A 56,772-nucleotide genomic window follows, 5' to 3' on the forward strand; every position below is an offset into this window, starting at 1 on the left:
CGGTTCCGCGTTGCTGTTGGCACAAGCGGCCAATGCGCAGCAGCAGGCCGCCATTGGTCAGCAGGGCGGCGGTCGGGTGTTCCTGTTTCTCGAGACCGATGACTTCTGGGGGGATTACCAGCGCATGCAGGCGTACGGTGTGCATTTTTGTGAACAGCCCCGCGACGAGCCTTACGGCACCGTTGTGGTGTTCGAGGACATCAGTGGCAACCGCTGGGACTTGCTGCAACGCGCTGCTGCCAACTGAATCTGAAAACGTTTATCATCCCGCCTGTCATAAAGTCATAAAAGTGTCACAGAAAGTTCTAATAATTGGCGCACCCATCTTCACAGAGGAGAGAGAAGGGAATGGCTAAGCGAATTCTGGTGGTCGAGGACGAAGCACCGATCCGCGAAATGCTCTGCTTCGTGCTGGAGCAGAAGGGATATGAGACGATTGAAGCGGAAGATTACGCCGATGGACTGGCGAAGGTGCGCGAACCCTACCCCGAACTCATCGTGCTGGACTGGATGATGCCGGGCGGCAGTGGCATCCAGTTTATCAAGCAGCTCAAGCAGGATGAGGTGACGCGCCAGATCCCGGTGGTGATGCTCACCGCCCGTGGTGAAGAGGAGGACAAGGTACGTGGTCTGGAGGCCGGTGCCGACGACTACATCACCAAGCCGTTCTCGCCCAAGGAGCTGACCGCTCGCCTCCATGCGGTGATGCGCCGCGTGTCGCCCACCTCGGTGGACGAGGTGATCGAGGTGCAGGGGCTGAAACTCGATCCGGTCTCTCACAGGGTCAGTGCCGAAGAGAAGGCGCTCGACATGGGGCCGACCGAATTCAAGCTGCTGCACTTCTTTATGACCCACCCCGAGCGGGTCTACAGCCGTGAACAGCTGCTCAATAATGTCTGGGGTACCAATGTGTACGTCGAGGACAGAACCGTGGATGTGCATATTCGTCGCCTGCGCAAGGCGATTGAAGAGACCGGGCACGACAGATTGATCCAGACGGTGCGTGGAGCCGGATACCGCTTCTCAACCCGTCTCTAGAGGCAGTTATGTTGCAACCTTACGCCTGGCGGCGACAGTTATGGCGGATGGCGTTTTTCTATTTGCCTTTCGCTCTGTTCGGTTGGCTGATTGATCATCTCCCCCTCTGCCTGTTGGTGGCGGCCGTGTGTCATCTGGGCTGGCACTATCGCTTCCAGAAGCGGCTGTCGGACTGGCTGTGGCACGATCGCAGTCTGGTGCCCCCCAGCGGCAGTGGCAGCTGGGAGTACATCTTCAACGGTATCTACAAGTTGCAGCAGCGTCACCGGGCCCGACGCCGCGAGCTGGCGGGGCTGATCCGCCGCTTTCGGGAGGGGGCCGAGGCGCTGCCCGATGCCGCCGTGGTGTTTCGCACCGACGGCAGTATCCTCTGGTGCAACCGGCTGGCGGAGCAACTGCTCGGTTTTCGCTGGCCGGAAGATGCCGGTCAGCATATTGGCAACCTCATTCGCAATCCGGCCTTTAACGCCTATCTGGACAAGGGGGCGTATGACGAGCCGCTGGAGATGAACTCCCCGGTCAACGAGGAGAAGTTTCTCGAGTTTCGCATCATGCCCTACGCCTCGGATCAGGCGATGCTGGTGGTGCGGGACGTCACCCGCCTGCGCAGTCTCGAGAAGACCCGCAAACACTTCGTCTCCAACGTCTCCCACGAGCTGCGCACCCCGCTGACCGTGCTCAAAGGTTATCTGGAGATGACCGAAGAGCCGCCCCCGCCCGCCATGTGGGCCAAGGCGCACAAGGTGATGATGGAGCAGACCATCCGGATGGACAATCTGGTCAATCAGCTGCTCACCCTGTCCCGTATCGAGGCGGCCCCCTCGGTGGATCTTTCCCATCTGGTGGACATGCCCGCCATGCTGGGGCTGCTGGAGCAGGAGGCGCGGGCGCTCTCGGGCGAGCGGGCCCACCAGATCGAATTTATGGTGCAGCCCAATTTGCTGGTGCGCGGGGATCAGGAGCAGCTGCGCAGTGCCGTCTCCAACCTGGTCTATAACGCCATCCACTACACCCCGGCGGGGCGCAAAATTACCGTGGAGTGGCGCAAGCAGGGGGCGATGGCGCTGTTTGCGGTGAGCGACGAGGGGGAAGGGATTGCCCCCGAGCATCTGGCGCGGCTGACCGAGCGGTTCTATCGGGTCGACAAGGCCCGTTCCCGCCATACCGGCGGCTCAGGGCTCGGCCTTGCCATCGTCAAGCACGCCCTCAGTCATCATGACTGCCAGCTCGATATCGAGAGTCGGGTCGGCCTTGGCAGCCGCTTCAGCTTTCTCATTCCAGCCCGCATGGTGGTGATTAAATAGTCTTTTATGGCAATAGGTTAGCGAAGGAGAGAGGGCGGCGACAGCGGCCCTCTTTTCATTTGGTCCATCGCCTCGCCATGTCATTAAAGTGTCACATTAAATCCATAAATTTGTCACTGCCAGGTCAGATACTGGCGCCGTCTTAAGAACGGACCTTCGGTAACTTTGACCAGATAACGCCACCGAGCGACGGCCAAAGTAACGGACTGCCAATTGACGATGACCTTTTGCCACAGTGGTGAGGGCATGGAATGTAACTCAACAAACTGGTCGGCGAGATCGGCGTTGAGCAAAGTTAACACCGTGTTTATGGACTGCGTTCTGCAACCTTGGAGAGATTGGATGAAACTCAACAAACTGGCTGGTGTAATCGGATTCACCGCAGCAACCCTGTTTTCTGTCAGCGCCCTGGCTGCCGGTGTGGATAAAGATCTGCCGGATTACACCCCGACCAGCGGCATTTCGGGCAACCTGTCCTCTGTCGGCTCGGACACCCTGGCCAACATGATGACCTTGTGGGCCGAAGAATTTAAGCGCATGTACCCCAACGTCAACGTGCAGATCCAGGCCGCCGGTTCTTCTACCGCGCCGACTGCCCTGACCGAAGGTGTTGCCCAGTTTGGTCCGATGAGCCGCGCCATGAAGGCCGGTGAAGAGGAAGCATTCGAGAAGCGTTACGGCTACAAGCCGACTGCCATTCGCGTTGCAGTCGATGCCCTGGCGGTGTTCGTCAACAAGGACAACCCCATCAAGGGGCTGACCATGCCGCAGATCGACGCCATCTTCTCCAGCACCCTCAAGTGCGGCGAGGCCAAGGCGGCCACCAAGTGGTCTGATCTGGGTCTGGACGGCAACTGGTCCGCTAAGGATCTGCAACTGTTCGGTCGCAACTCGGTATCCGGCACCTACGGTTACTTCAAGGAGCACGCCCTGTGTAACGGCGACTTCAAGAGCGGCGTGAACGAGCAGCCGGGTTCTGCCTCTGTGGTGCAGTCTGTCTCTGCCTCCCTGAACGGCATCGGCTACTCCGGTATCGGTTATGTCACCTCCGGCGTGCGTGCCGTTCCGCTCTCCAAGGATGGCAAGACCTTCATCGAAGCCAATGCCGACAACGCCATCACCGGCAAGTATCCGCTGTCGCGCTTCCTGTACGTTTACGTGAACAAGCATCCGAACAAGCCGCTCTCCCCGATGGAGCAAGAGTTCGTCAAGATGATGCTCTCCAAAGCGGGTCAAAGCATCGTTGCCAAAGATGGCTACGTGCCGGTGCCGGCCAAGGTAGTACAGGCTGACCTGAAAAAGCTGGGTATCATATAACTGCCTGCAGTCAGTATGCCCTGATAAAACGAGCCCAAGCGGGCTCGTTTTGTTTTTGGCGGCTGTCCGTTTTGTTAATAGCGCAGGATGGATATTTTTCCGCCAGCCGGGCGCTGGCTCCCTTGCGTCGCAGGGCGGCATTTCCGAGAATAGGGCAACGTCACGGCAAAGGATCCCTTCATGATTGCGTCTCTCACCAAGTTTGGCCTGGTAGCCCTCTGCAGTTCCCTGCTGGTCGCCTGCGCCCAGTCACCGACCGGCCGCAGCCAGATGCTGCTCTACTCTCCCCAGCAGATGAGTCAGCTGGGCGCCGACTCCTTCGAGCAGATGAAGAAGCAGGAGAAGGTGAGCAAGGATGCCAAACTCAACGGCTATGTCTCCTGTGTCGCTAAGGCGGTAACCGCCCAGGTGCCGGCCAGCTATGGCATCACCAGTTGGGAAGTGGTGGTGTTTGACTCCAAACAGGTCAACGCCTTCGCGCTGCCTGGTGGCAAGATCGGGGTCTACAGCGGTCTGCTCAAGGTGGCCAAGAATCAGGATCAGCTGGCGACCGTCATCGGCCACGAGCTGACTCACGTGCTGGCCCAGCACTCCAACGAGCGACTCTCTCGCAGCCAGCTGGCCGGACTCGGTCTGGCGGCCGCCGACATCGCCATGGGTACCAGCGAGTATCGCGGCGCCACCATGGCGGCCCTTGGCCTCGGGGTCGAGGTCGGGGTGATGCTGCCCTATGGCCGCACCCAGGAGAGCGAAGCGGACAGACTGGGACTGGAGCTGATGGCGCGCGCCGGTTTCAATCCGGCCGAAGCCGTTCCCCTGTGGCAGAACATGAGTGCCGCCGCCGGTGGCAACACCCCGCCGCAGTTGCTCTCCACCCACCCGAGCAACGAGAACCGGATCGCCGAGTTGCAGGCGCAGCAGGCGCAAGTGCTGCCGCTCTATGAGCAGGCCCGCGCCAACGGTCTGGTGCCCCAATGCAAGGCATAAGCCTGCGCATGGCGCGCAGCGACGATGCCGCCGCCATGACGGTGATGCAGCGAGCCAGCTGGCTCGCTGCCTATGGCCAGGTGCTCGGCGCCGACATGCTGGAGCAGCTCGATGTCACCGCCCATCTGCAGATCTGGCAGAGCCGTCTGGCCGAGCCAGGCCCAAGGCCCATGCTGCTCTGTCTCGATGAGGTGGTGATCGGCCTGCTCTACTGGCAACCACAGCAGGAAGCGGGGCAGAGCAGCGCCCTGATCCGCGCGTTTTACCTCCATCCCGATCACTGGCGACAAGGCTATGGCAAACGGCTGTGGCAGGCGGTGGCGATGCAGATGCGCCGCGCCGGTTGCCATAGCGTCAAATTGTGGCTGCTCGATGGCAACCACATTGGCGAGGGGTTCTACCTGCGCCGCGGCTTCGTCTTTGACGGCGAGGAGCGCACCCTGATTAGCCTCGGTCAGCCCTGCCTGCAGCGACAAATGAGCCGTTTGCTCTGATCACTCTCCCGTTTTTCGCCTCCGGTCACTTTATTTTTTTTGCGAATTAATACAATGTCCTCCCAGAACAGAGTGGAATAAACACGGGCTGACAAGGGAGTGCGGGCATGTATTACGGCTTTGATATCGGTGGTACCAAGATCGCCTTCGCGGTCTATGACGGTGCATTGAACCTCTGCCATGAGGAGCGCATGAGCACCCCCGGCAACGATTACGAGGGGTTGCAGCAGTTGATCCGTGCCCGGGTCGAGCAGGCAGATGCCCGCTTCGGCGCTCGGGGCTCGGTCGGCATCGGTTTCCCCGGCGTCATCAACAGCCACGATCACAGCATAGTGGCGGCCAACCTGCCCTCCATCAATGGTCGCCATCTGGGCGCCGATCTGGCCGAGTTGCTGGAACGGCCGGTCAAGGTGGATAACGACGCCAACTGCTTCCTCTGGTCCGAAGTGCATCAGGGCGCCGCCGACGGCGCAGGCAGTGCGCTCGGTGTCACCATCGGCACCGGTATCGGCGGCGCCGTCTATCTGGCGGGCAAGCTTATTCAGGGGCGTAACTGGCTGGCTGGCGAGATTGGTCACTACCCCTTGCCCGCGACCATGCTGATGAAGTACCCCGAGTTGCCCCGTCCCCGTTGCGGCTGCGGCCGTCTGGTCTGTTTTGAAACCTATGCCTCCGGCACCGGTCTGGAGCGTCTCTATCACCATTTCCATGGCCAGCGCGCCACGGGTCACCAGATTGTGGGACGCTTCGAGGCCCATGAGCCCCACGCAGTCGAGACCGTCGACTGCTGGCTGGAGATCATGGCCGCCGGGCTTGCTACCGCCATTTCGGTGATTGATCCCGAGGTGGTGGTGTTGGGGGGGGGCCTGAGTGAATTGCCCGCCCTCTATGAACAGTTGCCGCTGCGTCTGCCCGGTCACTTGCTGCCCGGGGTCGCCCTGCCCGAGATCCGTCAGGCCCGCTTCGGCGGCGCCGGTGGTGTGCGCGGCGCAGCCTTGCTCAATCTATGAGATCAGATGTGGGGTCTGATCTCCCCGATAAAGGAGTCCTCATGACCCGTCTTGAAATCTGTATCGACAACCTGGAATCCCTCTTCACCGCCCAGCAATCCGGGGCGGATCGCATCGAGCTCTGCTCTGCGCTGGGTCTGGGTGGCCTGACTCCCTCCTATGGCTTTATGCAGCTGGCTGCCCGCCACGCCACTGTGCCGGTGTACGCCATGATCCGTCCACGGGCCGGAGATTTTTGCTTCAACGACGGCGAGTTCGAGATGATGCTGCTGGATATCGCCGCTGCGCGCGCTGCGGGCCTGCAAGGGGTGGTGGTCGGTTTGCTGGATGAGGAGGGGCGGGTGCCTGCCGCCAAGCTCAAACAGCTGGTGGATGCTGCCGGCCCGTTGGGGGTCACCTTCCATCGCGCCATCGATCTCTCCTCCGACTGGCGCCTCGATCTGGAGACCATAGTCGCCGCCGGTTGCGAGCGCATTCTGAGTTCCGGTCATGCGGCCACTGCGTTGGCCGGGCTGGAAACCCTGCAGGAGATGCATCAGGTGTTGGCGGGCCGTGCCAGCCTGATGCCGGGCGCCGGGGTCAATGCCGACAACGTGCGCACCATCATCGAGTTCACCGGAGTGAGCGAAGTGCATATGTCCGGCATGGGTTGGCGCGGTGGCATGGTGCCCCATGGCGTCAACATGGGCACCTCGGACGACGGTCGGGTTAATATCACCGATGGCGCCAAGGTGGCTGCAGTCAGAGCCTTGCTCGACAAGGTGTGAGGAACGCAGCGCGGTGGCATGGTGCTTCTCTAAGTTCGCGGCGGTCAGAGCCTTGCTGGATCGCGGTTAAGCAGTTCGCCGCCGTTGGGCGGCGTTCATCCGCTTCTTGTGTGAAGTTCCTCCCACTGACGGGGAAATCAGGGGCGCCCCCGGCAGCACCCCGGCCAAAAGTCTGATATTATCCCGCCTCTTTACTACATGGATCTGGAGCAACATCTCAATGTCCCAATACGACTCTATCGAACAGAAGGCCAGCTATGGCATCGGCCGCAACATGGGTGATCAGCTGGCGCAGCAAGCTTTCGCCGGTCTGGATATCCCGGCCCTGCAACAAGGCCTGGCAGATGCCCTGAATGGTCTGGAGTTCGCGGTCAGCCGTGACGATATCAATGATGCCTTCCAGGTGATCACTGCGCGTATGCAAGAAGAGCAGGAAGCCGTTGCCAAGGCCGCAGCTGCTGACGGCGAAGCCTTCCTGGCTGACAACGCCAAGCGCGACGACGTGAAGGTGACCGACTCCGGTCTGCAGTACGAAGTGCTGGTCGAAGGCAACGGTGCCGTTCCGGTAGCCGGTCAGTCCGTTCGCGTTCACTACCACGGTACCTTCACCCACGGTGGTGTATTCGACAGCTCAGTCGCTCGCGGCCAGCCGGCCGAGTTCCCGGTGACCGGCGTGATCGCTGGTTGGGTTGAAGCACTGCAGATGATGCCGGTTGGTTCCAAGTGGAAGCTCTACATCCCCCACGATCTGGCCTACGGTGCCCGTGGCGCGGGCTCTATCCCGCCTTACTCTGCACTGGTATTTGAAGTCGAGCTGCTGGACATCCTGTGATCCTGCTGGCTTGATGCAAACGGCGACCCTCGGGTCGCCGTTTGTTTTTGGTGCGATGCGATAGCCAGCATGTGTCGCAGCCAGCGGGCTGTGGAGCAGAAAATGGCGACTCTTTTGCGCCATTGACTGGTTTTTTCAGCAACGGGAACAGGCATACTGCGACTCATGCGACCGAAGAAGGAGAACCCGATGAGCAAGAAGATGAATAAGGTAGCGGGGCTGGCCCTGTTGCTGCTGAGCATTCCGGCCAGTGCCGATGCCATGCGCTGCAAGAATGCGCTTATTACCGAGGGCGACACCACCGCCGAGATGCTGCTCAAGTGCGGTGAGCCCATGCTGCGAGAAGAGCTCAACCGCAACGAGGAGAACCAGTTTGGCAACCTGGTGCAGGTCAAATATGGCGAACGCTGGACCTACAACTTCGGCAAGAACGAGTTCATGCGCTTCGTGACGGTGCGCAACGGCATCATTACCGACATCGAAAACGGCCCGCGCGGCGACTAGCCGGCGGGCAAAGCATGGATGCACAACAGACAGTAGGGCAAGACCCTTTGACTCACATGTCCGGCAAGGGCTCGTTGTGACGAAGCTGGCTGACGGCCTGATTGATCTGGCGAGCCAGTCGTAGCCGTTGGCGGCAGGTCAAGCCATGGAGGCTGATCCTGCCTGCGTTGAATTCAAATGTCCCCAGCGACTCGATGGCAAAATAGCCTCGGTGAAAGCTCTTGATGTAGCGAGCGATCTGTCGTGGGGATAACTGCTTGAACACCTTCATCACATGGTTTCCTGATTGCCGGGACAGGGCACACTATGGTGTCGGTCGATGACACCGAGATGACGGTTTATAAAGATTTGCATGAATCCTCATTCTGGCGAAGGGCACCATAAAAAGGGCCGCCACGGCAGAAAAAGTAGTGCCATGACAACGAGCAGCACCGATATACTGCGGGCTTGAATGGAACAAACGAAAGGGCCTGGGCGTGGAATGGGTTGATGTGGTGGACGGGAATAACCGGGTGATTGGCGTGGCCGAGCGAGCCAAGGTGCGGCGGGAGAATCTCTGCCATCGCGCCAGCTATATTCTGGTGCTCGACGACGCGGACCGGATCCTGGTGCAGCGACGCACCCTCAGCAAGGATTTCTGCCCTGGCATGCTGGATGCCTGCGCCGGTGGTGTGGTCACGACCGGTGAGGAGATGGAACCCTCCGCCCGCCGCGAGCTGGCCGAGGAGTTGGGCATTGCCGATGTCCCCCTGCAGGGCTTTGGCAGCTTTTATGCCGAAGGGGATGGCTATCGGGTCTGGGGCGGTCTCTTCAGTTGCCGCTATCAGGGGCCGCTGCAACTGCAGGCCGAAGAGGTGAGCGCGGTACACTGGATGAGCCTGGCCGAAATTGCCGAGCGCGCCAACGAATTTACCCCCGACTCCCTGCTCGCCATCGCCACCTGGCAGGCGAGACGCTGACAAGCGTCAGACATTTTTCTTGCCAGAGACAAAACGGGCAGCCTGATGGCTGCCCGTTTGCATTTGTGCGTCTGTCTAGGTGGCTACACCAGCTTGAGGCGCCGGTTGGTGCGCCCGCACGCGCTGTGCTTGGCGAGCCAGTGACCTTGCCAGTCGGTGACCAGCCGCAGCAGTGGATACTCCAGATCGAGCCGGGTCACCACCAGCTGGCCCGTTTCATCGCCGCTCACGGGGTTGCCGCTGGCGGGATCGATGATTTCGACGATGCAGCTCTCGTTGACGATAAAACCCTGACCGGGCTGACTCTCGTAGGCCACCACCCCCACATCCTGCCACACCAGACAGTTGAGGGCCGCAATGCCGTGAACGGCGCGCAGTGGTGCGGTTTCAGGATGGGTGGCTTCGCACAGCAGGGCGCGGCGCAGCGAGTCGGTGGGGATCTCCGCCGCCTCGGCCGCTTCCAGCAGGTCGAGCAGGGTTACCAGCGGACCGACGTAGCCGGTAGGTTGATAGCGCAGCAGCGCCTCCAGCTGGCGTTGGGTATCGTGTGGCCCGCAGGGCACCACGGGGGCGCCCAGCTGGCGGGCGCCGTTATCGAAGATAAAGGCGGTGGGGCCGGCGTGATAGTCGTGGCCGTTGAGCATCACTTCCCCCGCCTTGAAACCGGCGGCAAACAGCGCCCGGGCGGCGCCCCACCAGTCTGCCCCGGCATACTCGGGGATGGCCAGCTGGCCCGGACAGGAGAAGACCCGTAGCGCCTGACTGGCCGGACGGCCGGTGAGACCGGCAAAGGGGGGGTGAGCCTGCTGGGCGGCAAACAGCTCTGTGGTGTCGAGCAGCGGCAGGGTGGCCAGCTCTGACAGATCCTCGAGGTGACACTGACGATAGGCGCTGGAGTAACCGGCGCAGTACTGACTGACATGGGTAAGCTGATGATTGAGCTGGTCCAGTTGCTGCTGTTCGCGCAGGGCGGGGGGACGAATTTCCAGACCATCGTAGTAGTGTTGCATGGGGCCTCCTGGCGCCGTGAAACCTGCTCAAGAGTAGTCTGCCCGAGCGGAAAATGCCCGTCCGCCATCGGTGATCCGGCTCACGGTTCCGGTTGGGATGGCTCATCACATCGGGTTAAACTGGCGACTTTCCACCACGACTCAGGATGAGAAGCCATGATTGCTGTCGGACAACCCCTGCCTGCGGGCGAATTTACCTTTATTACCCCGGAGGGCAAGCAGCAGCGGGATAGCCACACGCTGTTCGCCGGTAAAAAAGTGGTGCTGTTTGCGGTGCCCGGCGCCTTTACCCCTACCTGCTCTAATGCCCATCTGCCCGGTTATGTGGTGCTGGCCGATCAGTTTATGGCCAAAGGGGTGGATGCCATCTGTTGTCTGTCGGTCAACGACGCCTTCGTGATGCGGGCCTGGCAGACGGCCCAGAATGCCGAGGCCATCACCATGCTGGCGGATGGCGATGGCAGCTGGACTCGGGCGCTGGGCCTTGCCAAGGATACCGGCGCCTTTGGCGGCATCCGCGCCCAGCGCTTTGCCTTGATCGCCAACGATGGTGTGGTCGAGCAGCTGTTTGTGGAGGCGCCTGGCAAGTTCGAGCTCTCCGATGCCGCGAGCCTGCTGGCCGCGCTGTGAAATGTTAATCACGGTTTGATTTCCCCTTGAATTGGGAAATGGCATCGCTACACTGGGCGCCACTTTCCCATGGTGCCGGCAGGGTTTGCTGGCGCTCCTGTTTGCTGATGAAGAGATGAAGATCCTATGACCCTGGCTTTTGTTGCCCTGATTGCCGGACTGGCGCTGCTGGTCTGGAGTGCTGACAAGTTTGTCGATGGCGCTGCCGCCACCGCCCGTTATGCGGGGATGCCGCCGCTGCTGATCGGCATGGTGATCATCGGTTTTGGCACGTCGGCACCGGAGATGGTGGTCTCGGCGCTGGCTGCCTCTCAGGGCAATCCCGGCTTGGCGCTCGGCAATGCCTATGGCTCCAACATCACCAACATTGCGCTGATCCTGGGTCTGACCGCCCTGATCAGTCCCATCGCGGTGGCCTCTCAGGTGGTGCGCAAGGAGATCCCGATCCTGCTCGGCATTACCCTGCTCTCCGGCGCCCTGCTGATGGATGGTCATCTGGGTCGGATGGATGCGGCTATTCTCGGCGTCGTCTTCGTTGCCCTGATGGGCTGGTCCATCCGGGCTGGCATGAATGGCAAGGGAGATGCGCTGGATAGCGAGACCGCCGAGGATATCGAAAGCGAGGGGATGTCCCTCAAGAGCGCCATTATCTGGTTGGTTGTCGGGCTGGTGTTGCTGATCGGTGCATCCCGCTTGCTGGTGTGGGGGGCGGTGACCATCGCTCAGGCGCTCGGCATCAGCGATCTGGTGATTGGCCTCACCATAGTGGCGGTCGGGACCTCGTTGCCTGAGCTGGCGTCATCGCTGATCGCCATTCGCAAGAACGAGCATGATCTGGCGCTCGGCAACGTGATCGGCTCCAACCTGTTCAATACTCTGGCAGTGGTGGGGATTGCGGCAGCGATTCACCCGCTTGACGTGGCGTCCGAGGTGCTTACCCGTGACTGGAGCATCATGATGGGGCTCACCCTGTTGCTGCTGGTAATGTGTCTGGGTCGCAAGGGGCAGGGGCGGATCAACCGGCTGGAGGGGGGGGTGCTGCTGGCCTGCTTCGTTGCCTATACCGGTTGGTTGCTGACCAGCCAGTTTATCTGATTGGCGTTGGTGAAATGAGAGAGGGGGAAGCTTAAGCTTCCCCCTCTTGTTTTTGCTCGGTGAGCCTGTTGGCCGTCAGGCTACTGCCACCAGCTTTTGCCCCTTCTGGCTGCTGTCCAGAATGAGGATGCTCGCCTTGGGGAAGAAGTTGAAGGTGGAGGCCGAGGCCCAGGTGTAGGCACCCATTACCTTGCCTACCACCAGCTCGCCGATAGCCAGATCCGGCAGCATGATCCCTTCGCGGATCACGTCCACGCTGTCGCAGGTGGGGCCGGAGAGCACCGAGTTGTGCTGCTCGCCACTGGCATAGGGCGTGCTCACCGGATAGGTGACATGGTCATAGAGCTGGCCGTTGTAGCTGCCGTAGAGGCCGTCATCCAGGTAGTACCAGATCTTGTCGCCACGGTGGGCCTTGCCCATCACGCTGGCGACCGAGGTCATGGCTGGCGCGCTGATAAAGCGGCCCGGTTCGGCAATTTTCTGCACGGTGGCGGGCAGCTTGGCCAACGCTTCGCGGATCGGGGCGCAGAAGCCGTCGATGTCGAACTCGCCGCCCTCATAGTCGACCGGGAAACCGCCGCCGATATCCAGCACCCAGGGCTTGAGCCCGAGCGCCCAGGCCTGCTCCATGATCTCGCGGCAGGCGTCGATGGCCTGCACATGGCGACGGGCGTGAGGCACCTGGGAGCCGACGTGGAACGACAGCCCCATCACCTTGATCCCCTTGGCGTGCGCCAGTTGCAGCAGCGGCAGCGCCTGCTCCGGGGTGCAGCCGAATTTCTTGGAGAGATCGACCTTGGTCTCGGGGTTCGGGAAGCTGACCCGCAGCAGCAGTTTCACTTCGTCCTTGTAGGGAATGAACTTCTCCAGCTCCAGCGGGTTGTCGTAGACAAACACGGTGCAGCCGAACTCCAGCGCATAGCGGATATCGCTGTCGCGCTTGATGGGATGGGTATGAATGCAACGTCCCGGGCGAACCCCCTGACTGCGCACCAGATCCACTTCGCCATTGGTGGCCAGATCGAAACAGGCCCCCTCTTCCTTCAAGACAGAGACCACAGCTTCATGGGGCAGGGGCTTGAGTGCATAGTGCAATCGTACATCGGGCAGGGCGGCGGCCAGCGCCCGATACTGTTTGCGGACGGCTGCCTTGTCGAGCAGCAGCAGGGGGGAGCCGAATTGTTCAACCAGCTGACGGTAATCTTGTGCGACCACATCTTTTGCAACCAGGGTCTCGTTCATTCTCTTTTGGTCATCCTTAGGGGGCGTGATATGCCCAAGCCATATGCGATTGAACCGGCGACGGCCGGGTCAGGCGAGCGGTCCGGTGGGACCAACCAAACGCAGTGCATAAATTGATGGCAAAGTGCTTGGTTATGCGCCGGATTATCGGCTTATTGATTCTGTGTGCAAGCATTTTGATTGAATATGTTGGCAAGATTTTCTTGGCGAAACGAGAGGGAGCACTGTTCTCTATCCGGCACTTTTTCCGTTTGGGCCGCATGTCATCTGCGAGCGTCTAACTTGTTGATAGTTAACTAACATTTAACATCCTTGCCAATGTTCCGGTGGCAACAAAAAAAGTACAAACGGGGATGGCCAATTGCGAGACAGCTCACATTTTTTGGATTAACATGCCAGCTTCCTAATCCAAACTAGTTCGGATGAAGGTAGCAGGAGAGCGATGGGGGACCATCCACCGAAGAAGTGAATCTTTCAGGTACCGGGCAACCGGTGTGGACTGCTACTGGACGATACTCTGGAGAGACCCGTTAAATCGGGCGCCGAAGGAGCAAGGCACCATGACTACCCGCAAGGGCAGGCAGGCGCCGGAAACTCTCAGGCAAAAGGACAGAGGGGATGGGATGGTTGTACCTGAGCTTGGAACTGTTCACGATCTGTAACGAGAGGTCGTCAGCAAGGTAAAGAGCAGCGCAGGAACCGGAGTGTATGTGAATACATGAGGCTTCCGAGCAGCGCATGAGCCTTGATCACGGCCTCGCAGTAAGAGTGTGAACACGTTCTTGGCCTGCATCCGATCGCCTCTGGGGATCGCGACACCTATGGGAAGATCATCCTTCTCCTCCTTAATCTTTGTTTTTTAAGGAGGATGCATGTCATCAATTCAATCGGCGTTAACCGCCATCGATAGTTTTATCTGGGGCCCGCCCCTGCTGATCCTGCTGGTCGGGACCGGTATCTATCTCACCCTGCGTCTGGGTCTGCTTCAAGTTGTGCGCTTGCCGCTCGCTCTGCGTCTGGTCTTTGGTCGCGATCAGGGGCAGGGCAAGCAGGGGGATGTCTCCAGCTTCGGCGCCCTCTGCACCGCCCTCTCTGCCACCATTGGTACCGGCAACATCGTCGGCGTCGCCACTGCCATCAAGCTGGGCGGCCCCGGTGCCCTGTTCTGGATGTGGATGGCGGCGCTGTTCGGCATGGCCACCAAGTACGCCGAGTGCTTGCTGGCGGTCAAATACCGCGAGCAGGATGCCAACGGCCAGATGGCTGGCGGCCCCATGTACTATCTGGAGAAGGGGCTGGGTTCCAAACCGCTGGCCAAGCTGTTTGCCCTGTTCGGCATCGGCGTGGCCTTCTTCGGCATCGGTACCTTCCCGCAGGTCAACGCCATCTCCGACGCCATGAGCCTCTCCTTCTCGGTGCCCCGTGAAGCGACTGCCGTGGTGTTGACCCTGATCGTAGCGCTGGTGACCCTGGGGGGGATCCAGTCCATCTCCAGCGTGTCGAGCAAGGTAGTGCCCTTCATGGCCATCTTCTACATCGTCGCCTGTCTCGGCGTGCTGGTGAACAACGCCAGCGCTCTGCCCGATGCCGTCATGCTGGTGATCGAGAGTGCCTTCACCGGCCATGCGGCGACCGGCGGCTTTGTCGGTGCCAGCATCATGCTGGCCATTCAGTCCGGGGTGGCGCGCGGGGTCTTCTCCAACGAGTCGGGGCTGGGCTCCGCGCCCATCGCGGCGGCGGCGGCCAAGACCGACTCCTGCGTGGAGCAGGGGCTGGTCTCCATGACCGGCACCTTCATCGACACCATCATCATCTGCACCATGACCGGCCTGACTCTGGTGGTGACCGGGGTATGGGGTGGCGACTTGAGTGGTGCGGCCATGACCAGTGCCGCCTTTGCGCAAGGACTGGATGCCCATATTGGCCAGTATCTGGTGAGCATTGGTCTGCTGTTCTTCGCCTTTACCACCATCCTTGGCTGGAACTACTATGGCGAGCGCTGTACCGAGTACCTGTTCGGGGTGAAGGCGATCAAGCCCTACCGCCTCATCTATCTGGCTCTGGTGGCGAGCGGCGCCTTCCTCCATCTGGATATGATTTGGTTGCTGGCGGATATCGTCAACGGTCTGATGGCGGTGCCCAACCTCATCGGCCTGATTGGTCTGCGTCATGTGGTGATCGCCGAGACTCGCGCCTACTTTGGCCGCGATTGCGATACGGAGTCAGAGCCCGAGCCGCAGACGGCCTGAACGCCTCCGTTCGTTCCACGTTCGCCTTGAAAAGAACAAGCCACGACCTGATGTCGTGGCTTTTTTGTGCGCGGCACTATTTCCATGGACGGGCGTGTTCCCTCTCCCTCCGGGAGAGGGTCAGGGTGAGGGGGACTGCCCCTCGCTCAGCAGGCTCTCCAGACGTGCTCGCACCTTCTCCACCAGTGCCTGATTGCTACCGCGCCAATCAATGCAGCTTGCCAGTGTGGTGGAGGTTCCCGTCATAAAGCGCAGTTCGCCGCCCGCCAGTTCGTAGAAGCGGCTCGCCATCCTGGTTCCCTCATCCACATCACCGGCCACCAGCAGCATGGCTTGTGCCAGCACGGCGCCCTGGTGATCCTGCCCCGGCGCCAGCCAGCGCTGGGCGGTGCCGGTGATCTTGCGTCCCCCGATCACCAGATTGTACTGGCCATCGCAAAAGGAGCCGGGCACGAAGTCATAGCTTCCCGCAAGGCCGTACTCCGCCAACAGGGTCAGCAGCGGCGCGCCCAGCAGCCGGTAGTAGTGGGCCAGATCTGTGGTGGTGCGGGGCAATAGCAAGGAGAGGTTGAGAATACCCGCTCCGTGGGGCACGGCGGTGCCGCCGCTGTCGCGCACATGTACCGGCCAACCTTCAACTGCAAGTTGCTGGCAGGCGGCTTCGTAATGGGGGAGGCGAGTATCCTTGCGGGTGACAATCAGGCATTGGGGCGCCTGCCAGAGGTGAGCTCGGGGCTGGCCATCACGGGCACAGTCGCGCAGCCAGTGCTGCTCTTGCGCCAGTATCTGTGCGGGTGAAGCGGTATCGGGGAGGGGAGATAGCAGGCGATAGGGCATGGCGGCATCCTCAAAAAAGGCTGCCCAGCACACTACCCGTAGCGGCTGGCAAGGTAAAGCCCCGCAGTGCGGGGCTTGGGTATACTGGCGGTGGGCGATGTCTCAGGAGTGACGCGCTTCGCGCTTTGGTAGCAGCAGGTTCATCACGATGGCGGTGATGCCACCGGTGGCGACGCCGTAGGAGAGCACGCTTCTGGCCAGTTCCGGCAGGTGTTGCAGTACCTCTGGCACCTGCGCGACCCCCAGTCCCATGGCGAGCGATACCGCCAGGATCATCAGGGCACGGCGATCCAGCTCCTCGCGGGCGATGATGCGCACCCCGGCTGCGGCGATGGTGCCGAACATCACGATAGTGGCGCCGCCCAGCACGGGCTCGGGGATCTGCTGTACCAGACTGGCGACCGCCGGGAACAGGCCGAGCAGCGCCAGCATGGCGGCGATAAAGAGCCCGACATGGCGGCTGGCCACCCCGGTCAGCTGAATAACGCCGTTATTCTGGGCGAAGGTGGACATGGGGAAGGTGGAGAAGACCGCTGCCAGCATGGAGTTGGCACCATCGGCCAGCACGCCGCCCTTGATCCGCGCCATATAGACAGGCCCTTCCAGCGGCTCGCCGGAGATATCCGAGGTGGCGGTCATGTCGCCGATTGCTTCGAGCGCCGTCACCACGAAGATGATGGCAAGCGGCACGAACAGCTGCCAGTCAAAGCCGAGGCCGTAGTGGAGCGGAATGGGCACCATCACCAGCGGACCATCGAAGGTGGGGGGGCTCACTTTGCCCAGCAGCAGCGCCGCGGCATAGCCTGCCAGCATGGCGATCATGATGGCGGAGAGGCGCAGCCAGGGGTTGCGGCTGCGTTGCAGCAACACGATGAGGCCAAGCACCAGCAGGGAGAGGAACAGGTTGGTGTGGCTGGCGAAGCTGCCATCAGAGAGGGCCGCATAGCCGCCGCCCATGCTGATCAGCCCCACCTTGATCAGGGTCAGGCCGATCAGCAGTACCACGATACCGGTGACCAGCGGGGTGATGATCCGTTTCACCAGATGGAGGAAGCGGCTCATCACAACGATGGTCAGAGCGGCGGCCAGCATGGTGCCGAACAATGTGCCCAGCAGATCTTCGGTGGGCATGGCCGCCTGTTTGAGGGCGAGACCGGAGGCAATGATGGGGCCGAGGAAGTTGAAGCTGGTGCCTTGCACCGAGAGCAGGCCGGAGCCGATGGGGCCGAAGCGGCGGGTTTGAATGAAGGAGGCGATGCCGGACATGACCAGCGACATGGAGACGATATAACGGGTGTCGGCGGCAGGGAGGCCGAGGGCATTGGCGATAATCAGGGGCGGGGTAATGATGGCGACAAACATGGCAAGCATATGCTGCAAGGCGGCGAACAGGGTCTGGGGCAGGGGCGGGACATCGTCTATGCCGTAGACCAGTTCGCTATGGGCTCGCCTGGGGGGATGTGCCTCTGGGGTGATGCGTGTGGCAGCAGCCTGTTCCATAAGTACCTCGAATTGTGTGGGGAGGGGGGAGAAAATTGGGCGCTATTGTAGTGATTGAAATGACGCTGACCAGCGCTAATTATGCGAAAAAAGGTTTATTTTTTGATGGGTTGAAACGTTTGCGCGCGGCGATTATCATCTGTCGGTTTGTGTGACCTGTCTCACGGTTTAATTTCCCCTTGCCCCCCCCCGCCTCGGTGTAGAATGAGCCCTCTGTAGTTGTGTGGAGATTCTGGTGCTGAAATTGGCGGAGTTCTGGAGTGCCAAGGTTCACTCCGAAGACTTTACTCGTACCCGCATGGGATTTATGACGGTGCGTTTGCGCCTGCTTACCTGTCTGTTGATGATCGGTTTGCCGGCCTGGGCGGTGGTGGATTGGGTCACCTTGCCCGCCATCCATTTCGAGCAGCTGTTCCAGGCCAGGATCTTCTGCACCCTGGCGTTATCGCCGCTCATTCCGCTCTCTTATCTTATTCATTTCAAACGGGAACGGATGAAGCTGGCCCTGGGCTACCTGATGGCCGTGATGATGCTCTTCTCCCTCTTCTGCCTGCACAGCTTTGGCGCAGAGCAGGAGCTGCAGGCGGGTTACGTGGCCTTTCCCTATCTGCTGATCACCCTGTTTGCCATCTTCCCCATTCCCCTCTCTCTCGGTTTGCAACTGGCGGGTGTGGTGCTGGTGACCATGCTGCTGGGACACTGGCTGTTGGTGGGCCAGAGTATCTGGAGTCAGGCCACCCTGAATCAGGTGTGGGTGCTCGGCATGTTTACCATGGCCAGCTGCTGGGTGCAGTGCGGCCAGCTCAACATGCTGCTGCGGCTCTATCGGGAATCCACTACCGACGAGCTGACCGGCATGATGAACCGCCGCTTGCTGATGAAGCAGCTGGAGCAGGCCAGAGAGAAGCTGAAAGCCAAAAAGAAGCCCTTTGCGGTGATGCTGCTCGATCTCGATCGCTTCAAGCGGATCAACGATATCTACGGCCATCTGGCGGGGGATGCGGTGCTCAAGGAGGTGGCCACCACCCTGGGCGAACAGCTGGAGCCTGACATGGTGCTGGGGCGTTATGGCGGCGAAGAGTTTGCCATCCTGATGCACAACTGCGGTGATCCGGTGCAGGTGAGCCGGGTGGCGGAGCGGCTGCGCATTGCGGTCGAGGCGCGGCTGGTGAAGAGCCCTACCTCGGATGAACTGCTGGAGGTGACGGTGAGTATCGGCATTGCCATGGCCCGTGCCGGAGACACCATCGATATTCTGATCAACCGCGCCGACGAGTGTCTCTATCAGGCCAAGATGGCGGGACGCAACTGCGTGGTGGTCGAGGGGCAGAACAGCGCAAAAACAGATGCCGCCTGAGGGCGGCATCGTGTTGGCAAGGTGCTGGTAAAATCAGGCCAGCTTGTACTTGCCGGAGAGCTGCTGGGCCAGCAACTTGAACATGTTGAAGACCGCCATGGTCTTGCCGGTCGGGGTGCCATCTTCGGCCAGGAAATACTCCCCCTTGAACACCAGAATATCCCCCTTCTGCTCCACCGAATCGGCGCGCATACCGTGGATGAAGTCTTCGTGGCTCTTGATGATCTTGTTGGCCATCTCAAGCAGGGCAGTCTCGGTGATCAGCTCTTTTTGTGGTTGCATGCTCGTCTCCTTAAACGACTACTGGACAGGGAAACCGTGGATCCCTGCCTCTGATTGAAGAGGCGCCCAGCATACTGCAAACAGGGTTTTTCTGTCATTGATATGACCCCGATTTGTGGCTGTTTATCCGATCACCAGATTCTTCAGCCAGCGGCGCTGGCGAATGCGGCGCTGCACCAGCAGCACCTTGCTGAACTCCTCCAGCAACACCACCGCCACCACCCAGGAGAGGGGCCAGCCGAGCACAGTGACGGCCACCCAGGCGAGCGGGATGCCGATGCACCACATGCCGACGATATCGATGAAGATGCTGTAGTTCACATCGCCGCCGGAGCGCAGCACCCCGATGATCCCCACCATGTTGAACACCTTGAGCAGCATCCCCAGGCACATGATGCCGAGCACTTGTCCCGCCTCTGTCATCAGCTCGGGGGGCAGGTTGCCGACCCATTGCAGCAGGTTGGCTTGCAGCAGCCAGACCGCGATCCCCACCAGTAGCGCGCCAATCGGTGCCAGCAGCAGAAACAGCTGGGAGTGTTGCCAGGCTACCTCGTACTCCTCGGCCCCGAGTCGGTGGCCGAGCAGGGTGGAGCAGGCCACCGCCAGCCCGAAGAAGAGGGAGATAAGGATGCTCTCCAGAGTGCCGAGGGTGGTCATGATGGCCAGCGAATCGGTGCCCAGATGGGCGTAGAGAAAGCCGTAAATCAGCATGCCAAACGCCCAGAGCCCGTCATGGAACAGTAGCGGCAGGGCGATCAGGGTAAAGCGCACCACTTCCTTGCGTTTGAAGGCGGCCAGCCAGTCATTTTTTCGCGGGATCAGGCGCGCCTCGTAGCGTCTCACGTAGATCAGCAGCAGGGTCGTTTGCAGCAGGCGGGAAAGGGTGGTGCCCCAGGCCGAGCCGGCTACGCCCATCGCCTCGAAGCCGAAGTGACCGAAGATGAGGGCGTAGTTGAGGATGACGTTGGCGATGATGGCGATAATGCCGATGCGGGTTGGTGCGGCGGCATTGCCGACCGAGCGCAGGGCTGACTCCAGCGGCACCACGATGGCGGTGCAGAGGATGGTGGCGCCGGTGATCATCAAAAACTGGTCGGCGAGGGCGCGCAGTGCCGGATCCTCGCTGGCAAAGCCCAGCACGCTACCCGGCGATAACACATAGATGAAGGCAAAGGGCAGGGTGACCAGCAGGGCGCCCACTATTGCCAGTGCCAGGGAGCGGCGCACCCCGGCCATCTCGCCGCGCCCGAAGTATTGTGCTGCCAATACCGAGACCCCGCCCGCGAGGCCTGCTATCACCAGCAGATTGAAAAAGAAGACCCGGTTACCCAAGCCGACCGCCGCCACTGCCGTGGTGCCAAGCTGGCTCACCATCATGATATCGATGAGGCCGAGCAGGGAGAACATCATGGACTGCAGCGAGACAGGCAGGGCCAGCCGCCACAGTCGGGTCATGAACTCGCGATCGGTGGTTTGTTTTAAAATCGCTTGCCAATAATTCATTAGTGTTAACCGGGTTTGAGAAAAGCAAGGTTTGTCATGGGTATGATAGGGGAATGTCGGGGCGTTCTCACTGTGAGTGCCTCTCGGTTTTCTTGTGCAAAACTATCCTGTTGAGGTGTTATGCCATTTACCAGCGAGTGTCTGGAGATAGCGCCAGCCTGTGAAGAGCAGATGCTGGGACGTGAAGGGCTGCCCCTGCTCGGCGAGGCGGGGATCTTCCTTAGCGGGCTTTCGAAGATCCGCGATCACTACCTGATCCGCCGCAATCGCCCCGAGTTTCACATCCTGATGGTTAGTCATGACGAAGGGGGAGCGCTGCTCACTGACGAGGGGGAGCAAGCCATTCCGGCCGGGTCGCTGATTTTCCTGCCCGCCGCCGTGCCCGGCGGTCTCAAGCTGATTGGTGAGCGCTGGCAGATCAGCTGGATTTTGCTCGATGATGTGCCGCGCTGGCAGCATCTGCACCGCCTCGGTCACCGTATCTGGCAAGGGGATGGTGGCGATCAGCTCTACCACCTGCTCAGCCTGATGCAGGGGGAGGGGGTTCGCTCCCCGCTGCAGCCCCAACTGCTCAGCCTGTTGCTGGCGCTGCTGGAGCGCACCCTGCAAGGGGAGGTGCGCGGCACCCCGGAGCTGCGGCTGCAGGCGCTCTTTCGCCGGGTGGAGGCGCGCCTGGACGAACCTTGGAGTGTCGCCCTGCTGGCCGAACAAATGGCCTGCTCCGTGCCCCATCTGCACCGGCTTTGTCAGCAGGCGTTTGGCATGGGCCCCATGGCCAAGGTAACCGAGCTCAGAATGAACAAGGCGCGCCAGCTGCTGCTCTATACCAACTGGCCACTTGGCGAGCTGGCGGCACGGGTCGGTTACAGCGATGGGGCCAACTTTGCCAACCGCTTTCGTCGTCTGACTGGTCAGACCCCGGGGGCATTTCGTCGACTCGGTCGCAAACCTTTTGCAACGGATATGCAAACTCTTTGAAATTAATGACACAAGCCCCTAGGATCGGCGGGTTCCTGCGTCTAGCTAACCGTTTAGGTACCAAGATCCATGTTTGAAGATAATAACCAGAAACGTCCCCTCTACATTCCCTATGCCGGTCCCGCCCTGCTGGAGACCCCCTTGCTCAACAAGGGCAGCGCCTTCACCAGCGAGGAGCGCAGCAACTTCAACCTCGAAGGCTTGCTGCCCCAGAATATCGAGACCATCGAGGAGCAGGCCGAGCGCGCCTATCGCCAGTTCATGGCGTTTGGCAACGACATGGACAAGCACATCTATCTGCGCAACATCCAGGATACCAACGAGACGCTGTTCTACCGTCTGCTGCACAACCACCTGACCGAGATGCTGCCGGTCATCTATACCCCGACCGTAGGCAAGGCGTGCGAAGAGTTCTCCAACATCTATCGCCGTGCCCGTGGCCTGTTTATCTCCTATCCGGACAAGGACAGGATCGATGACATGCTGCAAAACGCCACCAAGCAGAACGTCAAGGTGATCGTGGTGACCGATGGCGAGCGCATTCTGGGTCTGGGCGATCAGGGGATCGGCGGCATGGGTATCCCCATCGGTAAGCTGTCGCTCTATACCGCCTGTGGCGGCATCTCGCCCGCCTACTGCCTGCCGGTGGTACTGGATGTCGGCACCAACAACCAGCAGCTGCTGAACGACCCCTTCTATATGGGGTGGCGCAATCCGCGCATCTCCGGTGAAGAGTATGCGGAGTTCGTCGATGCCTTCATTCAGGCGGTCAAGCGCCGCTGGCCAGATATCCTGCTGCAGTTCGAGGATTTTGCCCAAAACAACGCCATGCCGCTGCTCAACCGCTACAAGAATGAGCTCTGCTGCTTCAACGACGATATTCAGGGCACTGCGGCGGTGACGCTGGGCAGCCTGATTGCAGCCTGCAAGGCCTCCGGCGCCAAACTCTCCGAGAAGCGGGTGGCTTTCCTCGGGGCAGGTAGCGCGGGCTGCGGTATTGCCGAGCAGATCGTTGCGCAAATGAAGGCCGAAGGGCTGACCGATGCACAGGCTCGTGGCCGGGTCTTTATGGTGGACCGTTTCGGTCTTATCACCGACAAGATCCCCAACCAGCTCGACTTCCAGCGCCGTCTCTCCCAGCCGGTGGAGCGGATCAAAGACTGGCCGGTGGGGGACAATATCTCCCTGCTGGAGGTGATGGAGCACGGTCGTCCGGACATCCTGATCGGGGTCTCCGGCCAGCCGGGTCTGTTCACCGAAGAGGTGGTCAAGACCATGCACAAGCACTGTGCCCGCCCTATCATCTTCCCGCTCTCCAACCCCACCTCCCGGGTCGAGGCGACACCTGCGGATTTGATCCGCTGGACCGACGGTCAGGCGCTGGTGGCCACCGGCAGTCCGTTTGCACCGGTGGAGCACAAGGGCAAGCGCTACGTCATCGCCCAGTGCAACAACTCCTTCATCTTCCCGGGGATCGGCCTTGGCGTCATCGCCTCCGGCGCCACCCGGGTGACCGACGCCATGCTGATGTCGGCCAGCCGCGCGCTGGCGGAGTGTTCGCCGCTGGTGAAAGGGGAGGAGGGTTCTCTGCTGCCGGATCTGGCGGATATCCATCAGGTCTCCCGCTACATCGCCAAGATGGTGGCCAAGACCGCCATGCTGCAGGGCAAGGCGGTGCAGACCCCGGACGAGGTGATCGATCAGGCCATCGAAGCGAACTTCTGGCATCCGGAATATCGTCGCTACCGCCGCACTTCGTTCTGATTTCTGCGGGAAGACGCAAAGCAAAAGGGATGCCTCGGCATCCCTTTTTACTGCACGTCTGACATGGTTATCGCCTCAAGATGAACTACTCGCTGGTGCCCTGTACACCGGTGACTCGCACTTCTACCCGGCGATCAGGTCCAAGGCAGTCGATCAGCGCGGCTTTGGCCTTGATGGCATCACACTGGTTGCCGGTGACCGGGTTGCTCTCGCCATTGCCCTGAATGCTCACCTTGTCGGCAGGCAGCCCCTTGCCGATCAGGAAGTCGGCGACTGTTTTTGCCCGCGCCTCGGACAGCGTCTGGTTGTTGGCATCCGAGCCGATACGGTCGGTATACCCCATCACGACCGCACTGCCATCCTTGGGCTGCACATCGACGATCTGCTGGTAGAGATCGTCCAGCGCGCTCATCCCCTCCTGCTTGAGATCTGCTTTGCCAAAGGCGAACAACACATCGGAGCTGAGGTTGAAGGTTTTATCCACCACTTCCGGTTCGGCCGGTGGCGGGGGGACCACGACCGGCGCCGGGGTGGGGGCCGCTTCTGCGGGTTGGCTGCGGTTCGGGTGGATCACCAGCTCCAGCGTCGCGGTGCTGACATCGCTGACCCAGCGCTGGGTACCGCTGTTGGCTTTGCCGTTATCCGGATCATCGCCAACGCGCACTATGTAGCGGTAGCGAGCCTGCAGATCGACCCAGTCATGGAGCCGCGCCGTCAGGCCCAAGCCTGCCAGCGGTGCCAGGTTGTCGTCCCCGCCGTTGACTGATTCGACGTGATAGATATAGCCACCGCCCTCGGCAAAGACCGAGAACATCTCGCTGAGCGGCAAGCGGCCAATCACTGACAGAGTTGCCCCCTTGCTGTTGAAATCATGGCCGCTGATATCCCAGTCTCCGGTGGAGAGATAGCCAATCTCGGCTCCCAGATTTTCCGTGAAGTTGTAGCCGCCAAACAGGGAGAGCGCAGTCGCATCCTTGCTGACATCCTGACTGAAGTCATTCAAATCGTGCGCAATGGCCCAGCCACCGCCGACCCCGGCATACCAGTCGTGAACCGGTACCGCTTGTGCGCCTGTGCTCGCCAATGCCAGTGCAATCCACACAGGTTTTACTCTTATGTTCATCGCGTATCCTCGTCGATGTTTGGTGTAGTGGGGATTTTTGTTAGTAAAACCCCACACTTATTTATAGGTGGCGGGCTGTTTTTAACCACTCGGGAGGTATGGATAGTGGCAATAAGTGAACCCATGTCACTGAAACGATGCGGGAGGGAGGAAGGTGGTCTGCGGTGAGTGACAAAAGAGCCAAAAAAAGGAGGCCAGGTGGCCTCCTTGTTATGTCGGACTGCAGGGTTACTGTTGTACTTGCTGCACGCCGGTGACGCGTACTTCTACACGGCGATCCGGCGCCAGGCAGGAGATCTGCTGAGCCTTGCCCTTGACGCTGTTGCACTGGGTGCCGGTGACCGGATTGGCTTCACCGCGACCTTCGATGGCAACTTTGCCTGCCGGCAGACCTTTACCAACCAGGAAGTCGGCCACGGTACGAGCACGGGCTTCGGAGAGTTTCTGGTTGTAGGCGTCAGAGCCGATACGGTCGGTGTAACCGACGACCACGGCGCTGCCATCTTTCGGCTGCACATCAACGATCTGCTGATACAGGGTGTTGAGCGCTGCGACACCTTCTGGCTTGAGGGTGGATTTGCCAAAGGCAAACAGCACGTCAGAGCTCAGGGCGAAGTTCTTGTCGACCAGCACCGGCTCGGGAATCGGCTCAGGTGCGGGGGCGGCAACCGGGGCAACATAAGAGGTGCGGTTCGGGTGCATCACCAGCTCCAGGGTGGCGACGCTCATGTCGCTCTCCCAGGTTTTCTGCTCGTCACCCAGATTCCACAGATAGCGGTAGCGGGCTTGCACATCAATAAGGTCGGAGATCTTGGCAGTCAGGCCCAGACCGGCTAGCGGCGCGGTACCGTTGTCGCTGTTGCCATTGCCGTTGACGTGATTGAAGTAGGCACCACCTTCAGCAAACACCGAGAAGATGTCGTTCAGTGGCAGGCGTGCAATGCCGGAGAGGGTCGCGCCCTGGGTTTTGAAGTCGGTTCCTTCAACGCCCGCTTGACCGGCATAGAGATAGCCCAGTTCCGCCGCATAGTAGTCGTTGAAGTTGTAGCCGCCGAACAGACTCAGCGCGGTGGCGTCTTTATCTGTATCCAGACCATGAACATCATCCAGATTGTGGGCATAGGCCCAACCTGCACCGATACCGGTATACCAGTCATCGGCCGCCTGTGCCGTGGTGCCTGCGGCGGCCAGCGCCAGTGCAATCAGGGTCGGAGCCATTTTGAGTTTCATCGGTTTATCCTCGTTGTGTTAGCCCGGGTCGGGCAATGCACTTGTTTTTATTGCTGCGAAAAATCGCCAGCAAAGTGGATAGCGAAGGCTTTGGACTCTCATGATGCAGTGGCGTCATGGACAACAGACCGGACAAGAAGCGCTTTTTAGTGCTTATCCAATACCTTACAGGCGCAACTACTTTATGCTTTCGGGGCGGGGCAGGCAAGCGCAGGGAGGGGGAACTGAGGGATACAAGCGAGAATGAGACAAACAAAAAGGGATGCCGCAGCATCCCTTTCTTTTTCGCACTATCTGAACAGGGTCAGATTATTGCTGAACTTCTTGTACGCCAGATACGCGAACTTCTACGCGACGATCCGGAGCCAGGCAGGAGATCAGTTGAGCTTTAGCGGTTACGCCGTTGCACTTGGTGCCGGTAACCGGGTTGGCTTCGCCACGACCTTCGATGGCAACCTTGCTGGCAGCCATACCTTTGCTTACCAGGAAGTTGGCAACGGTACGGGCACGGGCTTCAGACAGCTTCTGGTTGTAAGCGTCGGAACCGATACGGTCGGTGTAACCAACAACAACAGCGTTGCCATCTTTCGGCTGGAATTCAACGATTTGCTGATAGAGGCCGTTCAGGGCTGCAACGCCTTCCGGCTTCAGGGTGTCTTTGCCGAAGGCAAACAGCACGTCTGAGTTCAGGGCGAAGTTCTTCTCTACCACTTGCGGAGCCGGAGCCGGGGCTTCTTCAACAACCGGAGCAGCTACCGGAGCTACGTAGGAAGTACGGAACGGGTGGTATACCGCTTCCAGAGTCGCAACACTCTGGTTGGACTTGTAGTGGAAACCATCGTCATTCAGGTCAGCCACGTCCCACATGTAGCGGTAGCGAGCTTGCAGATCCAGCGCGTCACTTACTTTGTAAGTCACACCGGCACCGACCAGCGGGGAAACTTTAGTGTCGCTGATGCCCAGACCGTCGGTGTGAGCCCAGTAGGCGCCGCCTTCAGCGAACAGGGAGAAGTCGTTGCCAACCGGCAGACGAGCGATACCGGACAGGGTGGCACCCTGGTTCTCGTAACGCTCACCTTCGATGTTGCCACGACCGGCATACTGGTAGCCAAACTCGGTACCGAAGTTTTCGGTGAAGTTGTAACCTACGAAGGCGTTGGCTGCAGCAGCATCTTCAGTACCTTCGTAACCGCCGCCATCGATCTTGTTCAGACCGTTGAAGTGAGCAGCACCGACACCGGCACCGAAGTAGATGTCGTCAGCGGCGTGAGCAGCGGTAGCACCCAGAGCAGCCATGGCGATGGCGATCATGGAAGGAGCCATTTTCATCATAAAAAAATCCTCGTTGAGATCGCACGTTATTCACGTGCTTCACACTTTTTAATTTATGTAAGCTGCAGGCTCCGCCGTACGGCTGGCGTCGAGTCTGGCAGATGACCCGGCAAAACCGGGTTGCACACTCTCCTGGTGTGTCGAGTGCGCTGGCATGGCACGCAATGCGTGAGAAACCACTGCCAGGCAACTGATGTCATTCCGATGACGAGGCGCACTCTATGCCGATTTTAAAACATGATCAAGCTCACAAATGAGCCTTATGGCAAATTGTGTCGTGTCGTTAAATGGCTGTTTATCCAGATTAATTAGTGATCCAGATAGGCCCTGTGCAGTTTCTTTTCAAGTTTCATATAGGCCTGAACCCAGTCGGAATGCGGGTTGGCAGGATTTGCTCTGGCAGCAAAGACCGCGAGGTAATCTGCCTCGGTTGCATGCTCCAACAGGGGGGTAAATGTCATCAAGAAATGTCGGGCCAGATAGGGGTCAAGGGGCCAGATATTGAGGATGGCCCGCGCCACAGGCTGAACCGCAGCTGAACAGATGAAATGGCGGTGTCCGGCGTCCAGCCAGTCAGCCATCTTGCACAAGCCGGATTCGGGTACCAGACCGCCATCGCCCAGTGTCGTGGCCAGGGTAATGGTCTGCCCGTTTACCGTGATGAGCTGCGTATTGTTATGCAGGGTGCCGTCGTGGCTGCGCAGGGCCAGACCCGCGGCTTCCTGTTCAAGAAACAGGCTGCAGCTGTCCGGCAGGGCGGCCAGGATCTCGCTGGCATGGCTGTGCATCGATGCCGGAAGCCAGAATGCTTCGGCGCGATATTGTTCACCTTGCAGGCGCTGTTGCGCCAGTTCTGCAGGGCTGGAAACGGGGTGCAGGCGAGAGATAATGCCGGGAAACGCCATACTTATTCCTCTTATTGGGTAGCCGGCGAATTATACGAGTTATTCTGGCGGCAACAATAAAGGTTTCTTTTCGAGACTGTTTACCTGAGACGGCTGAGCGATTACCATCCCCGATGAAAGTAAGGGTTGTCGCCGAAAGGCGCTCATAAAGATAGAGGCTCGACCATAACGAGTCCGTACAAAACTGATACACTTGACTACGAGTCGTCGCGAAAAATAAAGGCGGAGTAAATCCGCCGAACGGAGTATGGAACATTATGAATTCAAATATCGTCACTGTTGGCAAGAAGATCCGTCAGATCCGTGAAGCGGTCGGTTTGAGCCGTCCGAAGTTTGCAGATTTGCTCGGTGTTCCTCCCACCACACTGAAAAACTACGAGCTGGGTTACCGTGAAGTCGGGGGCGCCTTCCTGGTTGCCCTGGCGCACCACCCGGATCTGCACAAGTTCACCCTCTGGCTGCTGGCAGACAAAAAAGTCGCCGAAATCGGTCAGATTGGACCGGATGATCTCGCCAAGGTGTGATCATCGATGTGAATAGAAATGCCGCCTTCGGGCGGTATTTTTTTGCCTGCAAATCAGAGCCCTGGTTGCCGCTTTTTTCTTATCTGTGCTCTATATAGGGCTTTTGCTCAAAACATCTTGGCAAACCACCATAAACCTCAGAAAATTCCGACCCTCAAAACCCGGTTCATCTCGCATGATGCGAAATAAGTGAGACAAGCATGAGTCAAACCTCCCCCAAGGCCCGCGACGGCTTTACCAGTAAGTTCGGCGTCCTTGCCGCCACCCTTGGTTCAGCCGTCGGCCTCGGCAATATCTGGAAATTCCCCTACCTGACCGGTGAAAACGGTGGTGCCGGCTTTCTGCTGGTCTATGTGATCGCCACCCTGCTGGTCGGTTTACCGGTGATGATTTCCGAGATCATGCTGGGCCGCAAAAGCAAAACCGATGCGGTCACCACCCTGAGCAATCTCGCTCCGAAAGGGCAACCCTGGTGGCTGATTGCGGTGATGGGGGTGCTGGCGGCCTTCCTGATCATGTCCTTCTACTCGGAAGTGGCGGCCTGGGTGTTTGCCTACATCTTCAAGGCGATCGACGGCTCCATTCTCTCCACCGATCCCGAGGTGACCGGTGCGGCATTTGGCGCGCTGATCAGCAACCCGCTGCAGAGCCTGCTGTGGCAGTGGCTGGTGCTGGCCCTGATGGGGGGCATCCTGCTGATGGGGGTCTCCAAGGGGATCGAAGCGGTTACCAAGAAGCTGATGCCGGTGCTCTTTATCCTGCTGCTGGTGATCGGTATTCGCAGTCTGACGCTGCCGGGGGCGAGCGAAGGTCTCTCCTTCCTCTTCTCGCCAGATTTCTCCAAGATCACCGGGGCCGTGGTGCTGACCGCCATGGGGCTGGCCTTCTTTAAGCTCTCCATCGGCATGGGCTGCATGATGACCTACGGCAGCTACTTCCGTGATGACCAGAACATTCCGCTCACCGCTTTTCGGGTGATGTGCGCCGACCTGTTCGTCTCCATGCTGGCCGGTATCGCCATCTTCCCGGCGGTGTTTGCCTTCGGGTTCGAGCCGACCGCCGGCCCGTCGCTGCTGTTCATCACCATTCCGGCGGTGTTTGCCAGCATCCCGTTTGGCCATGTTTTCATGGTGCTCTTCTTCGTGCTGTCGGCCATCGCGGCCACCGGCGCCATGCTCTCCATTCTGGAAGTGCCGGTCTCGGTGCTCTCCGAGCGCTTCAAGATGAGCCGCCCCAAGGCGACCCTGATCAACCTGCTGGTGCTGGGTGTGGTGGGCTCCACCTGCGCGCTCTCCAACAGCGCCATGGCGGATGTGCAGATTGCGGGCAAGACCTTCTTCGATCTGTTCGACTACCTCTCCTCCAACATCCTGATGCCGCTCGGCGGTATCTTCCTCTGCCTGTTTGTGGGCTGGGTATGGGGCGAGGAGAAGATGCGCGATGCCCTGACCAATGGCGGCGAGCTGGTTCTGCCCATTCTCAAGCCACTGTTCTTCATCATCCGCTATGTCTCACCGCTGCTGATCCTGATCGTGATGCTCAAAGGGCTGGGGCTGTTCTAAGCCGAGGGTTTTGTCATAGCAAAAGAGCGCCGCAAGGCGCTCTTTTTGTTGGTGTCGGCAAAGATGGCGGAGTTACAACAAGCCAAGACGAGACAGTTCATCCTTGAGTTGATCGAGGTTGCGCTCGACGCAGGCTTCCCCCTCGTTGATGGCGTCGCTGGCGCGATGAAAATCCATGATGGAGAAGCTGCCAAGGCGCGGGCAGAGCTGGATCTCCGGCGGGTCGCCCGCCATCCGGGCGCGGGTAATGCGCTCCTGCATGATGTTGATGGAGCCGCTCATCACGCTCCACAGACCCGGGGTGGCTGGCGCGGATTCACCGCGATTGAGCCACTGGCTGAGCAGGCCCATGCTGCCCGGTTGATCCGGCTCGTCGGTCCAGGGCTGGTGCAAGTCGGTGTTGAGGTTGACGGCGATCACCACCTCGGCTCCCATGGCGCGGGCCAGCGAGATGGGCACCGGATTGACCACGGCGCCATCGACCAGCCAGCGGTCGTTGACCAGGGTCGGCGTGAGGATCCCCGGCATGCCACAGGAGGCGCGTACCGACTGGCGTAGCGGCCCCTGTTGCAGCCAGATTTCGCGGCCGGTATCGAGTTCGGTGGCGACACAGGCGAAGGGGATGGGCAGGCTCTCCAGCTCAGGATTGCCCAGGTGGTTGGCGGCGAGGCCAAACACCTTCTCGCCACGAAACAGACCGCCGGAGAGGGCCGGGTCGAGCAGGCTGACCACCTGCAGACGGGTAAAGCCGCGCACCCAGGTTTCCAGCCGGTCCAGCTCACCGGCGGCATAGGCGGCGCCAACAAAGCTGCCGATGGAGCAGCCTGCGATGAGGTCGGGCTTGATGCCCAGTCGTTCAAGGGCGCGGATGACGCCGATATGGGCCCATCCTCTGGCGGCACCGCTCCCGAGAGCGAGCCCTACGCGGGGTTTACGTGGCACGACGTTCCTCCAAAAAGGGGTTGGAGCGACCAGCTTACTCCGCAAGTCAGGATGCGTCACCCTGCCATCTTTCGCTGCGGTTGCGCCCGTTGGCTTTGGCCTGATAGAGCGCCACATCGGCACGGCGCACCGCTTCATGGAGCGGGATCCCCGCCTCGTGGGGGTGATAGCCGAGACTGATGGTGACCACCAGCCCGGGCTCGATGGCGGCCCAGTGATGATCGGCTACGGCGAGTCGGATTTGCTCCGCCAGCTCGCCGAGGCGGGAGGCATCACTGTGGCCAATCAGCAGCAGAAACTCCTCGCCACCCCAGCGGATCAATTTGTCCGACGGGCCGAGCTGCTGCTGGCAGAGCTGCACCAGCCGGGTCAGCACCATATCGCCGACGGCATGGCCGAAGGTGTCGTTGACCCGTTTGAAGTGATCCGCATCGAACATCAGGATCCCGGCTTGCAGTCGCGCCAGCTCGCCCCCCTGATCCAGACGCTCCAGATAGTGGCGATTGAAGGCACCGGTGAGGGCATCGTGACAGGAGAGGTAGTTGAGTCGCAGGTTGAGACGGTGGGACCTCAGGTTTGAGAGGGCCGCCAGCAGCATAAAGAGGATAGCGAGCAGGGTCGGTGCGGATTGGCAGAGCATGGCCCACGCCAGCGGTAGCAGGGTGACGTTGTGTACCAGTCGCAACGGGGTATCGGGGATCGCCATCGTCAGTTGCAATCGCCCCTGTCGCCAGCGGTACTCACCGGTGGGCGCGGGGTCCTGCGGGATCACCGGTTGGCGCGCACTGCTGGCCAGCACCTGATGATACTGATTGAGCAGCAGATACTCCCCCAACGCCGGCGTCAGCTGATTGAGCTGCTGTTGCAGGCGGGCGAGCAGCACATCCATGCTGATCATCCCTACCAGGGTGCCGTCCTTGTAGAGGGGTTGCGACATGGTGATCATGGTGCCGAGTCCGAGAAAGTCTTCGTAAGGGCGGGAGAGAACCGTTCCCTTGTCCGGCGTGCGGGTCGTCAGCGCATCTTGCCAGAAGTACTTCTGGTAAAGGGCAGGGTAGAAGCGAAACCGGCTGGAGGGCTGCCAGGGGTAGAGGTAGATAAAGTTGTCCACCCCGATGAAGTAGACCCAGGCGATCTCTTTGGCCAGGTGTTCGCTGGCGGTGGCCAGCAGCGGGGAGAGGCTCAGGGCCAGATGTATGCGCGCCTCCCGCTCGCTGCCCGGTGGCGGCAGTGGCCCCGTACCGGTGAGGTTGCCTGCCAGCCCTGCGGGCAGGTTTGCGGGGAGCGTGTCCAGCGCCAGCCCATCCGGCAGTGCCTCGATGTGGCCATAGAGTTGGCGGGTCAGCACCGACTGGGGGTCGCTGCGCAGTCGCTCCTCGGCCTGACCGCGCATCGCCTCCAGAAAGACCTCAATCTGCTTGAACTGATCCCGCAGGTAGATGGCGCTGTTGAGGGTATCGCTCTGGTAGAGGCGTTCTATCTGTTTCAGGCTTTGCCGCAGGGTCAGACCAACCAGCAGGATGACCAGAGCAAACAGCAGCCAGGTCAGGCGGGTGAGAAAAGGGGTGGCTGACACATTGGGCATAGGCAACGATCGGACATGGAAAAGAGAGTGTCGTGAGTGTAAGCGAAGAGGGTGGGAAAAGAATCGAACCGTGCCAAATGGAGTGATCTTGCCCCCTTCCTGTTACGTTTTGTCACATTTATACATAGTCACGGCATAGTCTGGGGCTAAAATGGCCCCAATCTGGATTTACCCTCTCACTCTTCATGGACTGTTCGATGAAAATGCGTATCTGGCTCGGCTTGGGCCTTCTTCTAATCGTGGTTGCCGGCGTCTGGGCGCTGCGTCACAGCGAACCCGCCGCCAAAGCACCGACCAGACAGGTCAATATCCGCACTCAAACCGTCAAACAGAGTCTGGCCGAGCCGACCCTCAAGCTGGTGGGCAAGCTGGCGGCCAATCGCTCCGTTATCATCAGCCCCGAAGTGACCGGCCGCATCGTCAAGATTGCGGTGCAGTCGGGCCAGAGCGTGACGAAGGGGGAGACCCTGATCGCGCTGGATGCGGGCAAGCAGCAGGCGGAGCTGGCCGAGCAGAGCGCCAGTCTGCGCGACGAGAACCGCAAGCTGAGTGATATGCGCAAGCTGGTGGCCCGTGGCGCCGTGACCCAATCCGAGCTGGAAGGGCAGGAGGCCACCGTGGCCCAGGTGCAGGCGCGCCTCGATGCTGCCCGCTACGAGCTCTCCCTGCGTACCTTGCAGGCACCCTTTGCCGGTACCGTGAGCCTGATTGATCTGAGCGAAGGGGCGCTGGTCAACAGCGGCGATACCCTGCTGCATCTCGATGAACTCGACAAACTGCGCCTCGATCTGGCGGTGCCGGAGCGTTACCTCTCCCTGCTGCGCCCGGGCATGGCGGTCACCGCCACCAGTACTGCCTGGCCGGATCAGCAATTTAACGGCACCCTCACCACCCTCGACAGCCGCGTCTCCAACGATACCCAGAACATCAAGGCGCGGGTGATGATCCCCAATGGCAACGGCCAGTTGCGCCCGGGCATGCTGCTCAATGTAGAGCTGGCGCTGCCTGCCCAGCAGCTCACCCTGATCCCCGCCCAGTCGGTGGAGTACGCCGGTGAGCAGCGCTTTGTTTACCGTCTCGAGGCCGATGGTCGGGTCAAGCGGGTGCCTGTGGTGCTCGGCGAGACCGAAGGGGAGACCGTCTGGGTCACCGAGGGGCTGAAGGTCGGCGATCGCATCGTGGTCGAGGGGCTGGTCAATCTGCGTGATGGGGTGCAGGTGCGCGATCTGGCCGAGGTGAACGGCTGATGTGGCTCTCCGATATCTCAGTACGCCGCCCGCTGGTGGCGGTGGTGCTCAGCGCCCTGCTCACCGTGTTTGGTCTGGTCGCGTTCAGCAAATTGACGGTGCGGGAGATGCCCGATGTGCAGATCCCGTCGGTTTCCATCAGCACCACCTATGAGGGGGCGGCCCCCTCGGTGATGGAGAGTCAGGTCACCAAGCCCATCGAGGATCAGCTCTCCGGCATCAGCGGCATCAAGAACATCAACTCCATGACCCGCAAGGGGCGCTCGATGATCACCGTCGAGTTCAAGCTCGGCTGGAACATGGTGGAGGGGATCTCCGATGTGCGCGATGCTCTTTCTCGCGCCCGACCACGGCTGCCCGATGATGTGGACGAGCCGCTGGTGACCAAGGACAGCGGCAACGGCGATGTGGCGATCTGGCTCAACTTCAGCAGCAGCCAGATGGATCGCACCGCCATGACAGACTACGCCAACCGCGTGCTGGTCGACCCCCTGAGTCTGGTGGACGGGGTGAGCGAAGTGGCGCTCTCCGGCGATCTGACCCAGGTGATGTATGTGCGGCTGCGCCCTGCCGACATGGCGGCCCGTGGCATCACGGTGAGCGATGTGGAAGATGCCCTCAAGCGGGAGAACATCGAGCTGCCGGGGGGCGAGATCCGCAACAACTCCATGACCATGGCGGTGCAGATCGCCCGGCTTTACCACACCGCGGAAGATTTCCAGCAACTGCAAGTCACCACAGCCGCCAACGGCCAGAGCGTCTATCTGGCCGATATCGCCGACGTGGAGGTGGGGGCCAAGAACGAAGACAGCGCCTATCAGCGCAACGGCAAAGAGAGTCTGGGTATCGGCATCGTCGCCCAGTCCACCGCCAACCCGCTGGCGGTGGCGCAAGGGATCGAGAAGAAACTTGGCGAGATGCAGCGCTTCCTGCCGGAGGGGGCCAAGCTCGAGGTGGATTACGACTCCACCATCTTTATCAAGCAGGCCATCGACGAGGTGTACGAGACCCTGGCCATCTGCGCCGTGCTGGTGGTGGCTGTGCTCTATCTGTTCCTCGGGCAGGGGCGCACCACGCTTATTCCGGCCATTACGGTGCCGGTGTCGCTGATCTCTGCCTTTATCGGCGCCTGGTATTTCGGCTTTTCCATCAACCTCATCACCTTGCTGGCCCTTATACTCGCCATCGGTCTGGTGGTGGATGACGCCATCGTGGTGGTGGAGAACATCCACCACCATCTGCAGCGGGGCGAACCGCCGCTGCTGGCCGCCTGGCACGGCACCCGCGAGGTGGGCTTTGCGGTGATCGCCACCACCGCCGTGCTGGTGATGGTGTTTGTCCCCATCGCCTTTATGGATGGCATGGTGGGGCGGCTCTTTACCGAGTTTGCCATCCTGCTCTCGCTTGCGGTGCTCTGCTCCTCGCTGGTGGCGCTGACCCTGACCCCGGCCATGGGCTCCTGGCTGATGCGCCCGCTCGATAAACCGAACCGACTCACCGCCGGGCTCGATCGCGGGCTGGGCTGGCTGGAGGGGCACTATCGCCACCTGCTGGCGTGGGTGCTGCGTCGCTCCCGCTGGACGCCGCTGGTGCTGCTGCTCTGTCTGGGCGGTATCGGGGCCCTGTTTACCCAGCTGCCGACCAGCCTCACCCCGACCGAGGATCGCGGCGTCATCTATGTCTTCGTCAAGGGCGCAGAGGGGACCAGTATCGAGCGGATGAAGCGCAACATGCAGCAGGTGGAGTCCGCCATTATGCCGATGCTGGGCAAAGGGGTGGTGCAGGCGCTGAGCTTCAGCACTCCCGCCTTTGGCCGTGGCGGCGATCAGACCGGTATGGTGATCATCCAGCTCACCGACTGGGCCGATCGCGACGTCACTGCCACCGAGTTCTCCCGCTCGCTGGGTGCCAAGCTCTCCGGCATTCCCGATGTGATGATCCGCACCTTCCAGCCCGGCTTCCGGGGTGGCTCCACCGCGCCGGTGCAGTTCGTGCTGCAGGGTAACGACTATGCCGAGCTCTACCAGCAGGGGTTGGCGTTGCAACAGGCGGCGCAGGGTAGCGGCCTGATGCTGAGCCCGGATCTCGACTACGCCGAGAAGACCCCCGAGCTGCAGGTGACCATCAATCGTGACAGCGCCAGCCAGCTCGGCATTCCGGTCTCCACCGTCGCCAACAGCTTGCAGACCCTGCTGGGCGGGGCGAGCAAGACCACCTATGTGGACAGGGGCGAGGAGTATGATGTCTACCTGCGTGGCAACCAGACCGAGTTCAACGGTATCTCGGATCTCGGCCGCATCTACCTGAAGGCGGCCAACGGCGAGATGGTCAGTCTCTCGACCCTGGCCACCGTCAAACAGGTGGCGACTGCCAACCGCCTCAACCACTACCAGCGGCAAAAGGCGATCACCCTGACTGCCGACGTGCACCCCGACCATACCCTCGGCGAAGCCCTCGATTTCCTTGATGGCTGGGCCAACGCCAACCTGCCCACCGGCATGACGGTGGATTACGCCGGTGATTCCAAGGATTACCGCGACAATCAGGGGGAGATGGTGCTGGTGTTCGGCCTCGCCCTGCTGGTGGTCTATCTGGTGCTGGTGGCCCAGTTCGAGAGCACCCTGACCCCGGCGGTGGTGATGGTGACGGTGCCGCTCGGCATCTTCGGTGGCCTGCTCGGCCTCTGGCTGACGGGGCAGGAGATGAGCATCTACAGCCAGATCGGGATGATCATGCTGATCGGCATGGTGACCAAGAACGGCATCCTTATCGTCGAGTTCATCAACCAGCTGCGTCAGCGCGGGGAAGGGTTCGAGGAGGCGATCATCGCAGGCTCGGTGCGCCGTCTGCGCCCCATCCTGATGACCTCGCTCACTGCCATTATCGGCGCTGTGCCGCTGATGCTCTCCATGGGGGCGGGCTACGAGAGCCGGATGGCGGTGGGGACCGTGGTGTTCTTCGGGTTGTCGCTGGCGACCCTGGTCACCCTGCTGGTGGTGCCCGCCATCTACCATCTGCTGGCGCGTCACGCTGGCATGACAGGGGCGCGGGATCAACAGGTAGACGAAGCGCTGGCCGCCAAGGGGGCAGGGGAGTCGCACCCTCCGGCGCTCTGACCAGCATCCTGACTTGAACCCAAGCGGGGGCCAGTTATCAGCCTCCCTCATCACAAGGGCGCCTGCGGGCGCCCTTGCTATTGCTGGCGGCGGCCTATTCCGTGGGATCTATAGGGACAAAAAGCCATCGCTCCCCTTGGCCGCAACCGGTATAATGCGCGACCCGAATTTTTCCAGGTGTTCAAAATGCAGCCGGTACCCAACCTTTTCTCCTATCCCCGCTATTGGGCCGAGTGCTACGGCACGGCGCCCTTCCTGCCCATGTCCCGCAAAGAGATGGACAAGCTGGGTTGGGACAGCTGCGACGTCATTCTGGTGACGGGAGATGCCTATGTGGATCACCCGAGCTTCGGCATGGCGGTCATCGGCCGCATGCTCGAATCCCAGGGCTTTCGGGTCGGCATCATCGCCCAGCCGGACTGGTCATCGAAGGATGACTTTATGCGTCTGGGCAAACCGAACCTCTTCTTCGGGGTCACCGCGGGCAACATGGACTCCATGATCAACCGCTACACCTCTGATAAAAAGCTGCGCCACGATGACGCCTACACCCCGGGGGATGTGGGTGGCAAGCGGCCGGACCGCGCCACCCTGGTCTATACCCAGCGCTGCAAAGAGGCGTTCAAAGAGGTGCCGGTGCTGATCGGCGGCATCGAGGCGTCCCTGCGCCGTATCGCCCACTACGACTACTGGTCCGAGACCATCCGCCGCTCCATCCTGCTCGATGCCAAGGCCGATATCCTCATCTACGGCAACGCCGAGCGGCCGCTGATCGAGGTGGCCCACCGCATCGCAGCGGGGGAGAGCATCGAGACCATGCAGGATATTCGCGGCACCGCAGTCATCCGCAAGGAGCCGCTGCCGGGTTGGAAAGGGGTGGATTCGAGCAAGCTCGACCAGATTGGCCGCATCGATCCCATCATGAATCCCTATATGGAAGGGGCTCCATGCTCGGATGACGCCACCGAAGCGGCCCCGGCCGCCCAAGAGGCCCAGCCGGTGCTGGTGCAGCCGCCCAAGCCCAAGCCGTGGGAAAAAACCTATGTGAAGCTGCCGGCGTTCGAGCGGGTGAAAGAGGACAAGGTGCTCTACGCCCACGCCTCGCGCATTCTGCACCACGAGACCAACCCCGGCTGTGCCCGCGCCCTGTCGCAGGCCCACGGCGATCGCATCGTCTGGGTCAACCCGCCCGCCTTCCCGCTGGAAACCGAGGAGATGGACGGCGTATTCGGCCTGCCCTACCAGCGGGTGCCGCACCCGGCCTATGGCAACGAGAAGATCCCGGCATTCGAGATGATCAAGACCTCGGTCAACATCATGCGCGGCTGCTTTGGCGGCTGCTCCTTCTGCTCCATCACCGAGCACGAAGGGCGCATCATCCAGAGCCGCTCGGAAGAGTCGATCTTGAAAGAAATTGAAGATATCCGCGACAAGGTGCCGGGCTTTACCGGTGTCATCTCGGATCTCGGCGGCCCCACCGCCAACATGTACAAGCTGCGCTGCAAGAGCCCCAAAGCCGAGCAGACCTGCCGTCGAGCCTCCTGTGTCTGGCCCACCATCTGCCCGCACATGGACACCGACCACAGCCCGACCATCAACCTCTATCGCAAGGCGCGCGACCTCAAGGGGATCAAGAAGATCCTCATCGCCTCCGGCGTGCGTTACGACATCGCGGTGGAAGATCCCCGCTATATCAAGGAGCTGGCCAAGTACCACGTCGGCGGCTACCTCAAGATCGCGCCGGAACACACCGAGGAGGGGCCGCTCTCCAAGATGATGAAGCCGGGCATGGGCAGCTACTACCAGTTCAAGGAGCTGTTCGACAAATACTCCAAAGAGGCGGGCAAGCAGCAGTACCTGATCCCCTACTTCATCTCTGCCCACCCGGGCACCACGGATGAAGACATGGTCAATCTGGCGCTCTGGGTCAAAGAGAACCGCTTCAAGCTCGATCAGGTGCAGAACTTCTACCCGTCGCCGCTCGCCAACGCCACCACCATGTATTACACGGAGAAAAACCCGTTAAACAAGGTGAGCCGCGAGGGGGGCGATGTGTTTGTCGCCAAGGGCGAGCGCCGTCGTCGTCTGCACAAGGCGCTGCTGCGCTACCACGACCCCGCAGGCTGGCCGATGATCCGCGAAGCCCTGCTCGCCATGGGCAAGGGCCACCTGATTGGCAACGGCCCCGGTTGTCTGGTGCCAGCGGAAGGCCGGAACGAACGCGCCGCCAGCGGCAAGGGGCTGAAACCGGCCCTGACTCGCCACAGTAACATTGCCCATCAGCGAGGCAATGGCACAGGCAACAAGCCTACGGGCGGCAAACCGGTGGGTTCCCAGTTGCAGAAAGGGGCTGGTAATGGCAAACCGGCCGCGCCGGGTTCTGGACATGGCGAAGGCAAAGGCAAACCTGCTGGCAAACTCGCCCATAAGGGTAAAACCCCGACCCGCGCAGGTTCCGCCAAGCCGGGTGCCAAACCCGCCACTCAAGGCGGCAAGCCTGCGGCCAAAGGCAATGGTGCCAAGCGACCGGCTCGGTGATATTTGCTGATTAGCAAAGCGATAGAAATAAAGAAGGCGACCGGTTGGTCGCCTTCTTTCGTAATTGACCAAGGAAATCTGGGACACCCACCTTTTTGACAGAGGTGTAGCAAGGAAATCTGGGACACCCACCTTTTTGACAGAGGTGTAGTGCTGGTCTTGACTTGAGAGGTCACCGTTGAGGGATGCGTCATGACCATTGCCCGTTCACGTCAAATCAGTTTGCAGGATACGCCTTACTACCACGTGGTCAGTCGCTGTGTGCGGCGAGCCTTTCTGTGTGGTGACGATGCCCATTCAGGCCAGAGTTACGAGCATCGGCGTCAGTGGGTGGTCGACAAGTTGGGGCAACTATCGCGGCTGTTTGCGATCGGCATTTGTGCCTATGCGGTGATGAGCAATCACTATCATCTGGTGCTCAAGGTGGAGCCTGATGCTGCGGCCAACTGGAGTGAGCGAGAAGTGGCTGAGCGCTGGGCGGCGCTTTTCCAGTGGCCGCTGTTGGTCAGGCGCTGGTATCAGGGGGAGATATTGATCGAGCCTGAACTGGCTGTCGTGCAGCAATTGCTGGCCCAATGGCGGGAGCGGCTTCATTCCATCAGTTGGTTTATTCGGCTACTCAATGAAAATCTGGCCCGTCAGGCCAACCAGGAAGATGGTTGCAAGGGCCATTTCTGGGAGGGCCGCTTCAAGAGTCAGGCTTTGCTCACCGAATCAGCCTTGCTGGCCTGTATGGCGTATGTTGACCTCAATCCGATACGAGCCGCGTTGACCGATCGGCCAGAGCAGAGTGACTACACCAGTATCAAACAGCGCCTTGACGAGCCTGCTACTACTGAGGTTTTGCCACCACTTTTACTGCCGTTTGCCAGCCAGGGGAAGCCTGAAGAATTACCCTATACCTTCACCGATTACCTGATGCTGGTTGATTGGACAGGCCGTGCTATTCGGCCCGACAAGCGGGGTCATAGATTCTGGGACACCCACCTTTTTGACAGAGGCGTAGTGCTGGTCTTGACTTGAGAGGTCACCGTTGAGGGATGCGCCATGACCATTGCCCGTTCACGTCAAATCAGTTTGCAGGATACGCCTTACTACCACGTGGTCAGTCGCTGTGTGCGGCGAGCCTTTCTGTGTGGTGATGATGCCCATTCTGGCCAGAGTTACGAGCATCGGCGTCAGTGGGTGGTCGACAAGTTGGGGCAACTGTCGCGGCTGTTTGCAATCGGCATTTGTGCTTATGCGGTGATGAGCAATCACTATCATCTGGTGCTCAAGGTGGAGCCCGATACCGCGGCCAACTGGAGTGAGCGGGAAGTGGTTGAGCGCTGGGCGGCGCTTTTCCAGTTGCCGCTGTTGGTCAGGCGTTGGTATCAAGGGGAGATGTTGATCGAGCCTGAACTGGCTGTTGTGCTGCAATTGTTGGCCCAATGGCGGGAGCGGCTTCACTCCATCAGCTGGTTTATTCGGCTACTCAATGAAAATCTGGCCCGTCAGGCCAATCAGGAAGATGGTTGCAAGGGCCATTTCTGGGAGGGCCGCTTCAAGAGTCAGGCGTTGCTCACCGAATCAGCCTTGTTGGCCTGTATGGCGTATGTTGACCTCAATCCGATACGAGCCGCGTTGACCGATCGGCCAGAGCAGAGTGACTACACCAGTATCAAACAGCGCCTTGACGAGCCTGCTACCCCTGAGGTTTTGCCACCACTGTTGCTGCCGTTTGCCAGCCAGGGGGAGCCTGAAGAGTTGCCCTATGCCTTCACCGACTACCTGATGCTGGTTGATTGGACAGGCCGTGCTATTCGGCCCGACAAGCGGGGTCATATTCCGGCCCAACTTGGACCCATTCTGGAACGATTGGGACTTGATGGTGTTCGCTGGTTGAAACAGGTGGCGCTGTTCAGGCGACAAGGGATTCGAGTTGTGGGAGACAGAGATCAATGCCAGCAGTTTGCCCGCCACTGTGGCCAGCGGCGATGCCATCAACCACTGCTTTGATTGCTTCGCGTCCACCCTGCCGATAGCTCCGGGTATTGCACACAGTTCAGTGAATGGCTGTGCAGGGGCTGCTGCTTTCTAAACCTGAAAATTTCTCTCACTAGCCAACTTTTGCAGGCATCAGTTCGAATGCATAGACCCTTATGGTGCCTGCTGCGGCCCGATAGTGGGTTGTTCCAAAAGGTGGGTGTCCCAATTTGAGCTCAGGAGCTGTTGCTTTCTAAACCTGAAAATCTCTCCCACCAGCCGACTTTTACAGGCTGAATCGGCATCAGTTCGGATGCATATACCCTTATGGTGCCTGCAACTGCCCTATAGTGGCTTGCTCCAAAAGGTGGGTGTCCTAATTGAATCATTGAAGGCTGCTAATTGAAGGCTGCCCTCCGATCCGGCGCTACGACATGACTGACAAGGCCGCAAGCAGGCGGTTTACTCGATACGCACCACATCGGGATGGGTGGCGCTGGCGGCTTCGTGATAGATATCGTCAAGCCAGCGCGGGATCTCATCTTCGGTCAGAAAGTCGGGAATAATCACATCGCGGATGCGCGAGTATTTGCGCTCGGGCAGGCTGACGTTAAATAGCAGCCACTGCTCCCCCTCCCGTTTCACCCCGACCAGTCGGCCAAAGACGCTGAATATCATCATGCCAAACCTCCCTCTCACTCTGTTTGCCGGATCCGATTTATTGATCTGTTGTGCCCGTCGGCCTTGTCGTCCCATGCCATCCGGTGCCTGATCCCGCCCTGACGCCTCGCTCAATACCACGCCAGCAGAGCATCAAACATGCGGGTATGGGTCACCTGCAGATTGTCCGCCTTGAGTGCAATGGCAGCGCTATAGAGCTGGGAGCTGGGTTCATCATGACACTGCACCAGATAGTTTTTATGGCGACAGGCTTCATAGAGGGACAGGCTTTTTCTCGCACAGTGGCCGAGAAACAGCACGCCGCCAAGGCCGATCATCAGGCCGCATATATCCAACAGATTGATATCCATCAGATTGACGGCGGGCAGGGCAAATTGTGCCTCGGCCTGCTGCGCAAATTCATAGAGTGACACGGCAAACATGGCGCCGCAGAGCAGCAGTTTGAGGCGGGCGAGGCGGGTGAGTTTGGTCTGCATCACTTCCGGCGAGACAAAATAGAGGTTCTCCAGATGCCGCCTCTGCTCCTTGATAAGGATCCCGCGCACATTGACATCAACCTCGACCTGGGTCGATTCGCGATAGACCAGCCCCTGTTTTTCCCAATCGTTTGCCAGCATGGCAACCAGCACCGGATAGACAACAATGGCCAGGCCGCAATAAATCGGCAGCGCATGGTATCCGCTGGATATCAGCCCAACTGACAAAATGACGAATATATAGGGCGACAGGGCTCTGACTGCAATTGATGATTTCATCGTTATACATCCATAAATAACGCGTTTTATAAGCGCCGATAGTGCACAGGCAATCATGGTCGCCGCCAATAAATGGCAGCTGCCAAATATGGTTGTGGCTATGGCTTTAGACAGCAGCAATAAAGCCCGGCGAATAGTTTGAAATAGACAACCCCATGCTTTGCAATAGGGTTAAGAGGGCAATAGTAAGCCAAACGAAGCTGCTGTGACAGTGACCCAGATGGCATAAATCTGTGGGCCGCCTTCGAAATGAAATCACAATCTGTCGCTACTCTGGTTCCCGCCATACCAAAAGCCCCGAGAGCAGAGCGCTTTCGGGGAAACCTCTTTTACGGGATATCTGCCCTTTGGATTGCAGAGACAAGCCGTTACCAGCCAGTGCGCTAACGGCAGGCTGGATCTGCGGGGAAAATCCTGCGATGGTGCGGGCAGTTATCCGCTTGTCCCGTTATCGAGTAAAAAGGAGTTGAGATGCGCATTGCCATGATTGGTCTGGGGGATATTGCCCAGAAAGCCTATCTGCCGCTGCTGGCGAGCGACGAGCGGGTCACCCCGCTGCTCTGCACCCGCAGTCCATCGGTGCTGGAGAAGCTCGCCCGCCAGTATCGGGTCGCCGAGTGCTTTACCGATGTGGCGGCCATGCTGGCCAGCCGCCCCGACGCCGTGATGATCCATGCCGCCACTGCGGTGCATAGCCAGATTGCCGAGCAGTGCCTGCGTGCCGGTATCCCCACCTTTGTCGACAAGCCGCTGTGTGACAATCTGGCCGAGGCCGAGGCGCTGGCCAATCTCGCCGTGGCGCAGAATTGCGCCCTCTTTACCGGCTTTAACCGCCGTTATCTGCCCGCCATGGATGCCGCCCGTGCCCAGCCGCTCACCGAGCTCAACTGGCAGAAACACCGCTTCACCCTGCCGGGCAAGGCGCGGGATTTTCTGTTCGACGACTTTATCCATGTGCTAGACAGCCTCTGCTTCTATGGCGGCTTGCCGCAGGGGGACTTCCATGCGGTATTGCGACCGGATACGAAAGACAACAGCCTGCTGGCCGGGGTGAGCGTCAGCTGGCAGAGCGGCAATCGCGCCATCAGCGGCAGCATGAACCGCAGCGCCGGGATCACCGAGGAGCGCATCGATGCCTATGGCGACAACCTCTCCCTGCACCTTGAGAACTGCACCCGCGGCATCATCGCCCGCGACAAAACAGCGCAGGCGCTTGCCCCCAACGACTGGCAGCCGGTGCTGGCCCAGCGCGGCTTTGCCGCCATGCTGGAGCACTGGTATCAGCAGATTGAAATCGGCAAAGCTGATAGCGAGCTGATTACCTCCTACCTGCACGGTCACCGGCTGGCGGAGCAGCTGGTGGCGCTGGCTTACAAGCGGGGATAAGGCTGGCTGGAAGCCTGAGATATATGAATGGGAGGTGCGCGAAGGTAGCGCACCAAACACAACGGGGGCCGCAGTTGCGGCCCCCGTTGTTATGGGATGAGATGCATGGGATCAGATGCACTTCACCGGTTTGGGCAGGCCACCAATCTTGGTCGCCTGTTTGGCGGGCCCTTCCGGGAACAGCTTGTAGAGGTAGCGGCTGTTGCCCTTCTCGGGGCCGTACTGCTTCTCCATCGCCTTGACCAGCGCGCGGATGGCGGGGGAGGTGTTGAACTCCAGATAGAAAGCGCGCACAAAGCGCACCACTTCCCAGTGCGACTCCTCCAGCTCGATCCCCTCCTGCGCAGCCAGCACCAGCGCCAGCTCCTCGCTCCAGTCGCTGCTGTTGAGCAGGTAGCCCTTGGCATCGGTCTTTATGAGTTGGCCGTTGAATTCCAGCTGATGTTGTTCGGACGCAGACATGGGGCTCCTCGCTAATGGGGCTATCAGGATTGGGCGGGCATGGTAGCGCCTTGATCCCCGGTGAGCAACCGGCTCTCGTTGGCCAGATGCAGCAACTGATCCGCCAGCTCGCTGATGAGGTTGAGCTGCTGGGTCAGCATCAGCTGCTCCTCGCTGCACTCATTATCGCCATCCGTGGTGAGCAGCAGGTTCTTGCTGCCGATGGAGCTGGAGGGGGTGCCCGCCAGATGACCGGCCGCCTGCTCCAGGGTGTGGCAGATATGGTGGCGCATCTCATCCAGCCCGTTGACGGCCTCCAGCTTGTCGCGATGGGCCCCCAGCGCCGAGATGTAGGAGAGCAGGGCGTGGTTGCGCCAGGTGAGGGTAAAGCAGAGATCGAGGAAGCGGCGGCGCTTTTGCGGCTCCACCAGCATGCTCTGCCAGGCGGTGGCCAGCTCGCTGTCAGCCAGATGGGCGCTCTTGCGCGCTACCCGATAGTCGATGGACTCGTCCCGCTGTTGGGTGAGGCTCGCCAGCACCGCCGAGAGGTAGCGGGCGTTGGCCGAGAGCGAGTTGGCGATCAGGGTCGGCAGCCGCTTGTACTGCCAGTCCGGCCAGAGCCAGGCTACCAGCCCGTAGGAGATCAGGCAGCCGAGCAGGGTATCGAGCAGCCGCGGCCCCAGAATGGCAAAGCCGATGCCATCGAGCAGGTTGAACGCCATCAGCACGTAGAGGGTGATAAAGCAGACTGCGGCGCTGTAGTTGTTGCGCACCTGGGTGAAGAAGAGGAAGGCGGCCAGCCCCATCACCACCAGCTGGATGTGCAGCTCGGGGAACAGCCAGAGCACCGGAATGCCCACCAGAATACCGGCGAAGGTGCCTAGCATCCGCTGCACCAGTCGACGACGGGTGGCGCTGTAGCTGGGCTGGCAGACAAACAGCACGGTGAGCAAAATCCAGTAGCCCTTATCCATATCAAAGGCTTGCAATATGCCGTAGCCAATCACCAGCCCAAGGGAGAGGCGCAGCGCATGGCGAAACACCATGGAGTGCAAGGTGAGGTGCTGTTTCAGCTGGGTCAGCAGTGGCAGGCGGGGCGGCTTGGCCAGCGCGGGCAGCTCTTGCTGCGGCTGCTCGGGGTTTTGCAGCACTTCGGCGCTGCCCAGCAGCTGGTTGATGCTGGCCAGATTGCGGCGCAGGAACTTCATCGGCGTCAGCAGGGTTTTCGGGTAGTGCTGCTTGAGATTGGTAAACTCCAGCTGATCGCCAAGGGCCTGAAGTGTCCAGTGAATGCGCTTGTTATGGCTGTAGGGCTTGTGCACCAGAATGGCGTAGCCCAAGCTCTGGCACGCCTCGGAGAGTTGCAGGAACAGCTCCTGAAATCCTTCCAGTACGATGCCCTGTTTGAGCTCCGCTTCCAGTCGGCTGTAGGGGTAGTGGCTGGAGGTGGCGCGCTCGTGAATTTCCAGCGCCAGCAGATAGAGGCGCAGCAGGCTGGCAAGTTCGGGGCTGGCCGGATGGCGGTGGCTCAGACGGGCATTGAGGGCCGACTTGGTGAGGGTCAGCGCACTCACCAGATTGATGTTGAGCTGGGCCAGATTGTGGCGAATGGCCTGGGCGCCGTGCTCGTCCGCCGGGAAGAAACGGGATTTTTCCAGCAGGTAGCGGCCAAGGGCGAAGTAGCTCTGGGCCAGTTGCTCGTGCAGGGTTTTGTAGGGCAGCAGCCAGAGCCAGATAAACGAGACCAGTCCGTACCAGAGGGCGCCAGCGCCGAGCGCCAGCGGTTGATAGAAGAGATCCGGCGCCTTGGCGGCACCCAGCATGGTGTAGATGGCGATCAGCAGCGAGCCGAAGCTGATGGTGGCATAGCGGGCGCCGAGCGCCCCCACCATCACGAAGATAAAGGTGGAGCTGGCCAGCCCGATGGCAAACAGCCAGGGGGTGGGGTAGAGATACTGTACGCACAGCGACGCGAACATGAAGCAAATCAGCGTCATGGCGAGGTTTTTGAGGCGTCCCCACAGACTGTCGTCGGTTTCGGCGATGGCGCCCGCCACTACCCCGAGGGAGAGCAGCACGGTGAGCTGGATATTGCCGGTGGCCAGGGTGAAGGCGAGCAGACCGAGAATGGCCAGCAGCACCTTGAGGGCGAAATAGATGTGACTATCGGTCAGCAGTCGGCGTAACAAACCGGAGAAGTCCATGGGCATGCTAGGCACCACCCTTGAGCGAAGCAAAATCGATGTGACTATCAGTCAGCAGTCGGCGCAGCAGGCCAGAGAGATCCATCGGCATGAGACAGGTGAAACCCTTGATCGAAACGAGAGCGAGATAGTAACCCGCCAAGCGCGAAGTGGCCCTGATCCAAATCAGGGCCACTTCGCTTCATATCCTTGATTTACAACTTATCCTGACAGAAAGAGGAGCCAATAAAAACCCCGCCGAAGCGGGGTTTCTGATTAGTTGCGGTTGCCGCCAAGCAGGCTCAGCAAGCTCAGGAAGATGTTGTAGATGGAAACATACAGGGTGACGGTCGCAGAGATGTAGTTGGTCTCGCCGCCGCGCACGATCTGCTGGGTCGTCAGCAGGATGGCGCCGGAAGAGAACAGCATGAACATGGCGGACAGGGCCAGGCTCAGGGCGCTCATCTGCAGGAAGATGTTGGCCACCATGGCCACCAGCAATACCCAGAAACCGACGAACAGCATGCCGCCGATGAAGGAGAGGTCACGCTTGGTGGTCAGGGCATAGGCCGACAGACCGAAGAAGGTGAGCGCGGTGCCGCCAAGGGCGGTCATCACGATCTCGCCACCACCATTGTTCATGTACATGTTGATGATGGGGCCCAGGCTATAGCCCAGCAGACCGGTCAGGGCGAAGGTGAATACCAGCCCCATGCCGTTGTTGCGATTCTTCTCGGTCAGGAACATCAGACCGTAGACGCCGATCAGGAACACGGCCCAGTGCAGCGGCGGCATGTTCATCACGGTAGCGATGCCCGCCACCACGGCAGAGAAGCCCAGAGTGAGGGAGAGCAGCATATAGGTGTTACGCAGCACCTTGTTGGTATCGCGTACGGCACTTTGGGTGCCAGTGTAGATAGAACGGGTATCCATCTTGGGTGTCCTCTTGATGTCCGGGTGAGACGGCGAGCGGCCGCCTCGTGATCGCTGTTTGTTACTGCATGTAATAGGCATTGTATGTAGAACAAATAGGGATGACGAGGAACAATTTCAAGCCACCTGCCATTTTGCTCCCGCATACTATCCCACAGGAAATATGTATTGCATATGAACAAGGGCTTAGCGTAGTATGCACGCCGTTCGGAGGGGTGGCAGAGCGGCTGAATGCACCGGTCTTGAAAACCGGCGATGGGCGACCATCCGTGGGTTCAAATCCCACCTCCTCCGCCATATTAAGAGAAAGCCCAAGCGATTCAATCGCTTGGGTTTTTTCGTATCTGCGGTTTTGGTGGTAAAGGCATGGCCCAACGCTGGAAGGCGTCAGGCCATGGGGCCTAGTGTGGTTGATGATGCAATAGGCCTGCTGCCACCATCGCGGTGGTGGCCACCGCACTGCAGCGTGCAGAGTCCGTACAGCCTGTGGACTCCTGAGCTGTCTGTCCGTCACGTTGGTAGATGGAGACCCCCTCCTTTATCGTCTCTTCGATCCGGATATCGGCCAAAGTTTCGGGTTTGACCTTGAGCGGGTTTGCCGAGAGCACCACCAGGTCTGCCAGCTTGCCGACCTCCAGAGAACCTTTGTCGTGTTCCTCCTTGTATTGGGTTGCCGCCCACAGTGTCTGTGCCTTCAGTCCATCCAGAGCGGAGACCCGTTGATCCGGCCCGATAAGGCGCCCGGTACGACTGATCCGGTTGACGGTCGCATAATAGACCCGCATGGCGTCAGGCAGCGCCACCGGAGAGTCGTGGTGGGAGGTGAAGATCATCCCCAGTTCACGAGCCCATCCGGTGGGAGAGATGTGTTGTGCCCGCTCTTTGCCAAGCACAGAGTCACTGTGCCAATCCCCCCAGTAGAAGGTATGCATCGGAAAGAAGGAGGGGAAGATACCGAGTCGCTGGAATGAGGCGACCTGATCCTTGCGGGCGGTCTGGGCATGGATGGCGACGAAGCCACGATCCGGCTTGCCATGTTGCTTCTCGCTGGCCTCAATCCCCTTGATCAGCTGATCGATGGCTGCATCACCGTTGACGTGGGTGAGCAGTTGCCAACCATTGCGCTGCGCCAGTTCGATATAGCTGGCGGCCTGTTCGTCGCTCATGCTGGGATAGCCCTTGTAATCGGCCTTTTGCCCGGCTGGTGGAACAAAATAGGGCTGGGTCAGCCAGGCAGTCTTGCCCTGAGGGGATCCATCGAGGTTGAGCTTGGCTCCCGCGACGCGGAACCCGTTCATATAGCTGCTGGAGTAGTAGGGCGGGGCGATGACATCCCGCGCAATCTGGATATCGGGATAGGCCGCGACATCGAGGGGCAGCTTGGCTTTCTGGGCCAGCTGGTACATGGTCTTGACCGCGGAGGTAGAGGCGCGTCCCTCCTGAGCCGTGGTGTAACCGAAGCTGGCATAGAGTGTCATGCCTGCCTTGAAAATTGCCTCGTTTTCTCTGTCATTCAAGTTGGCGAACATCGACATCAAGGTGCCAAAGAAGGCCGTCTCCTCCAGTACCCCATTGGGCGTTTTGCCGTCCGCTTCACGGCGGATCTTGCCCCCTTCCGGATCCTTGCTGTCAGGCCCGAATCCGGCCAGCGCCAGCGCCTTGCTATTGAGGGTTGCGAGGTGACCCGACTGGTGAATGATGAGCACAGGGAGATCTTGTGATACGGCATCCAGCTCCTGACGAGTAGGATGGCGTCCCTCCTTGAGCTGTGAGTCGTCATAACCGAAACCCAGTATGATCCCGTGCGCCTTGTTTTGCGGCTTGGCGACCCAATTTCGCAGCGATTGTTGCAGGGCCGCAATGCTGTTTACCGCCCCATCCGGTGGTGCCAGCAGATTGGCGGAGAGCGCCTGGATCCCGGTATTGAACACATGACCATGGGCATCGATAAAGCCCGGGATCAGGGTCTTGCCCTGCAGGTTGACCACTCGGGTTCCTTCATCACGCAGCGTGAGAATGTCGGCTTCGCTGCCCAGCGCCAGGATCCGGCCATCTTTGATGGCCAGCGCCTGCGCCGTCGGAGCCGCATCATTGACGGTAACGATATCGCCACCGAGATAAATGGTCTGGGCGGTGGGTTTTGCCGGGCTTGCGGCATTGGCCGAACTGGCCGCCAGCAAGGCGAGGGCGATAGGGGTGATTTTCATGTGACATGCTCCATGCTGAAAGGTCACTGGGGGGAAGGATCACGGCATTTGCCCAATCAGGCAGGTTGTGAAGGAAATGTGCAGATTATACAAGGATATACCCCACTCAAATGTGACGCAGCAGTAAATTTACCGGCCCCGTCACAAAAGCACAGGCCACTCCCTGGCCCCGTACCGGCTCCCCTTGTCATCACTATTACAGTTGCCACTCCCGATAGCTGGTCAGACGGTAGCCGCGTTCGGCGATAAGGGCGGGCAGGGACGGGTCGGTCAGGATCGCCAGTTCGTTGAGGCGGGGCTGGCAGTAGGAGCTGCCCTGCATCTCGAGATCGATAAAGGAGGGGTGGCACATGATCTCAAGCGAATGGGCCCCCTGTTCACTGGCCTCATCGAGCAGTTGCAGCAGGCTGTTTTGGGTCAGTTGCGCGCCATATGCGCTATAGAAGCGGTCGTCGAACCGATCGCAGCTCTGCGGGTGGGTGACGGTCAGGCAGTGGCGGGCTATTTCGCCCCGGTCGATGCGAAGGGGCAGGCCATGCGCCTTGGCGAAAGCCTCCACCAGCGGGTAGAGTGTCGGCAACATATGAACATGGTGGTGGCTGTCGATATGGGTCGGCTGCTGGCCGAAGATCGCGACAAAGCGCTGATACTGACTCGCCAGCTCGCCGGATATCTCGGCCAGATCCAGCTCTCCCACCTCGCTCTTGTGCCAGATCCCCTTGTTGAGCTCGCCCAGCTCGTTCACCAGAGAGGTGAGCGGGGTAAGCGGTTTTCCCCAGCTGAGCATAAAGTGCAGCCCGACTGGCAGTTTGGGGAAGCGTTCGGCCAGCCAGGCGGCGTGTTCAATGGCGGGGGAGGTGACAATCGCAGTGGTGGAGCTGACGACCCCGTGTTCGAACGCCTCTACGATGCCGTAGTTCTGGGCGCGGCAGAGGCCGAAGTCGTCGGCGTTGATGATCAATCTCTTGCTCATGAGGATTCCCTTGCGGTTAAGCGCCCCGCCGGTTCGGGCGGGGCGTGCTGGCCTCAGGCGAGGGCGTCGATGGCGGCGGCGAAGTTGGGCAGGTGTTCGCGGTGGGCCAGCAGCAGCTCGCGGGCGACGATGCGGGCATCGTTGTCGGAGTGGATCAGCGGGTTGAGGTTCATCGCCAACAGCAGGTCGTCGAAGTCGCCGCTGATGGCGGCCTTGGCGGCGGCGATCTCGAAGCTCTTGATGAGGTGTACCAGCCCGTTCACCTTGTCGTCAAAGCGGGTGAGGCGCGGATGGGGAATGGCGCCATCACGCCCGATCAGGCAGCTCATCTCCACCGTCCAGTCGGCCGGAATATTGGTGACATGGCCCTGATGGGGCACGATGACGTAGTGCTCGCTCTGCTTGTCGTTGTAGATGGCGCTGATCACCTCGCAGGCCGCATCGGAGTAGTAGGCGCCGCCACGCAGCTCCAGCTCCTTGGGCTTTTCGCACAGCGCGGGGTTCTGGTAGAGCTCGAACAGCTTCTTCTCGACCTGCTGCACGACTTGAGCCCGGGCGCCGCCCTTGTAGAACTCGCCCATCTCGATCCCCAGCATCTCTTTCTCCTTGAAGTAGTAACGCAGGTAGGAGCAGGGGAGCAGGCGCAGACCGCGGATAAAACCGGGGTCGAACGGCAGATCGAAGATGTTTTTGACCGAGCTGGCGCGGGTGAGGCTGCCATCGGCGACCCCTTCCAGTAGCTCGTCAAAGCGGGATTCGCCGTTGACCAATACATCGCCGATAAAGACCAGATGGTTGAGGCCGAACAAGTCCATCGAGAGGTGATCCCGCTCGGTGAGCTGGAGGGCATCGCGCACAAACATCTGCATGCCGACCGGAATGTTGCACACCCCGATAAAGCGGCGGAAGTTGGTATGACGGCGCACTGCTTCGGTCACCATGCCGGCCGGATTGGTGAAGTTAATCAGCCAGGCATCCGGGCAAAGCTCCTCCACGTCGCGGATGATGTCGAAGATGACCGGAATGGTGCGCAGCCCCTTGAACAGGCCGCCTGCGCCGTTGGTCTCCTGCCCCAACATGCCGTGGCTCAAGGGGATACGCTCATCCTTCTCCCGCGCCTGCAGCTGGCCGACCCGCAGCTGGGTGGTGACGAAGTGGGCGCCCACCAGTGCCTCGCGGCGATCCAGCGTCTTGTGCAGTGTCATGGGGATGCCCGCCTGCCGGATCATCCGCTGGCAGAGGTCGAAGATGATGTTCAGTTTCTCTTCGCCTGCGGGGATATCCACCAGCCACAGCTCGCTGATGGGCAGCTCGGCATAGCGCTTGATGAAACCATCGACCAGCTCGGGGGTGTAGCTGCTGCCGCCGCCAATGGTGACTACCTTGATCTTCTCGCTCATAAATCCCTCTTTCATCGATCTCTATCGGTTTGATGGTGGCCGCTCTATCGTCAGGGTGAGAGGGGCCGCAGCCACCTGTGGCAGGGGCTGGTCATGTTCGGTGCTTTGTATTGCAATCGGTTCTATTTACATGGAGTTAAGGGCCGGCATCAGGCCGGGCTTTCAAATTTCGGGTAGAGATATTTGCGGTAACTGCCCGGGGTAAACGAGGTGAGCTTCTTGAAGTTTTTGATAAAGAGGCTGACGTCGTTGTAGCCGGTCTCGAAGGCGATATCGGCCACCGAGTTGTTGGTCACCTCCAGCTGCATCTTGGCGTAGTTGATCCGGATCTCGTTGATGATCTGCATCGGCGTCTTGTTGTAGTAGCGCCGGGTGGCCCGGGTCAGATACTCCTGGCTCTTGCCACAGAGGGAGACCATGTTGGCCAGCGCATCCTCGGCAAAGAGGGGGCGATCGTGCATCCGCTCCACGGTTTCGTGCAGCCAGAGCGGAAGATCATCGCTGGCGGAATTGTCTTTGTAGTGACGCAGCCGGTTCATCACCGCGTAGGTCACCACTTCGAGAAATTCGGTCAGCGCCTCTTCCCGAAAGCCCGGCGAGACCAGCACCGACTCGATGTAGCTGAGGAACTCGCTCTTGAGCGCATAGGCCTGAGAGGCGACGAAGTGCTCCGGCAGCAGGTATTTGAAGTGCTCGTCGAAATAGGTGCGGGTGATCCCGACGTTGAAGATGCGGGTGGTGCCGAACTCGTAGAAGCTTTGATGGCGGGAGCCGAGCGGAATAAACACCACGTCCCCCCGCTCCAGCAGCACCCGCTTGCCGTTGACCTCCTGATAGTAACGACCGGTCAGTACCAGGGTGAACTCGTAATAGTCGTGCTGGTGCAAACCGGTTCCGCTCACCTGCTTGTTGTAGATGAACATCTGGAACGGTTTGTTGTTAAACAGTTCGGTTTCCCGGATTGTTTTGACGCTCATGAGTTATTTCCTGATCTGCGGGCCGATGACGGGGCTTAGCGCCCCGTCCGGAGGTCATTTATTCTGCAGCTTTTCGTGCAGCTCGATCAGCTCGCTGATTAGCTCACGGGCCAGCATGGAGGTCATCAGGTGATCCTGGGCATGGACCAGCACCAGGGTGACCGGGATCTTGCCTTCGCCCTGATCATCCTCGATCAGCTGGGTCTGCACCAGATGGGCGGCATTGAGTGCCTCGCGGGATTGGGCCATCAGCTGATGAGCTGCGGCCAGATCCCCCTCCTTGGCTTTTTTCAGCGCGGTGTAGGCGAGACTGCGGGCCTGCCCGGAGTTGATGATGAGCCCCATCACCACCTCTTCCAGATCGTTGCAGGTGGCGGCCTCTTCAGTGATGTTGTCCAGATCGAACATGTGTCGTTCCTTACGTGAATGCGTCAATTGAAACCGTTAATTAAAACCATGGTTGCGCGCTACCTCGGCAAACCAGTAGCCGCTCTTCTTGATGGTGCGCTGCTGGCTCTCCAGATCGAGGCGGATCAGGCCGTAACGGTTCTTGTAGGCGTTGAGCCACGACCAGTTGTCGATAAAGGTCCACAGGTGGTAGCCGCGGCAGGCGCTGCCCTCTTCCAGGGCGAGATGCAGCCACTCGAGGTGTTCGCGAATGAACTGGATGCGGTAGTCATCCTCCACCCGACCCTCGGGGCCGATAAAGCGATCTTCCCCTTCTACCCCCATGCCGTTCTCCGAGATGTAGCAGGGCAGGTTGCCATAGTTGACTCGCAACTCGGTGAGGATGTCGTAGATCCCTTTTTCGTAAATCTCCCAGCCGCGGTGGGGGTTCATCTTGCGACCCGGCATCTTGTAGTAGTCGAACAGGTCGTCAGGGGTGCGGGGCACCCCCTGACAGGGTTCCTCTTTGGCCTTGATCCGGCGTGGCTGGTAGTAGTTGATGCCGAGGATATCCACCTTACCGGCGGCGAGCAGTGCCTTGTCACCCTCTTCGATCTGCGGCAGCAAGTCATACTGCGCCAGCAGGGCGACCAGCTCGGGGTCATAGCTCCCCTTCATGGCCGGATCGAGGAAGCTCTTGTTGAGCAGCAGATCCGCGATGCGGGAGGCGGCGAGATCTGCCGGATCCTGCGAACGGGGATAGGTCGGGCTCAGGTTGAGGATGATGCCGATCTCGCCATCATGCTGACAGGCGCGATAGGCCTGTACGGCACCGGCATGGGCCAGCGCGGTGTGGTAGGCAACGGTGGCCGCCCGGCCAAAATCGACCACGCAGGGGTAGTGATAGTGGCCAAGATAGCCACACTCGACCGGCACGATCGGTTCGTTGAAGGTGAACCAGTGTTTGACTCGGCCGCCAAACAGGTCGAAGCAGCGGGTGGCATAGCGCACATAGGCGGCCACCACTTCCCGACTCTCCCAGCCGCCACGCTCTTGCATGCACATCGGCATGTCGAAGTGGTAGAGGTTGATCAGCGGGGTGATCCCCTCGGCCAGCAGCCGATCGAAGACGGCGTGGTAGAAGCTGACCGCCTCCTGATTAACTTCGCCCACGCCGTCCGGGATCAGCCGTGACCAGGAGATGGAGGTGCGAAAGCTGTTGTGTCCAACCTGTTTGAGCAGCTTGATGTCACTCTCGAAGTTGTCATAGAAGGTAGAGGCATCGGTCGGACCGACCCCGTTGTGGAAACGCTCGGGCTCGATAGAGAACCAGTAGTCAAAGATATTGGCGGATTTGCCGCCGCGGTTGGCGGCGCCTTCCATCTGCGGGGCCGAGCTGGCGCTGCCCCACCAGAAGTTATCCGGAAAACGATACTGCATGGGTGATTTCTCCAGGCTGTTAGGGGAGGAGGCTTGCTCCTCCCTTGCTGTCATTTGAATGGCTGTTATCAGAACTTCAGGGCCAGAGCGATATCCTCCTCGCTCTCCTCTTCTTCATCGATGACGTTCTGCGCCTTGTTGGCAATCAGCACGAAAGGCATATACATCAGGGTGGCGACCCCCAGGTTGAATATCGCCAGACAGAAGGCGGCCACGCTGCCGTTGGTGGTGAAAAAAGCCATCAGGCCGGTTGGCATGGTCCATGGCGCTGTGTTGGTGATGGGCGGGATGATCCCGGCGGAGTAGGCCGCCATGGTGATCCCCATCAGTACCGGGTGCACCAGCAGGAATGGCACCATCAAGACGGGGTTCATGATGACTGGCAAGCCAAACAGGATGGGCTCGTTGATCTGGAACATGCCTGCTGGCAGACCCAGTTTGGCGACCTGACGGTAGTCATCGCGGCGGGAGACCATAAAGATGGCGATGATGAGGCCCAATGTGGCACCGGTACCGCCAAGGAAGACGAAGGAGTCGGTGATCGGCTTGGCCCAGAAATGGAACTGATGACCAGCTGCGATTGCTGCGTCAACTGAACCGTAACGGTTGAATAGATCGATGTTTTCGAGTGTGAAGGGGCCCAGTACGCCGGACTCCAGCGCGGTGAGTGCCAACATACCGTGCACACCGAAGAACCAGAGGAAGGAGGAGAAGACCACGTAGATCCAGCCTACCAAGTCACTCATGTTGGACAAAGGTTTGGAAATATTGTCCATGATCAGCTGGTGGAAGTTGGTACCGACGCCGTTCAGCAGATAGGCAATTACCCCCATGATGGAGAGGATGATAAAGCCCGGGATCAGCGCAGAGAAGGAGCGGGAGACCGAGGCCGGTACGCTGTCTGGCAGGGTGATGACCCAGTTGCGACGGACGATAAAAGCAAACACTTCGGCAACACCAATACCGAGCAACATGCCGGAGATGACATTGGTACCACCCAGCCAGTTGGCGCCAACCGCATAGGCGTCGCCCACGCTGAACGGTGTGACTGTCATAAAGGCTGCCACCGCGAGCAGGCCGGCGGCCAAGGGATCGGCCTTGCGCTCTTCCGCCATCGCCATACCGATAAAGAAGGGGGTCATCAGGGACATGATCCCCATGGTGCCGTTATAGACGTTACCACCAATTCCTTTGAGCCCGTCCAGAATGGCAATGGTGGCGGGATCGAGCCGTATCCCGATGGAGTAGAAGAAGGAACCTTCGCCAAAGCTCAGAAAAACA

At 60.0% G+C, this 56,772-nt stretch carries 50 protein-coding genes, 1 tRNA gene and 1 riboswitch (2 of these 52 running past the window's edge); of the genes, 26 read left to right on the forward strand and 25 right to left on the reverse strand.

Annotated features, from left to right (window positions below; all coding sequences use genetic code 11):
• The 10 genes from I6G90_RS00240 to I6G90_RS00285 all read left to right on the forward strand — a co-directional run.
• Positions 1 to 247, forward strand: the 3' portion of a protein-coding gene (locus tag I6G90_RS00240; protein ID WP_042058514.1) for a VOC family protein. 164 nt of this gene lie to the left of the window's left edge; the window shows 247 of its 411 coding nt (coding positions 165–411); its start codon lies off the left edge, out of view; the stop codon is at positions 245 to 247.
• A gap of 101 nt (positions 248 to 348) precedes the next feature.
• Complete coding sequence (phoB, locus tag I6G90_RS00245) at positions 349 to 1,038, forward strand: phosphate regulon transcriptional regulator PhoB (protein WP_005338414.1); 690 nt, start codon at positions 349 to 351, stop codon at positions 1,036 to 1,038.
• Between the two features lie 8 nt (positions 1,039 to 1,046).
• Positions 1,047 to 2,342, forward strand: a complete 1,296-nt coding sequence (phoR, locus tag I6G90_RS00250) for a phosphate regulon sensor histidine kinase PhoR (RefSeq protein WP_197929153.1) — start codon at positions 1,047 to 1,049, stop codon at positions 2,340 to 2,342.
• 342 nt (positions 2,343 to 2,684) lie between these two features.
• Positions 2,685 to 3,659 carry a PstS family phosphate ABC transporter substrate-binding protein gene (locus tag I6G90_RS00255; RefSeq protein ID WP_197929155.1) on the forward strand — a complete coding sequence of 325 codons (975 nt, stop codon included), beginning with the start codon at positions 2,685 to 2,687 and terminating at the stop codon, positions 3,657 to 3,659.
• Between the two features lie 180 nt (positions 3,660 to 3,839).
• Entirely contained in the window at positions 3,840 to 4,646 is an 807-nt protein-coding gene (locus I6G90_RS00260) for a M48 family metallopeptidase (protein ID WP_197929157.1), read from the forward strand.
• Entirely contained in the window at positions 4,634 to 5,140 is a 507-nt protein-coding gene (locus I6G90_RS00265) for a GNAT family N-acetyltransferase (protein ID WP_042658014.1), read from the forward strand. Before I6G90_RS00260 ends, I6G90_RS00265 begins: the two co-directional genes overlap by 13 nt.
• A 107-nt stretch (positions 5,141 to 5,247) precedes the next feature.
• On the forward strand, positions 5,248 to 6,150 hold the full coding sequence (locus I6G90_RS00270; RefSeq protein ID WP_058052778.1) for an ROK family protein: 903 nt from the start codon (positions 5,248 to 5,250) through the stop codon (positions 6,148 to 6,150).
• Positions 6,151 to 6,191: 41 nt separating this feature from the next.
• Positions 6,192 to 6,917, forward strand: coding sequence for a copper homeostasis protein CutC (locus I6G90_RS00275; protein WP_197929159.1), 726 nt, complete (start codon positions 6,192 to 6,194; stop codon positions 6,915 to 6,917).
• 220 nt (positions 6,918 to 7,137) lie between these two features.
• Complete coding sequence (locus tag I6G90_RS00280; RefSeq protein ID WP_042058897.1) at positions 7,138 to 7,749, forward strand: FKBP-type peptidyl-prolyl cis-trans isomerase; 612 nt, start codon at positions 7,138 to 7,140, stop codon at positions 7,747 to 7,749.
• A gap of 189 nt (positions 7,750 to 7,938) precedes the next feature.
• On the forward strand, positions 7,939 to 8,253 hold the full coding sequence (locus I6G90_RS00285) for a DUF2845 domain-containing protein (RefSeq protein ID WP_005343911.1): 315 nt from the start codon (positions 7,939 to 7,941) through the stop codon (positions 8,251 to 8,253).
• 52 nt (positions 8,254 to 8,305) lie between these two features.
• On the opposite strand, the gene I6G90_RS00290 is transcribed toward I6G90_RS00285, so the two are convergent.
• Entirely contained in the window at positions 8,306 to 8,524 is a 219-nt protein-coding gene (locus I6G90_RS00290; protein ID WP_111805429.1) for a DUF1107 family protein, read from the reverse strand.
• A gap of 205 nt (positions 8,525 to 8,729) precedes the next feature.
• On the opposite strand from I6G90_RS00290, the gene yfcD reads away from it, so the two are divergent.
• Positions 8,730 to 9,212 (forward strand): NUDIX hydrolase YfcD, encoded by a 483-nt coding sequence (gene yfcD / locus I6G90_RS00295; protein WP_232254386.1) that lies wholly within the window; start codon positions 8,730 to 8,732, stop codon positions 9,210 to 9,212.
• A gap of 83 nt (positions 9,213 to 9,295) precedes the next feature.
• Here the strand turns inward: yfcD and I6G90_RS00300 are convergent, their stop codons facing one another.
• Positions 9,296 to 10,222: a phenylacetate--CoA ligase family protein gene (locus tag I6G90_RS00300; protein WP_197929161.1), complete on the reverse strand. Its 927-nt coding sequence runs from the start codon at positions 10,220 to 10,222 to the stop codon at positions 9,296 to 9,298.
• Positions 10,223 to 10,378: 156 nt separating this feature from the next.
• On the opposite strand from I6G90_RS00300, the gene I6G90_RS00305 reads away from it, so the two are divergent.
• Together I6G90_RS00305 and I6G90_RS00310 are read left to right on the forward strand one after the other, a co-directional pair.
• On the forward strand, positions 10,379 to 10,852 hold the full coding sequence (locus tag I6G90_RS00305; RefSeq protein ID WP_197929163.1) for a peroxiredoxin: 474 nt from the start codon (positions 10,379 to 10,381) through the stop codon (positions 10,850 to 10,852).
• 126 nt (positions 10,853 to 10,978) lie between these two features.
• Positions 10,979 to 11,947, forward strand: coding sequence for a calcium/sodium antiporter (locus I6G90_RS00310; RefSeq protein ID WP_197929165.1), 969 nt, complete (start codon positions 10,979 to 10,981; stop codon positions 11,945 to 11,947).
• Between the two features lie 75 nt (positions 11,948 to 12,022).
• Here I6G90_RS00310 and I6G90_RS00315 read toward each other — a convergent pair whose 3' ends face one another.
• On the reverse strand, positions 12,023 to 13,189 hold the full coding sequence (locus tag I6G90_RS00315) for a type III PLP-dependent enzyme (protein ID WP_058052784.1): 1,167 nt from the start codon (positions 13,187 to 13,189) through the stop codon (positions 12,023 to 12,025).
• Positions 13,190 to 13,696: 507 nt separating this feature from the next.
• Positions 13,697 to 13,812, forward strand: a riboswitch (glycine riboswitch).
• Positions 13,813 to 14,061: 249 nt separating this feature from the next.
• On the opposite strand from I6G90_RS00315, the gene I6G90_RS00320 reads away from it, so the two are divergent.
• Entirely contained in the window at positions 14,062 to 15,438 is a 1,377-nt protein-coding gene (locus I6G90_RS00320) for an alanine/glycine:cation symporter family protein (RefSeq protein ID WP_058052785.1), read from the forward strand.
• Between the two features lie 120 nt (positions 15,439 to 15,558).
• On the opposite strand, the gene I6G90_RS00325 is transcribed toward I6G90_RS00320, so the two are convergent.
• On the reverse strand, positions 15,559 to 16,275 hold the full coding sequence (locus tag I6G90_RS00325) for a lipoyl protein ligase domain-containing protein (protein WP_197929167.1): 717 nt from the start codon (positions 16,273 to 16,275) through the stop codon (positions 15,559 to 15,561).
• A gap of 102 nt (positions 16,276 to 16,377) precedes the next feature.
• Positions 16,378 to 17,775: a nucleobase:cation symporter-2 family protein gene (locus I6G90_RS00330; RefSeq protein WP_042058876.1), complete on the reverse strand. Its 1,398-nt coding sequence runs from the start codon at positions 17,773 to 17,775 to the stop codon at positions 16,378 to 16,380.
• A gap of 235 nt (positions 17,776 to 18,010) precedes the next feature.
• On the opposite strand from I6G90_RS00330, the gene I6G90_RS00335 reads away from it, so the two are divergent.
• Complete coding sequence (locus tag I6G90_RS00335) at positions 18,011 to 19,132, forward strand: GGDEF domain-containing protein (RefSeq protein ID WP_182970608.1); 1,122 nt, start codon at positions 18,011 to 18,013, stop codon at positions 19,130 to 19,132.
• 33 nt (positions 19,133 to 19,165) lie between these two features.
• On the opposite strand, the gene I6G90_RS00340 is transcribed toward I6G90_RS00335, so the two are convergent.
• On the reverse strand, positions 19,166 to 19,414 hold the full coding sequence (locus I6G90_RS00340; protein ID WP_042058875.1) for a YciN family protein: 249 nt from the start codon (positions 19,412 to 19,414) through the stop codon (positions 19,166 to 19,168).
• Positions 19,415 to 19,537: 123 nt separating this feature from the next.
• Positions 19,538 to 20,917, reverse strand: a complete 1,380-nt coding sequence (locus I6G90_RS00345; RefSeq protein WP_182933703.1) for an MATE family efflux transporter — start codon at positions 20,915 to 20,917, stop codon at positions 19,538 to 19,540.
• Between the two features lie 120 nt (positions 20,918 to 21,037).
• On the opposite strand from I6G90_RS00345, the gene I6G90_RS00350 reads away from it, so the two are divergent.
• Complete coding sequence (locus tag I6G90_RS00350) at positions 21,038 to 21,895, forward strand: helix-turn-helix transcriptional regulator (RefSeq protein WP_197929169.1); 858 nt, start codon at positions 21,038 to 21,040, stop codon at positions 21,893 to 21,895.
• A gap of 69 nt (positions 21,896 to 21,964) precedes the next feature.
• Complete coding sequence (locus tag I6G90_RS00355; protein WP_042058867.1) at positions 21,965 to 23,659, forward strand: NAD-dependent malic enzyme; 1,695 nt, start codon at positions 21,965 to 21,967, stop codon at positions 23,657 to 23,659.
• An 85-nt stretch (positions 23,660 to 23,744) separates the two neighbouring features.
• On the opposite strand, the gene I6G90_RS00360 is transcribed toward I6G90_RS00355, so the two are convergent.
• From I6G90_RS00360 to I6G90_RS00375, 4 genes are all read right to left on the reverse strand, one after another.
• Positions 23,745 to 24,782 carry an OmpA family protein gene (locus I6G90_RS00360; protein WP_111805445.1) on the reverse strand — a complete coding sequence of 346 codons (1,038 nt, stop codon included), beginning with the start codon at positions 24,780 to 24,782 and terminating at the stop codon, positions 23,745 to 23,747.
• 228 nt (positions 24,783 to 25,010) lie between these two features.
• Entirely contained in the window at positions 25,011 to 26,012 is a 1,002-nt protein-coding gene (gene ompA, locus I6G90_RS00365) for a porin OmpA (protein WP_197929171.1), read from the reverse strand.
• A 309-nt stretch (positions 26,013 to 26,321) separates the two neighbouring features.
• Entirely contained in the window at positions 26,322 to 27,344 is a 1,023-nt protein-coding gene (locus I6G90_RS00370) for an OmpA family protein (RefSeq protein WP_197929173.1), read from the reverse strand.
• 308 nt (positions 27,345 to 27,652) lie between these two features.
• Positions 27,653 to 28,249, reverse strand: a complete 597-nt coding sequence (locus I6G90_RS00375; protein ID WP_197929175.1) for a hypothetical protein — start codon at positions 28,247 to 28,249, stop codon at positions 27,653 to 27,655.
• A gap of 257 nt (positions 28,250 to 28,506) precedes the next feature.
• Between I6G90_RS00375 and I6G90_RS00380 the strand changes: the two genes are divergently transcribed.
• Entirely contained in the window at positions 28,507 to 28,773 is a 267-nt protein-coding gene (locus I6G90_RS00380; protein ID WP_040094449.1) for a helix-turn-helix domain-containing protein, read from the forward strand.
• Positions 28,774 to 28,973: 200 nt separating this feature from the next.
• Positions 28,974 to 30,335 carry a sodium-dependent transporter gene (locus tag I6G90_RS00385; protein ID WP_042063612.1) on the forward strand — a complete coding sequence of 454 codons (1,362 nt, stop codon included), beginning with the start codon at positions 28,974 to 28,976 and terminating at the stop codon, positions 30,333 to 30,335.
• A 72-nt stretch (positions 30,336 to 30,407) separates the two neighbouring features.
• On the opposite strand, the gene I6G90_RS00390 is transcribed toward I6G90_RS00385, so the two are convergent.
• Together I6G90_RS00390 and I6G90_RS00395 are read right to left on the reverse strand one after the other, a co-directional pair.
• Complete coding sequence (locus I6G90_RS00390; protein ID WP_197929177.1) at positions 30,408 to 31,277, reverse strand: patatin-like phospholipase family protein; 870 nt, start codon at positions 31,275 to 31,277, stop codon at positions 30,408 to 30,410.
• A gap of 46 nt (positions 31,278 to 31,323) precedes the next feature.
• Positions 31,324 to 32,862 (reverse strand): sensor domain-containing diguanylate cyclase, encoded by a 1,539-nt coding sequence (locus I6G90_RS00395; RefSeq protein ID WP_197929179.1) that lies wholly within the window; start codon positions 32,860 to 32,862, stop codon positions 31,324 to 31,326.
• A 197-nt stretch (positions 32,863 to 33,059) separates the two neighbouring features.
• Here I6G90_RS00395 and I6G90_RS00400 point away from each other — a divergent pair, with 197 nt between their 5' ends.
• The 5 genes from I6G90_RS00400 to I6G90_RS00420 all read left to right on the forward strand — a co-directional run bounded on the left by I6G90_RS00400 (position 33,060) and on the right by I6G90_RS00420 (position 41,761).
• Positions 33,060 to 34,109 carry an efflux RND transporter periplasmic adaptor subunit gene (locus I6G90_RS00400; RefSeq protein WP_197929181.1) on the forward strand — a complete coding sequence of 350 codons (1,050 nt, stop codon included), beginning with the start codon at positions 33,060 to 33,062 and terminating at the stop codon, positions 34,107 to 34,109.
• The gene (locus I6G90_RS00405) at positions 34,109 to 37,225 is read left to right on the forward strand and encodes an efflux RND transporter permease subunit (RefSeq protein WP_197929183.1); all 3,117 of its coding nucleotides are present in this window, start codon (positions 34,109 to 34,111) and stop codon (positions 37,223 to 37,225) included. The genes I6G90_RS00400 and I6G90_RS00405 overlap by 1 nt, the downstream gene beginning before the upstream one ends.
• A gap of 186 nt (positions 37,226 to 37,411) precedes the next feature.
• Positions 37,412 to 39,763, forward strand: a complete 2,352-nt coding sequence (locus I6G90_RS00410; RefSeq protein WP_197929185.1) for a YgiQ family radical SAM protein — start codon at positions 37,412 to 37,414, stop codon at positions 39,761 to 39,763.
• Between the two features lie 192 nt (positions 39,764 to 39,955).
• Positions 39,956 to 40,786, forward strand: coding sequence for a transposase (locus tag I6G90_RS00415; protein ID WP_232254387.1), 831 nt, complete (start codon positions 39,956 to 39,958; stop codon positions 40,784 to 40,786).
• A 24-nt stretch (positions 40,787 to 40,810) separates the two neighbouring features.
• Positions 40,811 to 41,761, forward strand: a complete 951-nt coding sequence (locus tag I6G90_RS00420; protein ID WP_197929187.1) for a transposase — start codon at positions 40,811 to 40,813, stop codon at positions 41,759 to 41,761.
• 429 nt (positions 41,762 to 42,190) lie between these two features.
• Here I6G90_RS00420 and I6G90_RS00425 read toward each other — a convergent pair whose 3' ends face one another.
• A complete protein-coding gene (locus I6G90_RS00425; RefSeq protein ID WP_111805468.1) occupies positions 42,191 to 42,409 on the reverse strand; it encodes a DUF7661 family protein in 219 nt (72 codons plus the stop codon).
• Between the two features lie 110 nt (positions 42,410 to 42,519).
• Complete coding sequence (locus I6G90_RS00430; RefSeq protein ID WP_197929189.1) at positions 42,520 to 43,164, reverse strand: hypothetical protein; 645 nt, start codon at positions 43,162 to 43,164, stop codon at positions 42,520 to 42,522.
• A gap of 471 nt (positions 43,165 to 43,635) precedes the next feature.
• Between I6G90_RS00430 and I6G90_RS00435 the strand changes: the two genes are divergently transcribed.
• On the forward strand, positions 43,636 to 44,550 hold the full coding sequence (locus I6G90_RS00435; RefSeq protein ID WP_197929191.1) for a Gfo/Idh/MocA family protein: 915 nt from the start codon (positions 43,636 to 43,638) through the stop codon (positions 44,548 to 44,550).
• A 111-nt stretch (positions 44,551 to 44,661) separates the two neighbouring features.
• Here I6G90_RS00435 and I6G90_RS00440 read toward each other — a convergent pair whose 3' ends face one another.
• The 3 genes from I6G90_RS00440 to I6G90_RS00450 form a co-directional block, all read right to left on the reverse strand.
• Complete coding sequence (locus tag I6G90_RS00440) at positions 44,662 to 45,012, reverse strand: TusE/DsrC/DsvC family sulfur relay protein (RefSeq protein ID WP_197929193.1); 351 nt, start codon at positions 45,010 to 45,012, stop codon at positions 44,662 to 44,664.
• Positions 45,013 to 45,035: 23 nt separating this feature from the next.
• The gene (gene yccS, locus I6G90_RS00445; protein WP_197929195.1) at positions 45,036 to 47,201 is read right to left on the reverse strand and encodes a YccS family putative transporter; all 2,166 of its coding nucleotides are present in this window, start codon (positions 47,199 to 47,201) and stop codon (positions 45,036 to 45,038) included.
• Positions 47,202 to 47,450: 249 nt separating this feature from the next.
• A complete protein-coding gene (locus I6G90_RS00450) occupies positions 47,451 to 48,107 on the reverse strand; it encodes a Bax inhibitor-1/YccA family protein (protein ID WP_042061979.1) in 657 nt (218 codons plus the stop codon).
• 209 nt (positions 48,108 to 48,316) lie between these two features.
• Here I6G90_RS00450 and I6G90_RS00455 point away from each other — a divergent pair.
• Positions 48,317 to 48,404 (forward strand) — tRNA-Ser (locus tag I6G90_RS00455).
• A gap of 104 nt (positions 48,405 to 48,508) precedes the next feature.
• On the opposite strand, the gene I6G90_RS00460 is transcribed toward I6G90_RS00455, so the two are convergent.
• From I6G90_RS00460 to chbC, 7 genes are all read right to left on the reverse strand, one after another.
• Entirely contained in the window at positions 48,509 to 50,314 is a 1,806-nt protein-coding gene (locus I6G90_RS00460) for an amidohydrolase (RefSeq protein ID WP_197929197.1), read from the reverse strand.
• 196 nt (positions 50,315 to 50,510) lie between these two features.
• The gene (gene chbG, locus I6G90_RS00465; protein WP_197929199.1) at positions 50,511 to 51,287 is read right to left on the reverse strand and encodes a chitin disaccharide deacetylase; all 777 of its coding nucleotides are present in this window, start codon (positions 51,285 to 51,287) and stop codon (positions 50,511 to 50,513) included.
• Positions 51,288 to 51,340: 53 nt separating this feature from the next.
• On the reverse strand, positions 51,341 to 52,687 hold the full coding sequence (locus I6G90_RS00470; protein ID WP_197929201.1) for a 6-phospho-beta-glucosidase: 1,347 nt from the start codon (positions 52,685 to 52,687) through the stop codon (positions 51,341 to 51,343).
• A 149-nt stretch (positions 52,688 to 52,836) separates the two neighbouring features.
• Positions 52,837 to 53,664, reverse strand: a complete 828-nt coding sequence (gene chbR, locus I6G90_RS00475) for a transcriptional regulator ChbR (RefSeq protein ID WP_139728316.1) — start codon at positions 53,662 to 53,664, stop codon at positions 52,837 to 52,839.
• 54 nt (positions 53,665 to 53,718) lie between these two features.
• Positions 53,719 to 54,072 (reverse strand): PTS N,N'-diacetylchitobiose transporter subunit IIA, encoded by a 354-nt coding sequence (gene chbA / locus I6G90_RS00480; protein ID WP_042009863.1) that lies wholly within the window; start codon positions 54,070 to 54,072, stop codon positions 53,719 to 53,721.
• A 36-nt stretch (positions 54,073 to 54,108) separates the two neighbouring features.
• Positions 54,109 to 55,491: a glycoside hydrolase family 1 protein gene (locus tag I6G90_RS00485; protein WP_197929203.1), complete on the reverse strand. Its 1,383-nt coding sequence runs from the start codon at positions 55,489 to 55,491 to the stop codon at positions 54,109 to 54,111.
• A gap of 68 nt (positions 55,492 to 55,559) precedes the next feature.
• Positions 55,560 to 56,772, reverse strand: partial view of a PTS N,N'-diacetylchitobiose transporter subunit IIC gene (gene chbC, locus I6G90_RS00490; RefSeq protein ID WP_075113378.1) — the 3' portion only. Its footprint extends 149 nt past the window's final position; 1,213 of the gene's 1,362 nt are visible here — the last part of the coding sequence; the start codon falls outside the window, past its right edge — the gene reads right to left on this strand; its stop codon occupies positions 55,560 to 55,562.

Source organism: Aeromonas allosaccharophila, assembly GCF_016026615.1.
Lineage (GTDB): Bacteria > Pseudomonadota > Gammaproteobacteria > Enterobacterales > Aeromonadaceae > Aeromonas > Aeromonas allosaccharophila.

Excerpts from the sequence above, each read along its gene's own strand:
- phoB (WP_005338414.1), top strand. The coding sequence starts at position 349 with ATGGCTAAGCGAATTCTGGTGGTCGAGGACGAAGCACCGATCCGCGAA.
- phoR (WP_197929153.1), top strand. The coding sequence starts at position 1,047 with ATGTTGCAACCTTACGCCTGGCGGCGACAGTTATGGCGGATGGCGTTT.
- I6G90_RS00255 (WP_197929155.1), top strand. The coding sequence starts at position 2,685 with ATGAAACTCAACAAACTGGCTGGTGTAATCGGATTCACCGCAGCAACC.
- I6G90_RS00260 (WP_197929157.1), top strand. The coding sequence starts at position 3,840 with ATGATTGCGTCTCTCACCAAGTTTGGCCTGGTAGCCCTCTGCAGTTCC.
- I6G90_RS00265 (WP_042658014.1), top strand. The coding sequence starts at position 4,634 with ATGCAAGGCATAAGCCTGCGCATGGCGCGCAGCGACGATGCCGCCGCC.
- I6G90_RS00270 (WP_058052778.1), top strand. The coding sequence starts at position 5,248 with ATGTATTACGGCTTTGATATCGGTGGTACCAAGATCGCCTTCGCGGTC.
- I6G90_RS00275 (WP_197929159.1), top strand. The coding sequence starts at position 6,192 with ATGACCCGTCTTGAAATCTGTATCGACAACCTGGAATCCCTCTTCACC.
- I6G90_RS00280 (WP_042058897.1), top strand. The coding sequence starts at position 7,138 with ATGTCCCAATACGACTCTATCGAACAGAAGGCCAGCTATGGCATCGGC.
- I6G90_RS00285 (WP_005343911.1), top strand. The coding sequence starts at position 7,939 with ATGAGCAAGAAGATGAATAAGGTAGCGGGGCTGGCCCTGTTGCTGCTG.
- I6G90_RS00290 (WP_111805429.1), bottom strand. The coding sequence starts at position 8,524 with ATGAAGGTGTTCAAGCAGTTATCCCCACGACAGATCGCTCGCTACATC.
- I6G90_RS00300 (WP_197929161.1), bottom strand. The coding sequence starts at position 10,222 with ATGCAACACTACTACGATGGTCTGGAAATTCGTCCCCCCGCCCTGCGC.
- I6G90_RS00305 (WP_197929163.1), top strand. The coding sequence starts at position 10,379 with ATGATTGCTGTCGGACAACCCCTGCCTGCGGGCGAATTTACCTTTATT.
- I6G90_RS00310 (WP_197929165.1), top strand. The coding sequence starts at position 10,979 with ATGACCCTGGCTTTTGTTGCCCTGATTGCCGGACTGGCGCTGCTGGTC.
- I6G90_RS00315 (WP_058052784.1), bottom strand. The coding sequence starts at position 13,189 with ATGAACGAGACCCTGGTTGCAAAAGATGTGGTCGCACAAGATTACCGT.
- I6G90_RS00320 (WP_058052785.1), top strand. The coding sequence starts at position 14,062 with ATGTCATCAATTCAATCGGCGTTAACCGCCATCGATAGTTTTATCTGG.
- I6G90_RS00325 (WP_197929167.1), bottom strand. The coding sequence starts at position 16,275 with ATGCCCTATCGCCTGCTATCTCCCCTCCCCGATACCGCTTCACCCGCA.
- I6G90_RS00330 (WP_042058876.1), bottom strand. The coding sequence starts at position 17,775 with ATGGAACAGGCTGCTGCCACACGCATCACCCCAGAGGCACATCCCCCC.
- I6G90_RS00340 (WP_042058875.1), bottom strand. The coding sequence starts at position 19,414 with ATGCAACCACAAAAAGAGCTGATCACCGAGACTGCCCTGCTTGAGATG.
- I6G90_RS00345 (WP_182933703.1), bottom strand. The coding sequence starts at position 20,917 with ATGAATTATTGGCAAGCGATTTTAAAACAAACCACCGATCGCGAGTTC.
- I6G90_RS00350 (WP_197929169.1), top strand. The coding sequence starts at position 21,038 with ATGCCATTTACCAGCGAGTGTCTGGAGATAGCGCCAGCCTGTGAAGAG.
- I6G90_RS00355 (WP_042058867.1), top strand. The coding sequence starts at position 21,965 with ATGTTTGAAGATAATAACCAGAAACGTCCCCTCTACATTCCCTATGCC.
- I6G90_RS00360 (WP_111805445.1), bottom strand. The coding sequence starts at position 24,782 with ATGAACATAAGAGTAAAACCTGTGTGGATTGCACTGGCATTGGCGAGC.
- ompA (WP_197929171.1), bottom strand. The coding sequence starts at position 26,012 with ATGAAACTCAAAATGGCTCCGACCCTGATTGCACTGGCGCTGGCCGCC.
- I6G90_RS00370 (WP_197929173.1), bottom strand. The coding sequence starts at position 27,344 with ATGATGAAAATGGCTCCTTCCATGATCGCCATCGCCATGGCTGCTCTG.
- I6G90_RS00375 (WP_197929175.1), bottom strand. The coding sequence starts at position 28,249 with ATGGCGTTTCCCGGCATTATCTCTCGCCTGCACCCCGTTTCCAGCCCT.
- I6G90_RS00380 (WP_040094449.1), top strand. The coding sequence starts at position 28,507 with ATGAATTCAAATATCGTCACTGTTGGCAAGAAGATCCGTCAGATCCGT.
- I6G90_RS00385 (WP_042063612.1), top strand. The coding sequence starts at position 28,974 with ATGAGTCAAACCTCCCCCAAGGCCCGCGACGGCTTTACCAGTAAGTTC.
- I6G90_RS00395 (WP_197929179.1), bottom strand. The coding sequence starts at position 32,862 with ATGCCCAATGTGTCAGCCACCCCTTTTCTCACCCGCCTGACCTGGCTG.
- I6G90_RS00400 (WP_197929181.1), top strand. The coding sequence starts at position 33,060 with ATGAAAATGCGTATCTGGCTCGGCTTGGGCCTTCTTCTAATCGTGGTT.
- I6G90_RS00405 (WP_197929183.1), top strand. The coding sequence starts at position 34,109 with ATGTGGCTCTCCGATATCTCAGTACGCCGCCCGCTGGTGGCGGTGGTG.
- I6G90_RS00410 (WP_197929185.1), top strand. The coding sequence starts at position 37,412 with ATGCAGCCGGTACCCAACCTTTTCTCCTATCCCCGCTATTGGGCCGAG.
- I6G90_RS00415 (WP_232254387.1), top strand. The coding sequence starts at position 39,956 with ATGACCATTGCCCGTTCACGTCAAATCAGTTTGCAGGATACGCCTTAC.
- I6G90_RS00420 (WP_197929187.1), top strand. The coding sequence starts at position 40,811 with ATGACCATTGCCCGTTCACGTCAAATCAGTTTGCAGGATACGCCTTAC.
- I6G90_RS00425 (WP_111805468.1), bottom strand. The coding sequence starts at position 42,409 with ATGATGATATTCAGCGTCTTTGGCCGACTGGTCGGGGTGAAACGGGAG.
- I6G90_RS00430 (WP_197929189.1), bottom strand. The coding sequence starts at position 43,164 with ATGAAATCATCAATTGCAGTCAGAGCCCTGTCGCCCTATATATTCGTC.
- I6G90_RS00435 (WP_197929191.1), top strand. The coding sequence starts at position 43,636 with ATGCGCATTGCCATGATTGGTCTGGGGGATATTGCCCAGAAAGCCTAT.
- I6G90_RS00440 (WP_197929193.1), bottom strand. The coding sequence starts at position 45,012 with ATGTCTGCGTCCGAACAACATCAGCTGGAATTCAACGGCCAACTCATA.
- yccS (WP_197929195.1), bottom strand. The coding sequence starts at position 47,201 with ATGCCCATGGACTTCTCCGGTTTGTTACGCCGACTGCTGACCGATAGT.
- I6G90_RS00450 (WP_042061979.1), bottom strand. The coding sequence starts at position 48,107 with ATGGATACCCGTTCTATCTACACTGGCACCCAAAGTGCCGTACGCGAT.
- I6G90_RS00460 (WP_197929197.1), bottom strand. The coding sequence starts at position 50,314 with ATGAAAATCACCCCTATCGCCCTCGCCTTGCTGGCGGCCAGTTCGGCC.
- chbG (WP_197929199.1), bottom strand. The coding sequence starts at position 51,287 with ATGAGCAAGAGATTGATCATCAACGCCGACGACTTCGGCCTCTGCCGC.
- I6G90_RS00470 (WP_197929201.1), bottom strand. The coding sequence starts at position 52,687 with ATGAGCGAGAAGATCAAGGTAGTCACCATTGGCGGCGGCAGCAGCTAC.
- chbR (WP_139728316.1), bottom strand. The coding sequence starts at position 53,664 with ATGAGCGTCAAAACAATCCGGGAAACCGAACTGTTTAACAACAAACCG.
- chbA (WP_042009863.1), bottom strand. The coding sequence starts at position 54,072 with ATGTTCGATCTGGACAACATCACTGAAGAGGCCGCCACCTGCAACGAT.
- I6G90_RS00485 (WP_197929203.1), bottom strand. The coding sequence starts at position 55,491 with ATGCAGTATCGTTTTCCGGATAACTTCTGGTGGGGCAGCGCCAGCTCG.